The organism is Pseudomonas sp. AC239, from assembly GCF_979258545.1.
On the sequence record NZ_OZ409864.1, the window covers coordinates 5,386,913 to 5,440,996 of the forward strand.

Here is a 54,084-nt window from a genome sequence, read left to right on the forward strand (position 1 = left end):
CCCTGATCAACGAATTTCAGCCAGTTCTTGTTGCGCCCGACCCACGCGCCGATCCAGCGCCGAGCAATTTGCCCGGCAATGAACGGCAGCAGCAACTGCACACTGATTTTGACGATCGCATCGAGGGTCGAACCGCCGTCGCCGTGCACGTTGAGCAGCAGCGTCACCAGCAGCGGTGTAAGGAAAATCCCAAATAGACTGGACGCCGCCGCACTGCAGATCGCCGCCGGAATATTACCTCGCGCCAGTGAGGTAAACGCGATGGCCGACTGCACGGTGGCCGGCAATGCGCACAGATAGAGCATGCCCATGTACAGCTGATCGCCAATCAGCGGTGACAGCAACGGTTTCAGCGCCAGGCCGAGGATCGGGAACAGTACGAAGGTCAGGCCGAACACCAGCAGGTGCAGACGCCAGTGGCCGGCGCCGGCGATGATCGATTCGCGCGACAGCTTGGCACCGTGCAGGAAAAACAGCAGGGCGATGGCGATGTTGGTCAGCCAGCCGAAGCCGACGGCAACTTGGCCGCTGGCGGGCAGAAAACTGGCCAGCACAACCACAGCAATCAAAGTCAGGGTGAAGTTATCGGGTAAAAAACGTGGGCGCGTCATGAAATTCATCCGGGGGTTGCCAGTGCGTGCCGACGACTCTAACGTGAGTGGCAATTACCGACTAACGCCGAAGAGCCGCAAGATGCCGCCTAAAGGACAGAGCAAAAGCGTGCGCCGCAGTGTTCCCGGGTTGCCCAGCCTGCCGCGCCCGGTTTACGGACGCACCGAATCGCTGCCCAATCGCGCCCTCACCCGGCGTCATAGTCATCCGTGGGTGCAGTTGTCCTATGCGATTCAAGGCGTGCTCGAAGTGCAGACCAGCGCTGGCCGTTTCGTCGCGCCGCCGGAGCGTGCGGTGTGGATTCCGGCCGGTGTGCCGCACCGGGTGTTCAGCGCACCGCATACGGAAATGCGCAGCCTGTATATCGACAGCAGCGTCGCCGGTTGGGCGGCCGAACATTGCCATGTGCTCGGCGTCAGCGATTTGCTCAGAGAGTTGATTCGCGCCTTCAGTCAGGTGCCAGTGGAATACGACGAAAGCGGCCCTCACGGACGCTTGGCCCGAGTGATTCTTGATCAATTGGCCGACGCACCGACCATCGACCTGATGCTACCGCTGCCGCAAGACCCGCGCTTGAAGCAGATCTATCAGAGCCTGGAGCAACACCCGGAGCAGCAGACCACGCTGAGCCACTGGAGCGAAAAATTCGGCGTCACTGAAAAGACCCTGACCCGCCTGTTTTTGCGCGACACCGGCCTGACCTTTCGCGCCTGGCGCCAACGCCTGCGCCTGCTTGGAGCACTGACGCCGCTGGAGAAAGGTGAGCGGGTGACCGATGTTGCGCTGGCTTGTGGATACGAGTCTACATCGGCGTTTATCGCCGCGTTTCGTCAGCAGTTTGGGCAGACACCGGGTGAATTCTTTAGTTGAACCGTCCCAAGTCGTGCCCTCGCGAGCACTACGATCACCCGCTAACATATTTTCAAAAAACAACAACTGCCAGACTTGACAGTTGTATAACACCCGAACAGGCGTAACTTATTGGTTGAGGTAGCGAGTTACTTCGTCGCACCCGAAAACTTTGTCTTGGAGGTTCATACCATGGAAGATCTTAAACGAACTCAGCTTGGAATCGATACGAACAATAACGCTTTATCAATTCAACAAAAACCTTTCACGCAAGAACTGTATTACAAGGCAACTTTTGAACCAAGATTTCCGCCAATCACAACGTTCCAGCCCAATCAATACTTATATGCGTCCTTGACGAAAGATTCGGTTAGCGTCATTGGTCGACGTGATGCTGCAGGCGTGTTTTATCAGATTGGATTCGTCCTGCCACGCAAGATCGAAACCGGATTGTACGACATCGAAGATTGGGGAGACGATAAAGTTAGTGCCCACGTCGTCGCAGATGGAGTGATTCTAGGTGGAAAAAAGGGCAAGATAGACCTCACTCGGTCCGGAAGTTCCATTGTGGCTACATTTGATTTCGAAATCACCCATGGCGGTACGTTATACAAAGTACAGAACGGTAAATTATCTTTAAAGGCAACGGGAGACCTCTAATCAAAGCCAGCCATCAACTGTAGTCTACCGCCAAACTGAAAGCCGCACTTTCGCAGTGTTTGGCAATTCCAGTACAGACAAAGCCGTCCAGAATTGGGCGTGATTTTCCATTGTAAGTCTCGAACCCAGACGAGGTTTCATCCGTGACACTTCGTTTTTCTCGAACTAACCCTCAGAAATAAACGATTTCTCTTTATCATAAATCCCTCGCTAGCATCGTCCCGTCTGACTCAATCAAACAAAAACCGGGAGCGTGCCATGCCTGCGACGAACATCAATATCGGCGAACCCTGGATGTGGGGTGCCTTCATCGTCTTCGTTCTGGCCATGCTGGCCCTGGACTTGTTTGTCTTCGGCGGGCGCAAGGCGCACCGGGTGTCAGTGCGGGAAGCGTCGGCCTGGGTGATTGCCTGGTGCCTGTTGGCACTGAGTTTTGCCGGGCTGCTCTGGTGGTATCTGCACGGCGAATTCGGCGGTGAAATCGCCCGGCAGAAAACCCTGGAATTCCTCACCGGCTATCTGATCGAGCAGTCGCTGTCGATCGACAATATGTTCGTCTTCGTGATGATCTTCAGCTATTTCGCCGTGCCGCCGGAATTGCAGCGGCGGGTGCTGCTGTACGGCGTGCTGGGCGCGATTGTCATGCGCGCGATAATGATTTTTGCCGGTGTATGGCTGGTCTCGCAGTTCGAATGGCTGCTGTATGCCTTCGGGGTGTTCCTGATCATCACCGGGATCAAAATGCTGGTGTTTGCCGACCAGCAACCGGATCTCGACAACAACCCGCTGTTGCGCTGGGTGCGCGGGCATATGCGCATCACCAGCGGCTTTCACGGCGAGAAGTTTTTCATCCTGCAGAACGGCGTGCGCTGGGCGACACCGATGTTCCTGGTGCTAGTGCTGATCGAGGCCAGCGACCTGATGTTCGCCGTCGACAGCATCCCGGCGATCTTCGCCGTGACCACCGACCCGTTCATTGTTTTCACTTCGAACATCTTCGCGATCATGGGCCTGCGCGCGCTGTATTTCCTGCTGGCAGACATGGCTGACCGTTTTCACCTGCTCAAGTATGGGCTGGCGATCGTGCTGGTATTTATTGGCGGCAAGATGGTTGTGATGCCGTGGTTCCACATGCCGGTGGAATGGTCGCTGGCAGTGGTGGGCTCGGTGATTCTGGGGTCGGTGCTGTTGAGTCTGGTGACGACGCGCGAGGCTGAACGCCGCACCGAATGACACAACACAACCCACCTGTGGGAGCGAGCCTGCTCGCGAATACGCCGGATCATTCAACATAGGAGTTGAATGACACACCGCTTTCGCGAGCAGGCTCGCTCCCACATTTGAAGTGCGGTGCTCTTATTTATCGGATTTGATACTGGTCCACACCCGCGTCCGCACCCGCTCCATCTTCTGGGGCAACGGCTGCACCACATAAAGAGTTTTCAGCGCTTCGCTGGTCGGCGTCAGGTTGGGGTTGTCGGTGATGTCCTTGTTGACCAGCGGCATCGAGTCCTTGTTGGCATTCGGGTAACCGAGGAAATCACTGATCGGTGCGATCACTTTCGGATCGAGCAAGTGGTTGAGGAATTCGTGAGCCTCGGCAACGTTCTTCGCGCTCTTCGGAATGGCGAAGGTGTCGAACCAGATCGGCGCGCCCTCCTTCGGTAGACGCCAGTCGACCACCACACCGTTGCCCGCCTCTTTGGCGCGATTGCCGAACTGGTAGAAGCTGCCGGAATAACCGATCGCCACGCAGATGTCGCCGTTGGCGATGTCGGTCATGTACTTGGCCGAGTTGAAGTAGGTCACGTAAGGGCGAATCTTCATCATCAAGGCCTTGGCCTTTTCATAGTCCGCCGGGTTCTGGCTGTTCGGATCGAGGCCGAGGTAATGCAGGGCCAGCGGCAGGATTTCCGACGGCGAATCGAGCATCGCCACGCCGCAGGCCTTGAGCTTTTCCATGTTCTCGGGTTTGAACACCAGATCCCAACTGTCCACTGGCGCGTTATCGCCCAGGGCAGCCTTGACCTTCGCCGGGTTGAAACCGATCAGCACGGTGCCGTACATGTACGGCACGCCGTACTGATTGCCGGGGTCGTTGGCATCGAGCAACTTGAGCAAGGCCGGATCCTGATGCTGCCAGTTCGGCAGTTTTGACTTATCGAGTTTCTGGAACACGCCGGCCTTGATCTGGGTTTCGATGAACTGATTGGACGGCACCACCAGGTCGTAACCGGAGTTGCCGGTGAGCAGTTTGGCTTCCAGGGATTCGTTGGTGTCGAAGGTGTCCCAGGTCACTTTGATCTTGCTTTGCTCGGCGAAGTCCTTGGGCACTGAAGGCAGGATGTAATCCGCCCAGTTGTACACCCGCAGTTCGCGCTGCTCGGCCTGGACGGCGCTGGCCAGCAGCGTCAGGCCACACACGGTGGCGCCCAGAATGCGTTTGATCGTGACCATGGTTGTTTCCCCGAATGCGACGTGAGATCGATGGTTTTTATGTTCTGTACACGGCAGTGGCTGTAACGATAGCCAAGGGCAAAAAAGGTCGAGCCTGTTGTTATGGTTTCGATTCTTGCTGACAGCGTAGCGCGGTGACAGTAGGCGGCAGGCCAAAAGGGGATCGATATGGCCAATTTCCGTGACCGCTGAAATGCGCAAACAAAAATGCCCGGCGCTGGGCCGGGCATTGTTGTGTTGCTGTTTGGATCAGTCGGTATAGCCGAGTCTGGCCGCCCTGCTCTGCTGCGCCTGACCGCGAGTTGCCAGGCAGTAATACAACGGCACGGTGACCACCAGGCCAACCAGCCACGACAGGTCGGCACCTTCGACGAGATTGGCGTACGGCCCGACGTACAGCGAGGTGTTGGCAAACGGCAGTTGCACGATGATGCCGATGAAGTAGGCAATGATCGCGTGCAGGTTGAAGCGCCCGTAGATGCCGCCGTCGGCGCGGAAGATCGAGGTGATGTCGTAGTTGCCGCGCTTGATCAGGTAGAAATCGATCAGGTTGATAGACGCCCACGGCACCAGCACCAGCAACAGCGCCAGAATCAGTCCGATGAATTCGGAAATGAAATCCGCCGAAGCACTGAGGGCGACCACACAGCACGCGGCCAGAATCACGCTCGACAGCACCACGCGCACTTTGATACTCGGCGTCCACTGGCTGGCGAACGTCTGGATCGAGGTGATGATCGACAACACCGCGCCATACAGATTGAGCGCGTTGTGGCTGATGATGTTGAGCAGAAACAGCACCATCAGAATCGGCCCCAGCCAACCGGTGGACTGCTTGACCGCTGCCATCGCTTCAGTGCCTTCCGGCGTCGCCAGTACCGCCACCGCGCCAAAACTGAACGACAGGATCGTGCCCAGCGTCGCGCCCAGATACGTCGCCCAAAAGGGTTTGGCGATACCGATGTCTGCTGGCAGATATCGCGAGTAGTCGGAGACGTATGGCGAGAAGCTGATCTGCCAGATGATCCCCAGCGACACAGTCGCCAGCCAGCCGGAGAGATTGAAACTGCCGCGAGTCAGGAAGTCCGCCGGCAAGTCATGGGCGAAGATGTAGATGAACCCGGCGAGCAACGCGCCGCCCATCACCCAGGTGCCGATGCGGTTGAGGGTGTGGATGAAGTTGTAGCCGATCACACCGATCGCCGTCGCGGCCAGCGCGCCGATCAGAATGCTCAGCGGCGCTGGCACAGACGGCGCAATGCCAACGATCGATTTACCAGCCAGCACAATGTTGGAAATGAAGAAACCGATGTAGATGAGCGCTGCGAAGAACACGATCAGCAGCGCGCCATAGCGGCCGAACTGACCGCGACTCTGGACCATTTGCGGAATGCCCATGCGCGGGCCCTGGGCCGACGCCAGCGCAATCACCACGCCGCCGATCATGTGCCCCAGCGCAATCGCCAGCAGCCCCCAGAACAGATTGAGGTGGAACACCTGAACCACCATGGCGCCGGTGACGATGGGCAGTGGCGCGATGTTGGTGCTGAACCAAAGAGTGAACAGATCGCGGGCCTTCCCGTGGCGTTCCGCGAGTGGGACGTAATCGACCGTATGATTCTCGATCAACGGATCTTGCCGGGACATCTGGGACATATGCATGAACTCGAGTTTGTCTGTTTTTATCTTTGTATGAAGTCAAACCGGGAGGACTCTTGGGTCGCCCCTCAGATGCAGACCATATTATGGTATTCCAAACTTTGCACAAGCCTGATCCGCTGATTCTGTCGCTCTCTGATCCACTATCCTCGCTGATCCAACCCCTGCACGGCTAGCTGAAAGCCCCGTAAACATTGAGTTTCCGACGAAAGCCGCACGTTTATCGGTTCACCAGAAAAGCCCTTGCAAGATATGTATTACGGTATACCATCAGACCTACAAACCATAAAAACCGCGTCACACCACCCGAGGACCACCCAATGATCGATGCTGCCATTTACAAACAAGTCATGGGCTCGTTCCCGTCCGGCGTCACCGTCATCACAACGCTGGACGACGACGGCCAAGTCGTCGGCCTGACCGCCAGCGCCTTCAGCTCGCTGTCGATGGACCCGGCGCTGGTGCTGTTCTGCCCCAACTACAGCTCCGACTCCTATCCCGTGCTGATCAAGAACAAACGCTTTGCAATTCACCTGTTGTCCAGCGTGCAGCAAAGCGAGGCCTATGCCTTCGCCCGCAAAGGCAAGGACAAGGCGCAGGGCATCGAGTGGACGTTGAGCGAACTGGGCAACCCGATCCTCGCCAATGCGACGGCGGTGATCGAGTGCGAGTTGTGGCGTGAATACGAAGGTGGCGACCACGCGATCATGGTCGGCGCGGTGAAGAACCTGATCGTCCCCGAGCAAGTCGCCGGACCGCTGGTGTATTGCCACGGCAAGATGGGTGCGTTGCCGGTTGTGGCGTGATTTCTCAAATCCGCCGAAAAGCCATGTGGGAGCGAGCCTGCTCGCGAATGCAATGGGTCAGTTGTTACATTTTTGACTGACCCGACGCCCTCGCGAGCAGGCTCGCTCCCACAGGTTTTGGTGTTGCCTGGGCGACCGTGTCAGGTCCGGAACCGGCTCACCAGCTGATTCAACGTCTGCGACAACGCCGTCAGGTTCTGCGCATCCTGGCGAGTCGAATCCGCCAGGCTCGCCACCAACTGCGCATCACCATGAATCTGGCTGATGTGCCGATTGATGTCCTCCGCCACTTGATGCTGTTCCTCCGCCGCGGTGGCGATCTGCGTGTTCATGTCGCGGATCACGTCCACCGACTCGCGAATCAATTCAAAACTCGCCCGCGCCTCGTTGATCGACACCACGGTTTCCTGCGACACCTCAAGACTCGCGTGCATCTGCTTGCCCATCTGATGAGTGCGCCGCGCCAGATTGCCCAGCAGCGCGTCAATCTCACCGGTCGAGTCCGACGTACGTTTGGCCAGCGCGCGAACTTCATCGGCGACCACGGCAAAGCCCCTGCCCTGTTCACCGGCGCGCGCGGCCTCGATGGCGGCGTTGAGCGCGAGCAGATTGGTCTGCTCGGCAATCGAGCGGATGGTGCCGAGGATCGACTGAATGTCGTTGCTGTCCTGCTCCAGTTGCTGCATCGACTCGGCGCTGTGGCCGATCTCCTGACTCAAGCGCCCGACGTTGCTGACCGCCGCGTCGATCTGCTGCTGCCCGGTGTGAGCCTGACGCTGACCGTTGTCTGCTGAATCGGCCGCTTGACTGCACGAGCGCGCGACCTCATTGGAAGTGGCGACCATTTCGTGAAACGCGGTCGACACCATGTCCACCGCCTCACGCTGACGCGAAGCCACGTCGGCCATTTCCGCCGAGACCTCAGTGGCGCTGCCGGAGCTGCTGTGAATCTGCCCTGCCGCTTGGCCGATGCGTTGAATCAGTGTGCGAATCGCTTCGAGAAACTGGTTGAACCAGCCCGCCAGTTGCGCGGTTTCATCCTGCCCGCGTACTTCCAGTCGCGCAGTCAGATCGCCCTCGCCTTGAGCAATACCTTCGAGACCACTGGCGACACCACGAATCGGCTTGACCATCAGTCCGGCAAACCACGCGCCGGCCATTGCAAACAACAGTGCGCAAACCACAGCGATAGCGCCGATCAGCCAGGTCAAACGCGTCGCCCCCGCCATCACTTCGCTCGCCTTCACCAAGCCGACAAACCGCCAGCCCAACGCCTGCGACGGCCAGACCAGCGCCATGTAATCCTCGCCGGCCAATTGCACCTCTACCAGGCCTTTGCCCGCCTCGGCCAGTTGCTGATAACCGTCGCCGAGATCGCTGAGTTTCTTGAAGTTGTGCGCCGGGTCGCTCGGGTCGACCAGCACGGTGTTGTTGGCTTCCATCAGCATCAGATAACCGCTCTCACCGAGGCGGATCTGCTTGACCAGATCGGTCAATTGCTTGAGCGACACATCGATATTGACCACGCCGGCATTGCTGCCCAACTGGTTGTTGAAACTGCGCACGGTGCTCACCAGCACCACGTCATCCGCCGCCCAGTAATAGGCCTCGGTGCGCAGCGTTTTGCCAGGATTTGCCATCGCCGTTTTGTACCAAGGCCGGGTACGCGGATCGTAGTTGGCCAGTTGCGCATCGCCCGGCCAGAACAGATAACCGCCTTGCTCGGTGCCGACAGATAGATAGGTGTAAGCCGGGTGGGCCTTGGCCAGACCGTCGAACAGCTTGAACAGCTGTTGATCCTGCGGCCCCATCGGCACTTGCGTGGCGTCGCTGCTCAGGTAGCGTTTGAGGCTGGTGTCGATGCTCTGCAGTTGCGGATGCTCGGCCAGGTAGGCAACGTTCTGGCTGATGCCCTCGAAAAACAGCTGCATCGCGTTTTCCACCTGGCGCACTTCGCGCCCGGTGCTGTCGGTAAAGGTGTCGCGCGCGCCCTCGCGGACGTTGAGGATGATCAGCGCTGCCACCAGTAACACCGGCAGGCTGGCGATTACCGCAAACGCCAGAGTCAGTTTTTGTTTTATGTTCATTGCTTGCGCCTTCCTTGTTCGAAGTGTCGGTCAGAAATATTTTGCGGATATTCCGTATTATGGTATACCAATATTCAATCAACCGAACAGCCGTCCTCGAAGGCGTGCTTGAATGGTGAGAAGACTCGCGAGCGCACAGCGTTCACGTCAGTTCGACAGGCCCGCACACGACCGGCCAATTACAAAAGACTCGAGGTAGCGTCATGAAATTTTCCCTGTTCGTACACATGGAACGCTGGGACGAAAGCGTCAGCCACCGCCAACTGTTCGAAGACCTGACCGAACTGACCCTGATGGCCGAGGCCGGCGGTTTCAGCACCGTGTGGATCGGCGAACACCACGCCATGGAATACACCATCTCCCCAAGCCCGATGCCGCTGCTGGCCTACCTCGCAGCGAAAACCACGACCATCCACCTCGGCGCCGGCACCATCATCGCGCCGTTCTGGCACCCGCTGCGCGTCGCCGGTGAATGCGCCCTGCTCGACGTGATCAGCAACGGCCGTATGGAAGTCGGCCTCGCACGCGGCGCCTATCAAGTCGAATTCGACCGCATGGCCGGCGGCATGCCCGCCTCCAGCGGCGGCCAGGCCCTGCGCGAAATGGTCCCGGTGGTCCGCGCCCTGTGGCAAGGCGACTACGCCCACGACGGCGACATCTGGAAATTCCCCACCTCCACCAGCGTGCCGAAGCCGATCCAGAAGCCCAACCCACCCATGTGGATCGCCGCCCGCGACCCCGACTCGCACAACTTCGCCGTCGCCAACGGCTGCAACGTCATGGTCACGCCATTGATGAAAGGCGACGAAGAAGTCCTCGACCTGAAGAACAAATTCCAGACTGCACTGGACAACAACCCAGACGTGCCGCGCCCACAATTGATGGTACTGCGCCACACCCACGTGCACACCGCCGACAACCCGGACGGCTGGAAAGTTGGCGCCAAAGCCATCTCACGTTTCTATCGCACCTTTGATGCCTGGTTTGGCAACAAGCAAACACCAGTCAACGGATTCCTTGCGCCGAGTCCTGAAGAGAAGTTTGCCGGGCGTCCTGAGTTTGAACTGGAGAGTCTGCACAAGACGGCGATGATTGGTACGCCCGAAGAGATCATTCCGCGGATCAAGTACTACCAGGAACTGGGGGTGGATGAGTTCAGTTTCTGGTGTGACAACAGCTTGCCGCATGAGGAGAAGAAGAAATCGCTGGAATTGTTTATCAAGCATGTGGTGCCGGCGTTTCGCTAGCGGCTTGTGCGTCCTTGAACATGGCAAAAAGGGCGACTCCGCCAGGAGCTCGCCCTTTTTCATTTCTGTAATGTCGAGGTGAAATACTCATCGCGCAACGTACTACTCTCTCCTTCCGCCAAACCAGCACTTGCGTACAAGTGCCTTTCGCATTTTGCGCGGATAGTGGCCGTTGCCCATTCGGCATCCATTCTTGCCACACACGATCACAAGGAGTTTGCATGAGCACCTTCAAGACCCAAGACGGCACCGAGATCTATTACAAGGACTGGGGCAGCGGCAAGCCCGTGCTGTTCAGCCACGGCTGGCCGCTGGATGCGGACATGTGGGAATACCAGATGGAATATCTGAGCAGTCGCGGCTATCGCACCATCGCCTTCGACCGCCGTGGTTTCGGCCGCTCGGATCAGCCTTGGACCGGCTACGACTACGACACCTTCGCCGATGACATCGCCGGCCTGATCAACCACCTGGATCTGCGCGACGTGACCCTGGTCGGTTTCTCCATGGGTGGCGGCGACGTCAGCCGCTACATTGCCCGCCATGGCAACGAGCGCGTTGCCGGCCTGGTATTGCTCGGTGCGGTCACGCCGCTGTTCGGCAAGAAAGCCGACTTCGCCGACGGCGTCGACAAATCGGTATTCGACGGAATCAAGGCTGGCCTGCTGAAAGATCGCGCGCAGTTCATCGCTGACTTCAACACGCCGTTCTACGGCATCAATCAGGGCCAGAAAGTCTCCGACGGCGTGCTCACGCAAACCCTGAACATCGCGTTGATGGCCTCGCTCAAGGGCACCGTCGACTGCGTGACGGCGTTCTCGGAAACAGACTTCCGTCCGGACATGGCCAAGATCGATGTGCCGACCCTGGTGATCCATGGCGACGGCGACCAGATCGTGCCATTCGAGACCACCGGCAAGCAGGCGGCCACGCAAATCAAAGGCGCCGAGTTGAAGGTTTACGCCGGCGCGCCGCACGGGTTCGCCGTGACCCATGCGCAGGCATTGAATGAGGATCTGCTGGCTTTCCTCAATCGTTGAAACGCTTACCGGGATGAGGCGTTTTTGCCTCATCCCGACTTTCCAGTGTTGTCGCCCCCCCTCCAAAAGCCCCGTATTCAAGGGCCTCAGCCTGCCTGCATCAGTTTTTTATCTTCATATCCCAGCTTAATAATATTTTACCGATACCCCCCCTCTCCCTAGTCTGACCTCAAGCCAAACGGACAAGCCAACAGCGGCCCGAATCCAACTGCCTTGTTAGGAAGGATGTAGAGATGACCCCAGAAATAATAACAACAGACACGCTGATCGTCGGTGCCGGCCAAGCGGGTGTGGCGATGAGTGAGCACCTGAGCAAACTCGGCATTGCGCATCTGGTGCTGGAGCGCAATCGCATCGCCGAACGCTGGCGCACCGGACGCTGGGACTCGCTGGTAGCCAACGGTCCGGCGTGGCATGACCGTTTTCCCGGTCTGGAATTCGATGATGTCGACCCCGACGGTTTTGCCCCGAAGGAGCGTGTGGCCGATTACTTCGAAGCCTATGCGAAGAAATTCAATGCGCCGATCCGCACCGGCGTCGAAGTGAAAAGTGTGGTGCGTAACGTCGGTCGCCCGGGTTTCACCGTCGAAACCTCCGAAGGCGTGATCGAGGCCAGCCGAGTGGTGGCGGCGACCGGGCCTTTCCAGAAGCCGGTGATCCCGGCGATCGCGCCACGTGATGGGCGCTTGCTGCAAATCCACTCCGCCGATTATCGCAACCCGCAGCAATTGCCCGATGGAGCGGTGCTGGTGGTCGGCGCCGGCTCTTCCGGGGTGCAGATTGCCGATGAACTGCAACGTGCCGGCAAGCAGGTTTACTTGTCGGTGGGTGCCCACGATCGTCCGCCTCGCGCCTACCGCAACCGCGATTTCTGCTGGTGGCTGGGGGTGCTCGGCGAATGGGATCAAGCGGCAATGAAACCCGGCCGCGAACACGTGACCATCGCCGTCAGCGGCGCTCATGGCGGGCGCACCATTGACTTCCGCGGTCTGGCCCATCGCGGCATGACCTTGGTCGGGGTTACCGAATCCTTCAACGACGGCGTGGTGACCTTCAAACAGGACCTGGTCGCCAATCTCCAGCGTGGCGATGAAAACTATCTGGCGCTGCTCGATGCTGCCGACGCCTACGTCGAACGCAATGGCCTCGACCTGCCGCTAGAGCCCGAGGCGCGGGCAATGTTTGCCGACCCCGAGTGCGTGAAAAACCCTTTGCGCGAATTGGATCTGCGCGAGGCCGGCGTCACTTCAATCATCTGGGCCACCGGGTTCGCCGTGGATTATTCCTGGCTGAAAGTCGCGGCACTGGATGCGCAAGGCAAGCCTGTGCATCAGCGCGGCGTGTCGAGCGAGCCGGGGATTTATTTCCTCGGTCTGCCGTGGCAATCGCGGCGGGGTTCGTCGTTTATCTGGGGCGTGTGGCACGACGCCAAACATGTCGCCGATCACATCGCCACCCAACGCAAATACCTCGAATACCGCGATGCCGGGCAGCGTGAAGCGCAGCCGCATTCTTCTGCGCAAAGACAGTTCGTCGACGCTTGATCTCGTCTTATGCCCCGGTGCCGATTGCACCGGGCCACATCCTCGCTTCAGGAGCCGCCCATGAGCCAGCCAACCCACACGCGCATCCGCATGTTCAACACCAAAGACACCTACCCCAACCAGACCCTGGACAACGACTTGTGCCAGGCCGTACGCGCCGGCAACACGGTGTACGTGCGCGGCCAGGTCGGCACCGATTTCGATGGCAATCTGGTCGGCCTCGGTGACCCGCGCGCCCAGGCCGAACAAGCCATGCGCAACGTCAAACAATTGCTTGAAGAAGCCGGCAGTGACATGAGCCACATCGTCAAGACCACCACTTATTTGATCGACCCGCGTTATCGCGAGGCGGTGTATCAGGAGGTCGGCAAATGGCTCAAGGGGGTGTTCCCGATTTCCACCGGGCTGGTGGTTTCGGCGCTGGGCCAGCCGCAGTGGCTGATGGAGATTGATGTGATTGCGGTGATTCCCGAGTAAGTCAGGAAAACCCAGTCGTGGCCTTCGCGAGCAGGCTCGCTCCCACAGGGGCATGTATTTCAAAGTGAGAGCGAGCCTGCTCGCGAAGGCGTCAGCCCAGACACACAAGGAGTTCAAAAGATGACCTTTTCCATCACCGCCCGCTGCCCCGACACCGGTCAGTTCGGTGTCGCCATCAGTTCCTCCAGCATCGCCGTCGGCGCCCGCTGCCCGTGGCTGTTGCCCGGTGTCGGCGCGGTGTCGAGCCAGAACATCACCCTGCCGTCGCTCGGGCCGGAAGTCCTCGCCCTGCTGGAACAGGGCGTCGCCCCTGAAGCCGCGCTGGATCAGGTGCTCACGCGCAACGGTTACAGCCAGTACCGCCAGATCACCGCGATCAACCACCTCGGCCAGACTGCGCACTTCAGCGGCGCGCAAACCCTCGGCGTGCACAACGCCGTGACTGGTGAACAATGCGTCGCCGCCGGCAACATGCTTGCCGGGCGCGAAGTCATCGGGGCCATGGTCAGCGCGTTCGAGCACGGCGAAGGCCAGCTCGCCGAGCGCCTGCTCCAGGCTCTGCATGCGGCTCAAGCCCTCGGCGGCGAAGCCGGGCCGGTGCATTCGGCAGCGCTGCTGGTGGTCGGCGAACAGACCTGGCCCATCGTTAACCTGCGCGTGGATTGGGCCGATGAAAACCCGATCGGCCAGTTGCAAAAACTCTGGGATGCCTACCGTCCACAATTGCAGGACTACATCGATCGCGCCCTCGATCCGGCCAAGGCACCGGGCTATGGCGTTGCCGGAGATGATCGATGAACAGCGTCGAGCTGCTCAGAACGCTGGTGGGCTTCGACACCACCAGCCGTGAATCGAATTTGCAGTTGATCGAATTTGTCCGCGATTACCTCGCCAGTCACGACGTAACCTGCGCGCTGATTTACAACGACGAGCGCAGCAAAGCCAACCTGTTCGCCAGCATCGGCCCGGTTGACCAACCGGGCATCGTGCTGTCCGGGCACACCGATGTGGTGCCGGTCGACGGCCAGCCGTGGACGCTATCGCCATTCGAACTCAGCGAGCGCGACGGCAAGCTGTTCGGCCGTGGCACGGCTGATATGAAAGGCTATATAGCCTGCGTGCTGGCGCTGGTACCGAGCCTGGTGGCAACGCCTTTGCGCCTGCCGGTGCATATCGCGCTGTCTTATGACGAGGAAGTCGGCTGCCTCGGCGTGCGCTCGTTGCTTGAGGTTTTGCAGCAGCGTCCGGTGAAACCGTTGCTGTGCATCATCGGCGAACCGACCGAGCTGAAACCGGTGCTCGGTCACAAAGGCAAACTGGCGATGCGCTGCGAGGTGCATGGCCACCCGTGTCATTCGGCCTATGCGCCGCTCGGGGTCAACGCCATCGAATACGCCGCCGAACTGATCGCCGAACTGGGGCGGCTCGGCCAGCAACTCAAGGCCCCCGAACATCACGATGCGCGATTCGACCCGCCGTTCAGTACCGTGCAAACCGGGCTGATCACTGGCGGCAAGGCGTTGAATATCGTGCCCGCCGACTGCCGCTTCGATTTCGAAATCCGCGCCCTGCCCTCGCAGGATCCGGCTCTGGTTGCCGACGCGCTGAAGGCTTACGCCGAACGCAAAGTGCTGCCACGCATGCGCGCTGTGAGTGCGCACAGCGACGTTCGTTTCAGCGAACTGTCGGCGTATCCGGGCCTGGTCACCGACGCCCACAGCCAGGCCGCCGAGCTGATCGCGGCGTTCTGCGCTTCGAAGGAATTTGGCACCGTGGCGTTCGGTACCGAAGGCGGTCTGTTCGACGCCGTGGGCATTCCGACCGTGGTATGCGGCCCCGGCAGCATGGATCAGGGCCATAAACCCGACGAGTTCGTCAGCCTCGATCAGCTGAAAGCCTGTGACGAGATGCTGCTACGCCTGCTCGATTTCATCAGCGTGTAGACCTTGGCCCGGCGTTCAGGCGTACAGCCGGGCCAATTCCTCGCGGCAATGATCGACAAACAACTGCACCGGCTTGGTCAGTTGCACCCGCCGCAGCCACGCCGCCGACAAACCCGAGCCGGTGACGGTTTCGGCCAGTGGCACGCAGACGACTTTTTGCCCGTCGTAGGTGTAGTCGCTGAACGGCTTGGTCACCAGAATCGAAAAGCCGAAACCATTGGCGACCATGCCGCGCACCATCTCGATCGACGGTGAGCTGAAGACGATATTCGGCGTCAGGCCGCGCTCTTCAAAAATGCTCACGAAGTACGTCCGGCTCGGCACCACGTCGAGCAGGATCATCGGTTCCAGCACCAGATCATGCAGCGAGACTTTCGCCTGTTGCGCAAAACGATGATCGGCCGGCAACAACGCATACGGTTGCTGCGGTGGCATCAGCGACGAGGTTTCGATGGTGCTGTCGAGGTCGTGTTCGAAGAGCATCGCCACATCAATGCTGCCCGCGGTTAGCGCTTGCACCAGCTCCTGCTGTTCACCGTCGCGGATGCGGATCTCCACGCCCGGCCAGCGCTGCTTGAAGCCGGCGATCAGGCGCGGCAGATACAACGGCGCAACGGTTTCGAAACAACCGATATCGATCTGTCCGGCGACCACATCGTTGTCCGCCAAGGCGTTCTGCTCGAACTCGTGGGCCACCCGCAACAGCTCCAGCGCCTTGCGATAGAAGCGCGAACCGCTGGGCGTCAGTGACACGCCCTGCGCGTGATGGCGAATGAACAATTGCACACCGAAGCTCTCTTCCAGATGCTTGATCGCCGTGGACACTGACGGCTGCGCGATGTAGAGCTTGCGCGATGCTTCGGCGACGCTGCCGCAGTCGGCTGTGGTGACGAAGTATTTGAGCTGGCGCAGGTTGTAGGCAGCCATGGGGTACCTCCACAAAGATCAAAAGATCGCAGCCTTCGGCAGCTCCGACGCTGAGCGCGGCGCTGCAGATCGAGGCTTGAACATACCGGACGCCCGCCGCAGCCGGAGCATATTTTTTTTAAGGTCTGAAGCAACAAACTTACTAATTTATCTATCCCGGGGCTTTGCACATGATCACTTCAACAAGAAATGCGCCACCCGTGCCGGCGCTTACCGAAGTACGTCCACGTACTCATCCTTGCCTTGGAGTTCGACATGGCTACCCCCGCATCCACCTCCGCTCCGCTGATTGAAAAACACACCATAGGCTACGTGCCGCCCGAAGATCGCCACGGAAAGGTCCGCGATCTGTTCACCCTCTGGTTCGGCGGCAACATCGCGCCGTTGCCCATCGTCACCGGGGCGCTGGGCGTGCAATTGTTTCATCTGAATCTGGTCTGGGGCATCGTCGCGATCCTGGTCGGCCATCTGGTCGGCGGCGTGCTGATGGCGCTGCACTCGGCGCAAGGCCCGCAGATGGGCATCCCGCAAATGATCCAGAGCCGCGCGCAGTTTGGCTCGCTCGGTGCACTGCTGGTGGTGCTGATCGCCGGAGTGATGTACATCGGTTTCTTCGCTTCCAATATCGTCCTCGCCGGCAAGTCATTGCATGGTGTGGTTGACAGCGTTCCTGTGCCGGTGGGTATCGTCATCGGCGCGCTGGGTTCCGGGATCATCGGCATCATCGGCTACCGCTTCATCCACGTGCTCAACCGCATCGGCACGTGGGTGCTGGGGATCGGCATCGCCGTGGGTTTCATCTATATCTTCACCCACATTCAGACTGACGACTTCCTCACCCGTGGCAGCTTCAATCTGTCCGGCTGGCTGGCCACGGTGTCGCTGGCGGCGTTGTGGCAGATCGCATTCGCGCCGTACGTTTCCGACTACTCGCGCTATTTGCCGGCCGATGTAAAAGTGTCGTCGACGTTCTGGACGACCTATCTCGGTTCGGCGCTGGGTTCGAGCCTGTCGTTCGTGTTCGGTGCGGTGGCGGTGCTGGCCACGCCGGTGGGCATGGACACCATGGACGCGGTCAAACTGGCCACCGGCGCCATCGGCCCGCTGATGCTGGTGCTGTTTCTGCTCAGCGTGATCAGCCACAACGCCCTCAACCTCTACGGCGCAGTGCTGTCGCTGATCACCTTGGTGCAGACCTTCGCCTATCGCTGGATTCCGACGGCGAAAAGCCGCGCAGTGATTTCGATCATCGTCTTGCTGGCCTGCTGCTTCGCTGCGGTGGGCGCCTCGGCTGATTTCATCGGCCACTTCGTCGACATGGTGCTGGTGTTGCTGGTGGTATTGGTGCCGTGGACGGCGATCAACCTGATCGACTTCTATGCGATCCACAAGGGCAAGTACGACATTCAGTCGATCTTCCAGGTCGACGGCGGCATCTACGGTCGCTATAACCCGCAGGCATTGCTGGCTTATACGATCGGCATCGCCGTGCAGATCCCGTTCATGAACACGCCGCTGTACGTCGGCCCGGTGTCGGCGCACATCAACGGCGCCGACCTGTCCTGGCTGGTGGGTTTGCTGGTGACTTCGCCGCTGTATTTCTGGCTGGCCAATCGCGACAGCGCCTATCGTCGACGCATGACCGGCGGCAAGCTCGCGGGCAATCTCTGAGCGATCGCACACCATTAAACCAAGGCCCGCGCATTGCGGGCCCTGGACTTTGCGCTATGGTATTTTTTTGCGTCCGACACCCGGAGAAGGAAATTCCATGCTGCGAATACTCGGCAAAGCCTCATCGATCAATGTGCGCAAGGTGCTGTGGACCTGCGCCGAGCTGGACATTCCCTTCGCGCGCGAAGACTGGGGTTCGGGCTTCAAGTCGCCGAACACACCGGAGTTTCTCGCACTCAATCCCTGCGCCATGGTGCCGGTGATCCAGGACGGTGATTTCACCTTGTGGGAATCAAACACGATCATTCGTTATCTGGCGACGCGTTACGGTGGCGCGCATTTGTATCCCGCTGAGCCTATCGCCCGGGCACGGGTCGATCAGTGGATCGATTGGCAGGCCTCGGAGCTGAATCGCTCGTGGTCGTACCCGCTGATGGCGCTGGTGCGCAAGTCGACGGATTATCAGGACCACGACGCTTTGGCCGCCGGTTGCCGGGACTGGACGCGCAACATGGAAATCCTCGATCGCCAACTGGAGAAGACCGGCGCTTACGTCAGTGGCGAGCAGTTTTCCCTGGCGGATATTCCGATCGGGCTGTCCGTCAATCGCTGGTTCGAAACACCGCTCGACCATGCGGATTTTGCTGCGGTGCGCGCCTATTACGACCGCTTGAATCAGCGCGACGGTTATCGTTTGTACGGGCGCAATGGCACGGCATAAAGATGCGCTAGATCAGCCTTGCTCACGCACCACGCCACGCTCTTCAAGCAAGCGCACGAACATGCTCAGACTGCGCGACACCGTGCCCCGCCGCCACACCAGCCAAGTGGTCAGATAGCGGAAGTCCGCCGCCAGCGGCCAGACGCTGACCGTCGCGCTGCCGGGCATGCTTTGCAGCATTTTGCGCGGCATCAGAGCCAAGCCGGCACCGGCGCTGACGCAGGCGAGCATGCCGTGGTAGGACTCCATCTCGAAGATCTTGCCCGGCACGGCAGCGTCAGTGCTGAACCATTTTTCAAAATGGTGACGGTAGGAGCAGTTGGAACGGAACGCGTAGATATTTTCGCCGTTAACGTCCGTCGCACGTTCGACCGGTGAATGATTGAGCGGCGCGATGATGACCATTTCCTCCTCGAACGCCGGCACGCCCTCCAGCGCCGGATGCAGCACCGCGCCGTCGACAAATGCTGCGGCCAGGCGCCCGGAGAGCACGCCGTCGATCATTGTGCCGGACGGCCCGGTGGAGAGGTCGAGGTCGACTTTCGGATGCTGCTGGTTGTACGCCGCCAGCAGTTCCGGAATGCGCACTGCAGCAGTACTTTCCAACGAGCCCAACGGGAACGCGCCCTGGGGTTCTTCGCCCGCTACTGTGGCCCGGGCTTCTTGCACCAGATCAAGAATGCGCCGCGTGTATTCGAGAAAACTCCACCCGGCCGGTGACAGGCGCAGCCGGCTCTTCTCGCGGATAAACAGATCAACGCCGAGATCCTGCTCCAGCTGTTTGATCCGCGTGGTCAGGTTCGACGGCACGCGATGGATCTGCGTAGCGGCGGCGCTGATGCTGCCGTGCTCGGCCACGGCCTTGAAGATTTCCAGTTGCACCAGATCCACAGTCATTCTCCAATCGTGAAAGAAACGATCTTTATTATTCAGTTTCCAGAAAACTAACGCCACCCTACTCTAGGCCCATCCGACGAACCTACAGGACAACGTCAATGAGCCAGATTTCCAGCCAGACCCACGCCATCTCGATCAACCCCGCCACCGGCGAGCAGATCGGCCATTACGCGTTTGAATCCGCCGCTGCCCTTGATGCAGCACTGACTCGCGCTGCCTTCGCTTTTGGCAAGTGGAAGCGCAAGCCACTACAGGATCGTTCGCGCCTGCTTACCGCCCTCGCCGGCGCGCTGCGTAAAACTGGCGAAGCCATGGCGACCATGATCACCCAGGAGATGGGCAAGCCGATCGCCCAGGCCCGTGGCGAAATCGAGAAATGCGCCAAGCTCTGCGAGTGGTACGCCGAACACGGCCCGGCCATGCTCGACGCCGAAGCCACCCAGGTTGAAGGCGGCAAGGCGCGCATCGAGTACCGTCCTCTGGGGCCGATTCTGGCGGTGATGCCGTGGAACTTTCCGATCTGGCAAGTGCTGCGCGGCGCGGTGCCGACGCTGATCGCTGGCAACACTTACGTGCTCAAGCACGCGCCAAACGTGATGGGCAGCGCTTACCTGCTGCGCGATGCGTTTGTTCGCGCCGGTTTTCCAGATGGCGTGTTTGAAGTGATCAACGTCACACCGGAAGGCGTTTCCACCGCTATCGCCGATTCGCGGATCGCCGCCGTGACCCTCACCGGCAGCGTCCGCGCCGGCATGGCCATCGGTGCTCAGGCCGGTGCGGCGCTGAAGAAATGTGTGCTGGAACTGGGCGGCTCCGATCCGTTCATTGTGCTTAATGACGCCGATCTGGATGAAGCCGTGCATGCGGCGGTTGTCGGTCGATATCAGAACTCCGGCCAGGTCTGCGCGGCGGCGAAACGCTTGATCATCGAACAAGGCGTGGTTGAGGAATTCACTCGCAAGTTCGTTGAAGCGACACGTCAGTTGAAGATGGGCGATCCGCTCAACGCTGACACTTACATCGGGCCGATGGCGCGGTTCGATCTGCGTGATGAACTTGATCAACAAGTGCGCGACACCCTTGAAGAAGGCGCGACACTGTTGCTCGGTGGCGGCAAGGTCGAAGGATCGGGCAACTACTACGAGCCAACCGTATTGGCCGATGTCACCGACCGCATGACTTCGTTCAAGCAGGAGCTGTTCGGCCCGGTCGCCTCGATCATCACCGCCCGCGATTGCGCGCACGCCGTGGCTCTGGCCAACGACAGCGATTTTGGCCTGACTGCAACGATCTACACCGCCAACGTCGCGCTGGCCGAGCAACTGACCAGCGAGCTGGAAACCGGCGGCGTGTTCATCAACGGCTACTCCGCCAGCGACCCGCGCGTAACCTTCGGCGGCGTAAAGAAGAGCGGCTTTGGCCGTGAGCTGTCGCACTTTGGCGTACGGGAATTCTGCAACGCGCAGACCGTGTGGCTGGATCGCAAATAACCCAGACACAGCAGCAATTGTGGGAGCGAGCCTGCTCGCGAAAGCGTCCTGTCAGTCACCGAATGTGTTGCCTGACACACCCTCTTCGCGAGCAAGCCCGCTCCCACAAAAGAACCGCCGCTGGTAGTTAATTCACGGCGCAACACATACCACTGTGGGAGCGGGCTTGCCCGCGAAAGCATTCTGTCAGTCACCGCTGCATTGTTTGACACACCCTCTTCGCGAGCAAGCCCGCTCCCACAAAGGAACCACCGCTGGTAGGTAAAGTGCGGCGCAACACATACCCAATGTGGGAGCGGGCTTGCCCGCGAAAGCATTCAGTCAGTCACCGAATGCATTGCCTGACACGCCCTCTTCGCGAGCAAGCTCACTCCCACAAAGGAACCACCGCGGGTAGGTAAAGTGCGGCGCAACACCTACCCACTGTGGGAGCGGGCTTGCCCGCGAAAGCATTTTGTCAGTCGTAAAATGCATTGCCTGACACACCCTCTTCGCGAGCAAGCCCGCTCCCACAAAAGAACCGCCGCTGGTAGTTAATTCACGGCGCAACACATACCCAATGTGGGAGCGGGCTTGCCCGCGAAAGCATTCTGTCAGTCACCGCTGCATTGTTTGACACACCCTCTTCGCGAGCAAGCCCGCTCCCACAAAGGAACCACCGCGGGTAGGTAAAGTGCGGCGCAACACCTACCCACTGTGGGAGCGGGCTTGCCCGCGAAAGCATTCTGTCAGTCACCGCTGCATTGTTTGACACACCCTCTTCGCGAGCAAGCCCGCTCCCAAAAAGGAACCACCGCGGGTAGGTAAAGTGCGGCGCAACACCTACCCAATGTGGGAGCGGGCTTGCCCGCGACAGCATTCTGTCAGTCACCGCTGCATTGTTTGACACACCCTCTTCGCGAGCAAGCCCGCTCCCACACAAGAACCGCTGCTGGTAGTTAATTCACGTCGCAACACACCCACTGTGGGAGCGGGCTTGCTCGCGAAAGCATTTTGCCAGTCGTCAAATGCATTGCCTGACACGCCCTCTTCGCGAGCAAGCCCGCTCCCACACAAGAACCGCTGCTGGTAGTTAATTCACGGCGCAACGCATACCCACTGTGGGAGCGAGCCTGCTCGCGAAAGCGTCCTGTCAGTCACCGCTGCATCGACTGAAACACCCTCTTCGCGAGCAAGCTCACTCCCACAAGCTCTGCTTCGATTTACAAATATTTCAACCAACTGATATCCCGCCGCCGCGCCTTGAGTGCCGAAAACCAGCGCACTGCCGGGAACAACACCACGGCAAGAATCATCGCCGCCAGCCACACCGCCGTCACCGTCGAAAAACCGAAATAGCTGCCCTGATTCAGGCCGAACAGCGCCACACCAATCAGGTACAGCACCTTCAACGCATACAGATGCAGCAGATAGAAAAACATCGGCGCCGAGCCGAACACCGTCAGCCAGCCAATCCAGCGGCGACCCTGCACGCGCTCAAAGGCGAGCAGCAGCAACAGCCCCACGCTCACAGTCAACCCGATGAACAGCAGTGACGGCGGATATTTGGTGATATTGAAAAAGCTCATCAGTGTCTGCACCAGCGAATCGCTGATCGCCCACGGCTTTTCGCCGTAGCCGTTGATCAAACGCAGCACCACAAATCCCAGCAATCCACCGGCCCCGGCCATCAGCAAACGACGCTGGCGCACCGCCGCGTCCATGCCCCGAGCGAACCACGGCCCCAGCGCGTACCCCAAACCGATCACACCGATCCACGGCAGCAGCGGATACGAGGTACGCAGGCGCAGGGTTTCGCTGATCTCAATCCAGCCGCGGTCATGCAGGATCGCCCAAGGGACATGCATCGCCGACTCGACCGGGAAATGCACCGCGTCCAGCAGATTGTGCCCGGCGATGATCGCTACGCTCAGCAGCAACACCGCACGCGGCAACCAGACCAGCAGCGCCAGCGCGATCATGCTCAGGCCGATCGCCCAGATCACCTGCAGGTAGATCACGCTCGGCGGCAACTGGAACGTCCAGGCGAAGTTCACCAAGGTGAACTCCAGCGCCACGAGGAACAAACCGCGCTTGAACAGAAACGCGCTGACATCGGCTTTACCGGCGTATTTTTCGCCGTACAACCATGCCGACAAACCGGTCAGCAAGACGAATACCGGCGCACACAAATGCGCCAATGTGCGGCTGAAAAACAGCGCCGGCTCGGTGCTGGTGATGTCCATCGGATCGGAGACCTGGCGGTGCAGCAGGAAGGTTTCGCGTACATGATCAAGTAGCATGAACAGGATCACCAGGCCTCTGAGCGCATCAATGGAGAGCAGCCGGCCAGTCGTCAGTGGGGCAGAACGGGGAAGCGCTGGGGTCATGGATCTTTCGCAATCGAGAGGAATAACACCGGGCAGCCACAATGACGCCCTCGAATTTTTCGTTACCTTATAACATCAAAAAAGCAAAACCCAAACATCCCGACATCGAGGTTGCCCCTCCACCCCAGCCTTCTATAGTGAACAGGTACGTCTTGCCCCTGAGCGTTGTCCATGATCAACACCCAACACCTGATCATCTGCGAGCACTGTGATTGCGTGTACGAGAAAGTCGTGCTCGCCAAACACCAGAAAACCCTGTGCGTGCGCTGCGGTGGCGTGCTGCAGCGTTTCAACGGCCTGACCATCGAGCAGCGTCTGGCATTGACGTTTACGGCGGCGATGCTGTGGCTGTTCGCCAATTTCTATCCGGTGATGAGCATCAGCCTCAAAGGCATGAAAAACAGCGCGACCCTGTGGGATTCGGTGCTCGCGCTGAGCCAGGGGCCGATCACCTTCATCGCGATGGTCGCAGCGATTGCGATCATCATCGCCCCGGCGTTTCAGCTAGTGTTGCTGGTCTGGGTGTTGAGTTTCGCCCTCGGCATGAGGCGGGCACCGGGGTTCAATCTGTGCATGCGCTGGCTGGAAACCCTGCGCCCGTGGAGCATGCTTGAGGTGTGTCTGCTGGGGGCGATGGTCGCGGTGTTCAAACTCGCCGGCCTGCTCGATGTGCTGCCGGGGATCGGCCTGTTTGCCCTGGCGGTGCTGAGCCTGATGATGATCCGCATTGCCGGCCGTGACATCCGCGAACTCTGGGACATTTTATGAAGCGTCCACCGACCGCCAGCGAGCTCAACCTGTGCCTGTGCCACAGCTGTGGCCTGGCCTGCGACATGACCGACGAGCCCCACCAATGCCCACGCTGCGATGCACCGCTGCATCGGCGCAAGACCAATTCACTGACGCGCACATGGGCGTACATGCTCGCTGCACTGGTCTTCTATATCCCGGCCAATCTGCTGCCAGTGATGAATACGGTGATGCTCGGCAACGGCGCCGACAGCACGATCATGAGCGGCGTGCTGGAGTTCTGGGAGGCCGGAGCGTGGGACATCGCCCTGATCATTTTCATCGCCAGTATCGCGGTGCCGGGGGTCAAGTTCGTCGCCCTGACCTTGCTGCTGGTCACGGTGCAGCGAAACAGCGATTGGGCGCGCAAGGAGCGTTCGAAGTTGTACCGCTTCGTCGAGCTGATCGGCTATTGGTCGATGCTCGACGTGCTGGTGGTCGCGCTGGTCGCGGCGCTGGTGAAATTCCAGGCGCTGGGCGATATCGAGCCACGACCGGGCATCCTGTTCTTCGGCCTGGTCGTGGTGTTCACCATGCTCGCGGCGATGAGTTTCGACCCGCGCCTGATCTGGGACAGGGACACCAGCGACACGGTCAGCGACGCAGCGCCTCCAGCAGCACCTGCAACGGATGGCGCAGCGCCTGATCCGACTGGCGCTTGACCTGGCTGCGGCAGGAATAGCCGGTCGCCAACGCCTCGCCCTGCTCCGCCGGAGCCTGCACCTGACGCGCCCACGATTGCTCGTAAATGACTGCCGAGGTCTGGCGGTTGCGTGCTTCGTGGCCATAAGTACCGGACATGCCGCAGCAACCGGTAGCCTGCGTGGCCAGCTTCAGACCGGCACGTTCGAAGACCTGTTCCCACTGGCGAGTCGCGGCCGGCGCGTTGGTTTTCTCCGTGCAATGGGCGAGCAGACGGAACGCTTTGGGTTGAGCCTCAGGCGTCCGTTCTGGCATGACCTTGAGTAACCATTCCTGCACCAGCGCCACTTCAGGACATTCATTCAAGCCCGGCACTTTGAGGTATTCCTGGCGATAGACCAAAGTCATCGCCGGATCCAGCCCCAGCAGCGGCACGCCGGTCTGCGCCAGTGCCTGCAACTGCTCAGTGTTACGCAACGCCGCGCGATTGAACGCCGAGAGAAAGCCCTGCACGTGCAGCGGCTTGCCGTTGGCGCTGAACGGCGCGAGATAGACCTGATAACCCAGGCGCGAAATCAGCTCGACCAGATCAGCCAGCAGCGGCGCTTCGAAGTAGCGGGTGAAGGCGTCCTGCACGATGACCACGCTGCGTTCGCGTTGCTCTGAGGTCAGTGCCGACAGCGTTGCAACCGTTGCTGGCTGCACCTGCCAACGGCGCATCGCCGCGTGGAAATCGAAACGGCTGAGCAACGGCACATCGACCATGCCACCGATCCGCGCCAGTGCGCCACGCACCCAGCCCGCGCCCATCAAGCCGTTGTACAGCGCCGGAATATGCGCCATGTACGGAATGGTGTATTCCAGCGAGGCAATCAGGTAATCCCGTGCCGGACGCAGATAACGACTGTGATACAGCTCGAGAAAACGCGAGCGGAATTCCGGCACGTTGACCTTCACCGGGCACTGCCCCGCGCAGGATTTACAGGCCAGACAACCGGCCATGGCGTCGTACACCTCATGGGAAAAATCCGCCGACGGATCGCGGCTGTTGCGCCAGCGCTGCCACAGCGTGCTGAAAAACGCCGGTTTGCGGATTACGTCCGAGAGCACATCGACGCCCGCCTCGCCCTGCAACCGCAGCCATTCGCGAATCAATGACGCGCGACCCTTGGGCGATTGCGCGCGTTCGCGGGTGGCTTTCCACGACGGGCACATGGCGTCATCGGGGTCGAAGTTGTAGCAGGCGCCGTTACCGTTGCAGTGCATGGCCGCGCCGTAGCTTTGCCAGACTTTCTCGTCGATCTGCCGATCCAGCTCGCCGCGCAGGGTCACTTCATCGATTTTCAGCAGCGCTGCGCCGCTGTTCGCTGGCGTGGCGATTTTGCCCGGGTTGAACTGATTGAAAGGGTCGAACGCTGCTTTCAAGGCTTGCAGCGCCGGGTACAACTCGCCGAAGAATGCCGGCGCGTATTCCGAACGCAGGCCCTTGCCATGCTCGCCCCAGAGCAGGCCGCCGTAGCGCTGGGTCAACGCGGCGACGCCATCGGACACCGGGCGTACCAGCGCCGCTTGCTGCGGGTCTTTCATGTCGAGGATCGGCCGAACGTGCAGCACGCCGGCGTCGACATGGCCGAACATGCCGTACTGCAAACCGTGGCTGTCGAGCAAATCGCGTAGCTCGGCGATGTATTCGGCCAAGTGCTGCGGCGGCACTGCGGTGTCTTCAACGAACGGCTGCGGGCGGGCTTCGCCGGCGACGTTGCCGAGCAGGCCCACCGCCCGTTTGCGCATACCGTAGACCTTGTTCACCGCTGCCTGACCAACCGCCAGCGTATGGCCCAGGCGCTCCACGGTGCGGTCGTTTTGCAGGTGTTCGAGGAACGCTTCGACGTGGCGTTGCAGGTCTTCGGGATCGTCACCGCAGAACTCGACCAGGTTGATGCCCAGCGTCGGCCGCTCAGCGTTTTCAGGAAAATATTCGGCAACGCCGTGCCAGACGATGTCCTGCATCGCCAACAACAAGACCTTGGAGTCAACGGTTTCAATCGACAACGGCTTGAGCGCCATCAACGCCCGCGCATCACGCAAGGCATCCATGAACCCGGCATAGCGGATATTCACCAGCATCGTGTGTTTGGGAATCGGCAGCACGTTGAGCCGCGCTTCGACGACGAAGCCCAGCGAGCCTTCAGCGCCACAGAGCACGCTGTTGAGGTTGAAGCGCTGATCGGCCTCGCGCAGATGCGCCAGGTCATAACCGGTCAGGCAGCGGTTGAGATCGGGAAAGCGTGCTTTGATCAGCTCGCCCTGTTCATCAATGATCTGCCGCGCACAACGATAGACTTCGCCGACGCGATCATCGCGGGCGCACTGCGCTGCAAGCTCATCCGCGGCCAGCGGCAGGCCGTGCAGACACTCGCCGCCGCGCAGGATCATCTCAAGCTCCAGCACATGGTCGCGGGTCTTGCCGTAGGTGCAACTGCCCTGGCCGCTGGCGTCGGTGTTGATCATGCCGCCGACCGTGGCGCGGTTCGAGGTCGACAGTTCCGGGGCGAAAAACAGCCCGGCGGATTTCAGCGCGGCGTTGAGCTGGTCCTTGACCACACCGGCCTGCACCCGCACCCAGCGCTGTTCAACGTTGATTTCCAGAATGCGATTCATGTGCCGCGACAGGTCGACGACGATGCCGTCCGTCAGCGATTGGCCGTTGGTGCCGGTGCCACCGCCACGCGGGGTGATCACCACTTTCTCGTACGCTGGTTCGGCAATCAGCCGCGCCACACGTGCAACGTCTTCGGCGTCCAGCGGAAACACCGCCGCTTGCGGCAAGCGCTGATAGATCGAGTTGTCGGTCGCGAGCACCACGCGGCTGGCGTAATCAGCGCTGATTTCCCCGCGAAAGCCGCTGTCTTTCAGGGCGGCGAGGAATTGTTGGTAATCGCCGGTCAGGGCTTTGGCGGGCGACAGCTGGGCAATCATCGGTCGGGTCATCTCGGTCAAATCGGGCTGTGTGGCGGTGAACAGTTGTGCGCAAGGAATGATTGCGTCAGGCTCCGCCATCTGATTGCGCCCATGTTCATTGCTGGCCAGCCATGGAACAAGCGTAAATTCGACCCGCTATCAATGAGTTTTACGAATGAATCCGCGCACTCTCACACCGTCCATGTCGCTGCTGCTGGCTTTCGAGGCCGCCGCTCGGCATGAAAGCTACACCCGCGCCGCCCATGAACTGTCACTGACGCAGAGCGCGGTCAGCCGTCAGGTGCAGATTCTCGAGAAGATGCTCGGCATGCGCCTGTTCAGCCGCGAAGGCCGGCAGGTGGTGCTGACGGATGTCGGGCGCATGTATCAGCGCGAGCTCAGCGAAGCCCTCGGGCAGATCCGCAGCGCGACCTTGCAGGCGATGGCGTTTGGTTCAGGCATTCACAGCCTGCGCCTGGCGACGCTGCCGACCTTCGGTTCGAAATGGTTGCTGCCACGGCTCAAGGATTTCTACACGGCGCATCCAGGCATGACCGTGCACCTGCATTCGCGGATCGAAACCATCGACTTCGACACCAGCGAAATCGACGCCGCCATCTGCGTCGGCGGTGGAGAATGGCCTGGCCTGACTGCCCTGCCCCTGCACACCGAAGAATTGGTGGCGATTGCCAGCGCGCAGCTGTCGGCGACTGAACGCGACGAGGCCGAGCGGCACATGGCCGGGCAATTACTGCTCAACGTCAGCAGCAATGCCCAGGCGTGGGCGGAATGGTTCAGCCATCATCAACTGCCGCATCGCAGCATGCGGATCGGGCCGAGCTTCGAAATGACCTCGCACTTGATTCAGGCAGTACGCGCCAATATCGGCGTGGGCCTGGTGCCGCGGATTCTGGTCGAGGAGGAATTGCTCAAGGGCGAATTGCTGCAACTGGGCGAACCGATTACCAGCCGGCGCAGCTATTACCTGGTGTATCCGCCGCGCAATGAGAATCTGCCTTCATTGAAGGCGTTTCGGGATTGGCTAATTGATACCCTCTGAAGGATCGAGTCGCGGCCATTCGCGAGCAGGCTCGCTCCCACAGGGAAATGTATGCCAAGTGTGGGAGCGAGCCTGCTCGCGAAGATGCCAGTCGCAACGACCTTAAAACCTCGGTTTGACCGCCCGCCAATCAGCCTTGTACCGCTGCATCTGCCGCACGTCATCGCGCTGGCGAATCCCGCACGTCAGGTACTGATCATGCAGCTTGGCCAGTTGCTCATGATCCAGCTCCAGCCCGAGCCCCGGCGCGCGGGTGATCTTCACGCAGCCATCAACGATCGGCAGCTTGCCACCCTTGATCACTTCCTCGTCCGGCTCCTGCCACGGGTAGTGGGTGTCGCAGGCGTAATCCAGATTCGGCACCGCCGCCGCGACGTGCGCCATGGCCATCAGGCTGATGCCCAGGTGCGAGTTGGAATGCATCGACACGCCAAGGCCGAATACGTCGCACATTTTCGCCAGCGTCTGCGTGTCACGCAGGCCACCCCAGTAATGGTGGTCGGCGAGGACGATCTGCACGCTGTTCTGCGCAACGCTGCGGCGGAACTCGTCGAAATCAGTGACCACCATATTGGTCGCCAAGGGCAGACCGGTGCGCTTGTGCAGTTCGGCCATGCCATCGAGGCCCGGGGTCGGGTCTTCGTAATACTGCAGGTCATCGCCAAGCAGTTCGGCCATGCGAATCGCCGTCTCCAGCGACCAGTTGCCGTTCGGATCGATGCGCAGCGGCAATCCCGGGAAAGCTTTCTTCAGCGCCTTGATGCAAGCCACTTCATGCTCCGGCGGCAAGGTACCGGCCTTGAGCTTGATGCTCTTGAAACCGTAGGCTTCGATCATTCGCGCTGCCTGGGCGACGATCTGCTGCTCGTGCAGCGCCTCGCCCCAGTTGTCCGGTTTGTAGGGCGATTCGATATGTTCGGCGTATTTGAAAAACAGGTAAGCGCTGAACGGCACTTCATCGCGGATCGCGCCGCCGAGCAGGTCCACCAGCGGCACGTTCAGGTAGTGCGCCTGCAGATCGAGAAACGCCACTTCGAACGCCGAGTAGGCGTTGCTCACCGCTTTGCTGGCGTGGGAGCCGGGGGCCAGTTCAGCGCCAGCGACGCTGGCGGGTTTATTCGCCGCGACGGTAGCCTGCACGATCACGCGCAGTTGATTGAGGTTGAACGGATCGAGGCCGATCAACTGGCTCTGCAATTGTTGCTGGATCGCCAGGGCCGGGGCATCGCCGTAGCTTTCGCCGAGGCCGATGTAGCCGTTGTCGCTCTCGATTTCGATGATCGAGCGCAGGGCAAAAGGTTCGTGAATGCCGCTGGCGTTGAGCAATGGCGGATCACGGAAGGCAATCGGGGTGACGCTGACACGGGTGATTTTCAAGATGACGCTCCTGACAGATCAACAATCGATTCAGTGGCTCGCGGCCGGACGAGCCGGCGCCACAACGGCGGCTTCGTCACTTGGCTTTGCCGGGGTTTGGCCTTTGGCGCCGGGCGCCGTGCGGGCGAAGAAGATCACTACGGCGGCGATCAGCGATGTCGCCGCAAGGCCATACAGGCCGCCCTCGATGGAGCCGGTGGTTTGTTCAAGAATGCCGAACGCGGTCGGCGCGACGAAGCCGCCAAGGTTGCCGATGGAGTTGATCAGCGCGATCACCGCCGCAGCGATGCGCGCATCCAGATAGCTTTGCGGAATCGGCCAGAACAGCGCCGACGCCGCTTTGAAACCGATGGCGGCAAAGCAGATGGCGACGAAGGCAAACACCGGCCCGCCGGTGGTCGACATGAACATACCGATGGCGGCGATCACCAAGGTCAGCGCGACCCAGGCCTGTTGGAATTTCCATTTGCCGGCCATCGCCGCGAAGCCGTACATGGCGACAATCGATATGATCCATGGAATGGAGTTGAGCAGCCCGACCTGAAAATCGCCGAGGTTACCCATCTTCTTGATCATGCTCGGCAACCAGAACGTAGCGCCGTAAATGGTCAGCGCGATGGAGAAATAGATGAAGCAGAACAGCGCGATCTGCCGGTCAGCCAGCAGCTTGAACATCGATGGTTTGGCGACTTGTACTGCTTCGCGAACGCGTTGTTCTTCGGCAATCGCCGCGACCAGCGCTTCGCGCTCTTCCTCGCTCAGCCACTTGGCTTGACGCGGGTGTGATTGCAGCCAGAACCAGACGAATGCGCACAACACCACCGACGCTGCGCCTTCGATCAGAAACATCCACTGCCAGCCGTGCATGCCGAGCCCGCTGATATGCAGCAGCGCACCGGACACCGGGCCGGAAATCACCGAGGCAATCGCCGAGCCGCTGAGAAACACCGCCATGGTTTTGCCGCGCTCGGACGCTGGCAGCCACTGGGTGAAGTAATAAATGATCCCCGGGAAGAACCCAGCCTCGGCCGCGCCCAGGATAAAGCGCAGTACGTAGAAGCTGGTTTCACCCTGAACGAAAGCCATGGCCATGGCCGCGGCGCCCCAGGTGAACATGATCCGGGTCAGCCAGACCCGCGCGCCGTAGCGCTGCAACAGCATGTTCGACGGCACTTCGAACAGTGCGTAACCGATGAAAAACAGCCCGGCGCCAAGTCCATAAGCCGCTGCGCCGATACCCAGATCGGTCTCCAGATGGCTGCGCACGAAACCGATGTTGACCCGGTCGATGTAGTTGACGATGAACATCACCACGAACAGCGGCAACACGTGACGCTTGACCTTGGCGGCGGCGCGGGCGAGCACCGTGATGTCCGGCGGACTCTGGAGGGTTTTCAAGGGGCGACTCCCGATCTTGTTTTTTTAGGGATGACTTGAAGCGATGAGCCGATCATGGACGCCGCGCATTGATCCCGTCTAATCTAAACTGGCACTCGATTGATACCCGGATTAGATCAATGTTCGAACTCACCCAGCTGCGCTGCTTTACCACGGTGGCCACCGAACTCAATTTCCGCCGCGCCGCCGAACGCTTGAACATGACCCAGCCACCGCTGAGCCGGCAGATTCAGCTGCTGGAGCATCACCTCGGCGTCGAGTTGTTCACCCGCAGCACCCGCAGCGTTGCGCTGACGGCGGCGGGCCGGGCATTTTTTGTCGAAGCGCAGAATCTGCTGGAGCGCGCGCAGCAAGCGGCAGTCACCGCACGCCGGTTTGCAGAGGGCGACATTGGCTCGGTGAACATCGCGTTCGTCGGCAGCGCGGTGTATGAGTTTCTGCCAAAGGTGATCGCCGAAGCGCGGCTCAAACAGCCTCAGGTGAAAATCGATCTGGCAGAGATGAACACCTATCAGCAGCACGAAGCGTTGCGCGCTCGCCGTATCGACCTTGGCATTGCCCGAGCGCCATTGCAGGAACCCGGCTACGCCACTGAATGCCTGGTGCGCGAGCCGTTTGTGCTGGCAGTGCCAAGCGGGCATAGATTGGCAAATGCAGCTGAGGTGTCAGTGACTGACCTGGATAAACAGCCGTTCCTGATGTACTCCCATGAAGCCTATCCCCCGTTCAACGAACTGTTGACCGGCACGCTGCGCTCAGCGCGGGTGGCACCGGATTACGTGCAGTGGCTGGGCTCATCATTGACGATCCTGGCGTTGGTCAACGCCGGTATGGGTCTGGCGCTGGTACCGCGTTGCGCGACCAGCGTGGTGTTCAGGAATGTGGTATTTCGCGAGATCGATCTGGGCGAAGGGGTGCAGAGCGAGCTGCATCTGATCTGGCGAGAAAACAATGACAACCCGGCGTTCGCGATGTTGCTGGAGGCGATTCGCCGGGCGGTGGTGCAGGGTTGGGGCTGAAAATTATTGTGGCAACCTGTATTTGAGTGGCGGCGGAGCGCTCGGGGCTTTGATCAACGGCTCCTCCAGCGGCTTGCCGTCAGGCCCTGTGAACAGGCGTTCGTATTGCTTTGGCATTGGTCGCGGCGCTCTTGCAGTCGTCATGATGAACCCTCCGATACCGGGCTAAATTCAACCCACTTAACTTGCGCGGAATCTATCAGCAAAATTTCGGCACCAAAAGGCGTCGACTTGCCATCATCATTAACCCAACGTGGATTCTGCATCACGAACTGCCCGCAACTGGATGCGGACGGCCACTCCACAGGCCAGCCAAACACGCGCCTCTCGTCATGTAAATGCAGGGTTATGAACCGGTCGAACTGGGCGAAAGCGCAGAACCATTCACTTGGGAAAGAAGATTGTTTCGTGACGTTTCGCTTACGTAACCAACCGTGCAATTTGTCATTCGTCGCCAGGTAACAGGCAAACAATCCCAGCATCAGCGAAAACACAAATGCCCAGAGCGTTTGCGCCCGATCATCCCATTTTCCTAATGAAAACCCCTTCGAGCCAATCCACAAACAGAGGCTGCCCACCGCCAACACCGCGCCCTGAATCACAAACGTGAATATCAGCGCCTGCACAATCTGACCAAATGTATCCGGCCGCTTGAACGCCGTGAGTGAATAAAAGATCCAGGTCGATAAAAACCCGGGGATGAGGTACTGCAACAGCGGAATGATTTCCTTGACCAGATCATCCATGATCCGAGGCTCCTTTCAGTCATGCCGAACCCGTCACGGGCCGACATTCAAAGCCTAGTCCACGATCCTGCTGCGCCTCGCGGGCAACTGTCACAGCCCATTGCGAGCGAGCATCAGTAGACGTCATGCAAGAAAAAAGGCAGACACCGGAATTTCGGTGTCTGCCTTTTTGAGATCCGGGCGCCCGGTTACAGGCAGTCACGTACCGACTGGCGCAGGGCCCCGGACTTCGCCCAAGGCGGCCCCTGATAGAGGGACACTTTGCTGCCGTCCTTGTATTTGACGATATCGAGAATCTCATCCGCCGTGATAATGCTCGGCGCGGTAATCCGGTAGCCGTTGGAAATCGACGTCTGCGAAGTCTTGGCCACGTCCTTCTGCCACAACGGTAACAAACACGCGGCATATTCCTTGGGAGGCTTGTCACTGGTCTTGCTGAGGTTTGGCTCGCCCGGCACCAGCGATGCTGGTAACGAGCAACCCGTCAACAAGGCCAGGGTCAAAGTGCCAATCCATACGCGCATGCTGTTTACCTGTTCGGAAAAAACGTGAATGTACCGTTTAACCGTCGGCACATCCATCGTGGCATCCCGCCGTTACCGGCGTTTGGACAATTTTTTACATCCGTTCAGCCGGGCGTCAGATGACTCGGCCGCACCTTGAGAAATGCGACTACTCTTTTCTACCGAGAATGTTCTGGAGGTGATCATGCGGCTCAATGAATATGAACACGAACTTCAACGGGATTTGCAAAGCGTGGCATCGGACCTGAGATGGTCGGCAGTCGACCTCAAGCGCATCGCTGAGCAATTGCGCAAATCCGGTAACGAGGCCGACGCTCAGACTGTATTGCGGTCTTGCGAGATCCTGCAAAGCGACGAGGAAAGATTGCAGATTTATGCCAAGGAGGTGAAAGCCCGGACCATCAGCCGAACCAAGGTTCACTGAAGCACTTGAAGGCCTCAAACAAGAAGCCCCGGTCGAAACCGGGGCTCTTTCGTTACAACGGGTCAGCCGCCAATGTGGCTTTGCACTTGCCTGGAGCGTTTTTTGTAACCGGGAAGCGCCGCCGCGTAAGCCATCGCTTCCTCCCTGCTGGTGAATGACGCCAATCGGTCGCCCTGCGTGCAGACTCGCCATGGCCCGTTGTTCACGCTGAGGACGTCATAACCGTTCATGTGCAGCTTGTTCAGCATTGGAATGCTCATGAGCACCTCCTGTTTGCCAACGGTGTTTTCGGTGTACGGGCTTACCTTACACCCGCTCCCCGCTGCGGTGTAAACCGGATTCGCCCTGGCACATGTCAATTCACTGGCACTTTTTGCTACGCAAATGGCTCCGAATCAAGAGGGAACCTTTAAATCCGCTTGCGGCTCAAATATTGCAGTTTGATTACGGATTTATGACACGCATCAACAGGGCAAACATGAAAGTACGCGCCACCGTCATTTGCGAACAGGATCGCCATATCCTCCTGGTGCGCAAACCCCGCCATCACTGGTCTTTGCCCGGCGGCAAGGTCGAGCCCGGAGAAACCCGTGCGGCTGCAGCCGTGCGCGAGTTGCAGGAGGAAACCGGGCTGAATGCAGAGGACGTCCTGTACCTGATGGATTTTCAGGCGGGCAGTACGCGGCATCATGTGTACGAGGCTTCGGTGGTCAACCTCGACGATGTGCGCCCCCAGAATGAAATCGTCGATTGCATCTGGTACCCGCTCGATGCCGTGCACAATCTTGAAACCAATGACGCGACGCGGCGCATCGTGCAGGCCTTTCAAAGGCGTTTATAACGATCAGCCGGCGAACGCCCGGCGACCCGCGCTGATTTCCGTTCGCAACTCACCAATGAAATTTGAAATATCGCGAATCGTGACCAATTGTTCGGGAGATACGCCATCAAGCAACAGTTCGACACGCCCGCTTCCCGGCTCGTACACCTTGATGCGCAATAAACCCTGCGCGGTTGGCGCGCAATCACATTTGTAGTTCGGGAAGCCTGACTCGACGATGCGACAAATATCGGCAATGGCAAGCATGGGCGGACGCCTCGCAGGCGGAGAATCGATCCACCGAGCATAGATGCAGGACGCGTTTATTGCCTGGTCCGCAAATGCCAAACCGATCACAGATTATCCACGCCACTCAATGCGCGTCGTGGTCCCAGATCCAGTTCCACATTCCGGGCAGATTCACGGGTTCCGCGCTTTGCTGAACCGTACGCGCCAGGGCAGCTTTTTCCAGAGCAGCCTGATCGTCGTAGAACGGCTTGTTTGCCAGTCTAACCCCGGTTGCCGCCGCGCTATCGAGCAGAATCTGCAGATATTCTCGGGTGTGGCGCGCCGTGTAGCGATTGAGATCATGGAACGTCACTACCACCGGAACCACACCATCCACCGTCGGCAATTGGCCGAGCGCAATGCGCTCACGCACTTGCGATAACTGCCGCAACATGTTCGCCCGACGCCGAGGGCTGGCGTTGAAGCCCCAGATCTTGCCGTCGTTGGCACTCAAGTCCGTGAGCAAGACGTGCAAGCCGTGTTTTTGATAGGCCGCAAATGTGCGCTTGTCGTAGTTCCAGAACGGCGGGCGCAACAGCTTGGGCGGCGCTCCGGTAATAGCGGCGATGTCAGCGCTGCCATCGGTCAGCGATTGCTCCAGTTCTTGCGGCTCAAGCAAGCGATGATTGGTGTGCCAGTGAGTCGCGGTGTGAAAGGCGAGGATATGTCCCTCTACGTGCTCACGGCGCATGAGGCTGCGACCGATCTCGCTGTCACCCGCTCTGGATGCTCGGGTCTGCACGAAAAATACGGCTTTGATGTCTGCCTGCACCGGATTGCTCTTGAGGCTGTCGAGCACCGTGGCCGTGGGGTTCCACCACCCTGAAGCGCTGGGACCATCATCGAACGTCAACAAAAAACGCACGGGCGGCTGGGTCTTCAGTCGCGTTTCGGTTTGCGCGGTCATTTCGATCGGCGCGGCAATGCAGCCGGCCAGACCGAACGCGATGAGCGCCGCACAGAGAAGTTTGCATTCGGATGTCATGTTTGCCCTGAGTCCGGCCGCAGCCGTCGTGTTGTCGAATGGCAAAACTCCCTCGCCCGTTACCCTCCCCGCGCTGCTATCGGCGAGCGCAGGTTGGATAAGGTACACAGGGTTTGGTTCCGGTGCCGGTTTTCAGTGCGTCAAGGCTTGTTGAAATGAGGTGTCGATGATCCCCGCCGTGGCCAACGGTGCCGGCAGTGCTTTGACTTTGAACAGAAAGTCCGCCGTGCTCTGCAAATCCGCTGCCGCCTGCTGATTCACCGGCCCGACGGTCATGTGCGCTTGGCGTAACCAATGGCGCGAGACCTGCTGGTCGAGGTTGGCCTTTTTCGCCCAGAGATCGGCGTACTCGTCGGTGTGGTTATCAACCCAGGCGCGCGCCTGTTTGAGACGTCCGAGAAAATCGGCAATCGCCGCGCGCTTGCTGTCGATGGAAGGCGTCGACGCAGCAATGGCGCTCAGCCCTGGCATCAGGTTTTTTGCGGTCAGAATCGGTCGAGCGCCAGAGAACACGATCTGTTGCGAGATATACGGTTCCCACACCGGAAAGGCATCGATACTGCCTTGCGGGAGAGCGGCGGCCGCGTCGATCGGCATCAGCTTGACGAAGTCGACGTAGTTTTCCGGCAGGCCGCCCTGCTCCAGCGCGCGCAAGGTCAGTTGCTGACTCCAGGCTCCGGGCCAATACGCGACCTTCTTACCTTTGAGATCGGCAATGGTCTTTACCGGCGAATCCTTTGGCACCAACAGAGCAATGGTGTCCGGATTCTGCCGCGACACGCCAATCAGTTTCACCGGTGCCTGTTTGGCAGCGAGAAACAGGAAGCCCGAGTCGCCGAGAAACCCCAGATCCAGCGAGCCGGTCTGCAACGCTTCAGCGAGCGGCGCGGCAGCCTGGAAGTGTTTCCAGTCGACTGAGTAAGGTGCGTCTTTCAACACGCCCGAGGCTTCAATCGAAGCGCGAATGTTGTAGTAATTTTGGTCGCCAACATGCAGAACCACAGGCTCTGTTGCGTGGGCGACTGGGGCCGTGAACAAGGCTACGGTCAGTGCACGGCGTAGGAAACGAGACAGCTTCATGGCGAGTCCTGCAAAGGGGAATTGCATAGACCATAACGCTCTTGATTTCCGTTTTTAAATTCTAATTTTGCATAACGTAAGCACGGTATTTGCGCGTCTTCGAAACAGATGTGCTGGCGCGACTAGACTGAAATTTCCTCGAGGAGATTTCAGTCATGTGCGGAAGACTCACGCAGTACCGTGGGATTCATGATTTCGTTGCGGTGTTGAGCATTCCCGATGCGTTGGTCAATCACGTGGGCGATGCGCCGCTGGATCGCTACAACGCAGCGCCCACCACTGCGCTGGCGGTACTGCATCAGCACGAGCAGACCTTCCATGCCGACAATCTGCGCTGGGGCTGGCGGCCGCATTGGGCGAAGGATCGTCCGCCCCCTATCAACGCTCGGGTAGAGAAGGTCGCCCACGGCGCGTTCTTTCGGGCAATCTGGCGCCAGCGGCTGATCGTGCCGGTCGATAATTGGTTTGAGTGGGTTGATAGCGGGGAAAAATCCCGACAGCCCTGGTTGATCCGTCGGGCGGATCAAGCACCGGTTTTCTGCGCTGGCATCGGCCAGTTTCCGGTGCCGGGGGTTGCGCCGAGGGAGGACGACGGGTTCGTCATCATCACCGCTGACAGCCTGGGCGGCCTGCTCGATATTCATGATCGCCGCCCGGTGGTCTTCGATTCGGCGCGAGCTCGGGAATGGCTTGATCCTGCTACGCCAGTGGAACGCGCCGAGCAAATGCTGCTGTTTGAAGGCGAGCCCAGTGATGCGTTCGAATGGTACAAAGTCGGCAAAGCGGTCGGTAATACGCGTAATCAAGGTGCGCAATTGATAGAACGGGTCGACTGAATAATTACTTTATCGCTGCGTTAATCAAGCGAGCCCTCCACTGAATCCCGCGCGTTACTAAAAGTGTTTCAATCGCGATACACCCCTCGTAAAACAGCCGTTTGAGCGAATCAACCGCCTGTCAGACATTTCGACTGTCATACATACATTTTCCCGCGCTGCGGATAGCATGCGCGCCGCCTTTCCGATTGGTATACCAATTGACCAAAGAGTCAAAGAAATCAGGAATCCATCAACAACTTTCAAGCCTTGCAGAGAAATAAGTGAGCGACGATTTTGCAATCAAACAGGTCAGCGGCCTGAAGTGTGTCCATCTGTCCAAGACAGAACGCCTGGAACTCGACTGTTTTATCGGCCATTACATCAAGACCCGAAACCTGCACAGCGTGCCCGACATCGAGCGCACCTTGCGCAGCACCCTTGAGGGTTATCCCGGCCATCCGCCGGTGATGGTCAATGAGCTCAATGCGTGGATCGATCGAACGTTGGGGTACCGAGCGACCTACCCGGACTTCACGCAGCTGGAAGACCTCTGAAACGCGAAAAGCCCCGCTGATGCGGGGCTTTTCGTATGCGTTGTTCAAGGCTTCAAAGGCCGCTCCTGGTCGCGGTCCGACAACTCGCGGCTGTCATCGTGCTTCCAGGTTTTTTCCTGCCGTTTTTGCCGCTCGATTTCTTCTTCAGTTGGCTCATCATCTTCCGCACGCGTTTGCTCGGTTGCCATGTCCACCTCACCTCAGAACAGTTGCTGTCGTTAAAGGGTAGAACACTTTTGCGCGCCCGAATTCACCAAGGAATTTTGTCCCGCGCGGCGTACCATAGCGCCATCCACCCTTACGTCAGGAAGACACCATGCTGTACCGAATCGCCGCCGACGGGCTGGTGCTGTTTCACTTGTGTTTCATCTTGTTCGTGCTGTTCGGCGGGCTGCTGGTGCTGCGCTGGCCACGGTTGATGTGGCTGCACTTGCCGGCGGCCGCATGGGGCGTGGCGGTTGAAGTGCTGCACCTGACCTGTCCATTGACCTACTGGGAAAACCTGATGCGCCACGCGGCCGGGCAGACCGAATACGCCGGTGGCTTTATCGAGCATTACATCTGGCCGATCATCTATCCGGCAGGTCTGACCCCGCAGATTCAATTGGCGCTTGGTAGCGTGGTGCTGGCGATCAACCTGATCGTCTATGCGCGATTGCTGCGCTCGTGGAAACTGCGTCGCGCCCGGCGCATTCCGTTTTAGCGCGAGGCCGGTTTCAACGTTTCCAGCCACTGCGGATCGAAGCGTGGCTGGTCTGGATCAAGGCCCTGCGTCAGCATCCGCGCCTTGTGCTGTTCGACTTCGTCACGCAATAGGCCGTGATCGCTCGAATTGCCGTCCAACTCATGCATCTGCAGCAATCCCACGTGATAGAAACGCAACACCTTCATCGCCGTCGGATCGTTGTTCTGCACCGCCGCTGTCACCTGGTGCATGACATTGGTAATGCTCATCAGGCTACGCTTGAGACGCCAGCTGTATACCGCCGGAGCCATCCAGGTCTGATGCCAGAAACGCCCGCGCAACAACGCTGCGGTCAGCAGAAATGCCACAAATACTCCGCCAACATTGAAGCGCAGATTATCCCCGTCGGGCTCACCGAACACTGCCACCGCGACAGACGAAAACAGCATGGCCAACAACAGAAACAGCACGGCGATGATGACCGTGCTCCGGCGGGTCTGCTGACGAAAGGTAGCGGGGTCCATCGGCTGAATCTCGAACATCGAAAATGACTTCCCTGAGTGACAAAAGGCGCAACGGAAAAAACTCGCCGGCGCATTATCGCATCGCACAGGGTTTTAGCTATGCTGGGGCTCCTTTTCATCTTTTCAGCGTCCAACGGGGACATGGCGGTACAGCGCAGATCGTGCCATCTTCATTCATGGATACACATTATTCGGATGCCCTCCGCTGCGTTGCGGATGGCATCGTTTTAAGGATCACTGCATGACCCAACGACACGTAATCAATGCCTCGGTCAGCCCGAAAGGCAGTCTGGAAACCCTTTCTCAACGTGAAGTCCAGCAGCTGAGCGAAGCCGGTTCCGGCAGCACCTACACCCTCTTCCGCCAGTGCGCCCTGGCCATTCTCAACACCGGCGCCCATGTCGATAACGCCAAGACCATTCTCGAAGCCTACAAGGACTTTGAAATCCGCATTCACCAGCAGGATCGCGGCGTGCGCCTGGAGCTGCTGAACGCTCCGGCCGACGCGTTCGTCGACGGCGAGATGATCGCCAGCACCCGCGAGATGCTCTTCAGCGCCCTGCGCGACATTGTCTACACCGAGAACGAACTCGACAGCCAACGCATCGACCTGAGCAATTCCCAAGGCATCAGCGACTACGTGTTCCATCTGCTGCGCAACGCGCGCACCCTGCGCCCGGGCGTCGAGCCGAAAATCGTGGTGTGCTGGGGCGGTCACTCGATCAACACCGAAGAGTACAAATACACCAAGAAGGTCGGCCATGAGCTGGGCCTGCGCAGCCTCGACATCTGCACCGGTTGCGGCCCTGGCGTGATGAAAGGCCCAATGAAAGGCGCAACCATCGCCCATGCCAAACAGCGCATCCATGGCGGTCGCTACCTTGGCCTGACCGAACCAGGCATCATCGCTGCCGAAGCGCCTAACCCTATCGTCAATGAGCTGGTGATCCTGCCGGACATCGAAAAGCGTCTGGAAGCCTTCGTTCGCGTTGGCCACGGCATCATCATTTTTCCGGGCGGCGCCGGTACTGCCGAAGAATTCCTCTACCTGCTCGGCATCCTCATGCACCCGGACAACGCAGGCCTGCCCTTCCCGGTCATCCTCACCGGACCGAAGCATGCCGCGCCGTATCTGGAACAGCTGGATGCGTTCGTCATCGCGACCCTCGGCGAAGCGGCGAAGCAGCATTACGAGATCATTATCGACGACCCGGCCGAAGTGGCGCGGCAGATGACTCAAGGGCTGAAAGCGGTGAAGCAGTTCCGTCGTGAGCGTAACGACGCGTTTCACTTCAACTGGCTGTTGAAGATCGATGAAGGCTTCCAGCGCCCATTCGACCCGACCCACGAAAACATGGCCAACCTGAAACTGCACCGCGACCAGCCACCGCATGAACTGGCGGCCAATCTGCGTCGGGCGTTTTCCGGAATCGTCGCCGGCAACGTCAAGGACAAGGGCATTCGTCTGATCGAAGAACACGGGCCGTATCAGATCCGTGGCGATGCGGCGATCATGCAGCCGCTTGATGCGCTGCTAAAGGCATTCGTCGCCCAGCACCGGATGAAGTTGCCGGGTGGCGCGGCGTATGTGCCGTGCTACCAGGTCGTCGCATAATCTCAAGCCGTCACAAAAACCCAATGTGGGAGCTGGCTTGCCAGCGATAGCGGTCTTTCATTCAACAGAGACGTTGGATCAGATGACGCTTTCGCGAGCAAGCTCGCTCCCACAGGATTTATGGTGTGGCGCAAATTGTAGTCACAACCTCAATCCCCTTGTGGGAGCGAGCCTGCTCGCGAAGAAGCCCGAAAGAACACATCAATCTTTCGGGCTATCCACCAACCGCCGAGCCAACGCTTTGGCCTGCGCAGCGACGTCCGTCACTGCCGTACTCTCCCACCACATCCCGCGCAACGGCGGGCCCATGGCGAACAACCGAGCGCTCACCTGCCCTTCGGCATCCACCACTGCGCCGTCCTTTGCTGTGATCCCCAGCGCCAGCGGCCCCGGTTGCACCAGTCCCCGCGCCAGCAATTGCTGCGGCAACGGCCGAGCAACACGCCGCCAGTCGTATTCAATGCCGCTGGAATTGATCAGCGCCGCACCGCTGACCACGCCTGTTTCAGTCTCACCCCGCGGACGGATGCTAATGGCCACGGCATCGTCAGCGCGCGGCTCAAGCCCCTTGAACGACGCAGCGTGCACGCGCAAGCGCCCTTCCTTGTGCAACCGCTCGATCAACTCGGCGCTGAGCGGTGGCGAACGATGGTGATGACTTTCCCACCATGGCCGCACATGCCGTACGAATTGTCGACGCTGCACGTCAGTCGCCTGACTCCACAACCGCGCGATATGCGCGCGAACGGTATCGAGTGGTGCCTGCCAATCAATGCCTTGAGCTGTAGCGTCGCGGCAATGGCGCCGCAATTCGCGCACCAACTGGCGTGGCGTGCGGATGCTGTGATCTGCTGCCAGAAAATCCTCCCAGACCGGTGGCTGACGGCGCACATGCGGCAGCAACCCGTGCCGGGAAAACACCTCGATCGGCCCGCGATGTCCGGCCTGTTCCAGCGACACCACGGCATCGACCATCGTCAGCCCAGAGCCGATGATCAGCACGGTGGATCGCGGGTCGAGTTCGCGCATCGCAGCCACATCCCAAGGATCGAGCGCGGAGGCGTTGAGGCCACTGGATTGCGTCTGGGGCGTGCGGGCCGCAGGAAACATGCCGGTGGCGAGCACTGCCTGCGATCCACGCAAAATCCGGCCATCGCTCAAGGTGAGTCGCACTGAACCGGAATCGATTTGCAGGTCGACGACCTCAGCACAGACATGTTCAACGGTCGAACCTTGCCGCACGCCCACCGCCCGAGCCTCGGCAAGACGCTGTTGCACATAGACGCCGAATAAACCGCGAGGCGGGAACAGTTCACTGACCGGCACAGCCTGCTCAGCCGACTCCGGCCAGCCGCCGCCGGCAATATGCGCGGTCAGCCACTGCGTCAGATCATCAGGATTATCCGGGTCGACGCTCATGCGTGCCGCGTTGCCGTTCAGCGTGTGGCCCAGCTCGACGGCGCTGTAAGCCTCGCCCCGTCCCAGTTCAGCACGCGGCTCGATGACAACAATGCTCCGCTGCCCAGGCAGACGTAACAATTGCACCGCCAGCATCGTGCCGCTGAGGCCGCCACCGATGATCAGGATGTCCGCAGAGTGCTCCATTCAAATCACCACATTACGCACGAACCGCGCAGCCACATTGCCGTCGTTGCGGTAGGAATGCGGTTGATTGCTGGCGAACATGAAAAACTCTCCTTTATGGATGTGCTGCGGCTGATCGCCGAGCATCAGCGTCAAGCATCCCTCAAACACGTAAATCTGCTCGCTCCAGCCGTCGGCGTCCGGTTGCGACGGATAGACCTCACCCGGTTGCAGGCACCATTCCCATTGCTCGACTGCGCGGGTCGCAGACGCTTTGGACAGAAGCACGGCTCTGCTGCCCGGGATCGTGCCCACCCAGGCAACCTCGTTGATCCGGCTCGGGTCGCGCGCATCGTGGGCTTGAATCAGATCGCTGAAGGCCACGTCGAGGGCCTCGGCGACGCGGTCAAGCGTGGTCAGGCTGACATTCTTCTCGCCGGCTTCGATCGCCACCAGCATCCGTCGGCTGACCCCGGACTTTTCCGCCAGCGCAGTCTGGCTCATGTCCGCCGCATGGCGCAGACGTCGGACATTCTGGCTGACGTGTTGCAGGACGGAGGCTCGCTGAGTTGAATCTTTGTGCACTATATTGCTCACTCGGTGGTATTGGGCAGTATACTGCGCAACGTTGGCGGCATTGTGCGGCCTCTCTTTTACAGTGCGCAAGGACATGATGTCGCTGAACAATTCCCCTTCCCGAATCCGCTTCTCCCGCTTCAGCAAAGCCGAGTGCGTCCTGGTGCTGATCACCATGATCTGGGGCGGCACGTTCCTGCTGGTGCAACACGCGATGACGGTCAGCGGGCCGATGTTTTTCGTCGGCCTGCGCTTTGCCGCAGCAGCGGCGATTGTTGCGATGTTCTCTTGGCGCCACCTGCGAGAGTTAACCCTGTTCGAAGTGAAGGCAGGGTCATTCATCGGTGTGGCGATCATGCTCGGTTACGGCTTGCAGACGGTCGGGCTGCAAAGCATTCCGAGTAGCCAATCGGCGTTCATTACCGCGCTGTACGTACCGTTTGTACCTCTGCTGCAATGGCTGGTATTGGGACGACGCCCGGGGTTGATGCCGAGCATCGGGATCATGCTGGCGTTTACCGGATTGATGCTGTTGTCGGGTCCCTCGGGGGCGGCGTTGAATTTCAGCCCGGGAGAAATTGCGACATTGATCAGCGCCGTTGCGATTGCAGCCGAAATCATCCTGATCAGCACGTTCGCCGGACAGGTCGATGTGCGGCGAGTGACGGTGGTGCAACTGGCGGTGACGTCGGTGTTGTCGTTCCTGCTGGTGGTGCCGACCGGTGAAGTGATTCCGGAGTTTTCCTGGTTATTGCTGGCAACGGCTTTGGGCCTGGGCGCGGCGAGTGCGGCGATCCAGGTGGCGATGAACTGGGCGCAGAAGAGCGTTTCGCCGACTCGGGCGACGTTGATCTATGCCGGTGAGCCGGTATGGGCCGGAATCGTTGGTCGGATTGCCGGGGAGCGTTTGCCGGCGATTGCACTGGTGGGCGCGGGGTTGATCGTTGCGGCGGTGATTGTCAGTGAGTTGAAGACCAAGGGGAAGGCTGCCGAGGCAGAAGGTGAGTTGGAACGCGAAACGCAGGCGTGATCCGCGTTTTTTCAGTGGTAATGCAAACGCTTTCGCGAGCAGGCTCGCTCCCACATTTTGAAATACAGTCCAATGTGGGAGCGAGCCTGCTCGCGAAAGAGCCACAACATTGTTGTCCTTGAAACAACGCTAAACACAAAATTTGAGACTACTTTGTAGGATTCTGAGACATCCTCGCGTTTGGTGATCAGGGAGCTGGCACGTATGATGCTTCACAAACTTCCGCAGATTAGAAGCCTATGTCCCTGATAGTTCTACTGCTTCTGCCATTCATTGGCAGCTGTCTGGCAGCGGTGCTGCCGCACAATGCGCGTAATGCCGAATCCCTGCTGGCGGGGCTGGTCGCTTTGATCGGCACCGTCCAGGTCGCGATGCTGTACCCGCAAATCGCCCACGGTGGCGTGATCCGCGAAGAATTCATGTGGTTGCCCAGCCTCGGGCTGAACTTCGTTTTGCGCATGGACGGCTTCGCCTGGCTGTTCTCGATGCTGGTGCTGGGCATCGGCACACTCGTCTCTTTATATGCGCGTTATTACATGTCGCCGGACGATCCGGTGCCGCGCTTTTTCGCGTTTTTTCTGGCGTTCATGGGCGCCATGCTCGGTCTGGTGATCTCTGGCAACCTGATTCAGATCGTGTTTTTCTGGGAGCTGACCAGCCTCTTCTCGTTCCTGCTGATCGGCTACTGGCACCACCGCGCCGATGCGCGGCGCGGTGCTTATATGGCGTTGATGGTCACCGGGGCTGGCGGCTTATGCCTGTTGGCGGGGGTCATGATTCTCGGCCATGTCGTCGGCAGCTACGACCTCGACAAGGTCCTGGCCGCCGGCGATCTGATTCGCGCACATGCCCTCTACCCTGTTCTTCTGCCCCTCATCCTGATTGGCGCGCTGAGCAAAAGCGCGCAATTCCCGTTTCACTTCTGGCTGCCCCACGCAATGGCGGCGCCGACGCCCGTCTCGGCCTATCTGCACTCGGCAACCATGGTCAAGGCCGGGGTTTTCCTTTTGGCACGTCTGTGGCCGTCGCTGTCCGGCAGTGAGGAATGGTTCTACATCGTCAGCGGAGCGGGCGCCTGTACGCTGTTGCTCGGCGCGTACTGCGCCATGTTCCAGAACGATCTCAAAGGTTTGCTGGCCTACTCGACCATCAGCCATCTGGGTCTGATCACTTTGCTCCTGGGCCTGAACAGTTCACTGGCGGCGGTAGCGGCGGTGTTTCACATCCTCAATCACGCGACGTTCAAAGCCTCGCTGTTCATGGCCGCCGGCATCATTGACCACGAAAGCGGCACCCGTGACATTCGCAAGCTCAGCGGACTGATCAAACTGATTCCCTATACGGCGACGCTGGCCATGGTCGCAAGTGCCTCGATGGCCGGCGTGCCGCTGCTCAACGGCTTCCTGTCGAAAGAAATGTTCTTCGCCGAAACCGTGTTCATCAACGCCACCGCGTGGGTCGAAACCAGTCTGCCGATCGTCGCGACCATCGCCGGCATGTTCAGCGTTGCTTACTCTCTGCGTTTCACCGTCGATGTTTTCTTCGGCCCCACCGCCACTGATCTGCCGCATACGCCGCACGAGCCGCCCCGCTGGATGCGTGCGCCGGTCGAGTTGCTGGTCTTCACCTGCCTTCTGGTGGGGATTTTCCCGGCGCAGATCGTCGGGCCATTGCTTGCCGCCGCGGCGCTGCCGGTTGTCGGCGGTGAGTTGCCGGAATACAGCCTCGCCATCTGGCACGGCCTGAACGCGCCGATGATCATGAGCCTGATCGCCATGTCCGGTGGCATCGTCCTGTATCTGCTGCTGCGCAAGCAGTTCAAGCGCGGCCGCTTCAAGTACCCGCCGCTGGTGGGCCGCTTCAATGGCAAGCGGCTGTTCGAGCGCAGTCTGGTAGTGATGATGCGCATCGCCCGGCGCGTCGAGCGGCGCCTGGGCACCAAGCGCTTGCAGATGCAGCTGTTTCTGATGGTGTCGGCCGCCGTGCTCGCCGGTCTGATCCCGATGCTGCACAGCAGCCTGAGCTGGGGTGACCGGCCGAAAATCCCCGGTTCGATTGTCTTCGTCACGCTGTGGCTGCTGGCGATTGCCTGCGCGCTTGGCGCCGCATGGCAGGCGAAGTATCACCGTCTCGCTGCCCTGACCATGGTCAGTGTCTGCGGCCTGATGACCTGCGTGACCTTCGTCTGGTTCTCCGCGCCGGACCTGGCACTGACGCAATTGGCGGTAGAAGTGGTAACCACGGTGTTGATCCTGCTCGGCCTGCGCTGGTTGCCGCGCCGCATCGAGGAAGTCTCGCCGCTGCCGAGCAGCCTGCGCAAGGCGCGTATTCGTCGTCTGCGCGACTTGCTCCTATCGATTGCGGTCGGTGCGGGCATGGCGCTGCTGTCCTACGCCATGCTCACCCGGCAGACGCCTAACCACATTTCCTCGTTCTACCTCAGCCGCGCCCTGCCCGAAGGCGGTGGCAGCAACGTGGTCAACGTGATGCTGGTGGACTTCCGTGGCTTCGACACCCTTGGCGAAATCACCGTACTGGTCGCCGTGGCGCTCACCGTGTTCGCCCTGCTGCGCCGCTTCCGTCCGCCGAAGGAAAGCCTGCAATTGCCAGCCCAGCAACGCCTGCTCGCGCCCGACGTGGTCACCGATCTGGTCAACCCACGTTCAGCCAGCGACACCGCGCTCGGTTTCATGATGGTGCCGGCGGTGCTGGTGCGCCTGCTGCTGCCTGTCGCGCTGGTGGTGTCGTTCTATTTGTTCATGCGCGGGCACAATCAGCCGGGCGGCGGTTTTGTCGCCGGGCTGGTGATGTCGGTCGCGTTCATTCTGCAATATATGGTTGCCGGCACGCAGTGGGTCGAGGCGCAAATGAGCCTGCGGCCATTGCGCTGGATGGGTACCGGCCTGCTGTTCGCCACCGCCACCGGTCTCGGTGCGATGCTGGCTGGCTATCCGTTCCTGACCACCCACACCTGGCACATCAGCGTGCCATTGCTTGGCGATATCCATATCGCCAGTGCGCTGTTCTTCGACATCGGCGTGTACGCCGTGGTGGTCGGGTCGACGCTGCTGATCCTTACCGCCCTCGCCCACCAATCGGTGCGCGGCCACAAGACAGCATCGCTGCCCAAGTCCGTCGCCAGCAAAGGAGCCGTCTGATGGAAGAAGTCATCGCAATCGCCATCGGCATTCTCGCCGCGTCAGGGGTCTGGCTGATCTTGCGCCCGCGTACTTTTCAGGTGGTCATGGGCCTGTGCCTGTTGTCGTACGCGGTCAATTTGTTCATTTTCAGCATGGGCAGCCTGTTCATCGGCAAAGAGCCAGTGATCAAGGACGGCGTGACCCAGGATCTGCTGCACTACACCGACCCGCTGCCCCAGGCGCTGGTGCTGACGGCGATCGTCATCAGCTTCGCCATGACCGCGCTGTTTCTCGTCGTATTGCTCGCCTCGCGCGGCTTGACCGGCACCGACCACGTCGACGGCCGGGAGCCTAAAGAATGATGGCGATGACTCACCTGATCGCCGCACCCATTCTGCTGCCGCTACTGACCGCCGCGATCATGCTGATGCTGGGCGAGAAGCACCGGCCACTGAAGGCGAAAATCAACCTGTTCTCCAGTCTGCTCGGCCTGTTCATTTCAGTGATGTTGCTGCAATGGACCCAGACCACTGGCGTGCCCGGTTCCATTGGCGTTTATCTGCCAGGCAACTGGCAGGCACCGTTTGGCATCGTCCTGGTGGTCGATCGCCTGTCGGCGCTGATGCTGGTACTGACCGGCGTCATCGGCGTCAGCGCGTTGCTGTTTGCCATGGCCCGCTGGGACGGCGCCGGCTCGAGCTTCCACGCCCTGTTCCAGATTCAACTGATGGGCCTGTATGGCGCCTTCCTGACGGCGGACCTGTTCAACCTGTTCGTGTTTTTCGAAGTTTTGCTGGCCGCCTCCTACGGCCTGTTGCTGCATGGATCCGGCCGCGCGCGGGTGTCGTCGGGATTGCATTACATCTCGATCAATCTGCTGGCCTCGTCGTTGTTTCTCATAGGCGCGGCGTTGATATACGGGGTGACCGGTACGCTGAACATGGCCGACCTGGCGATGAAGATTCCGCTGGTGCCGGAAGCTGATCGTGGCCTGCTGCATGCTGGCGCGGGGATTCTCGCGGTAGCGTTTCTGGCGAAGGCTGGCATGTGGCCGCTGAATTTCTGGCTGGTGCCGGCCTATTCCTCGGCCAGCGCGCCGGTGGCGGCGATGTTCGCGATCATGACCAAGGTCGGCGTCTACACCCTGCTGCGCCTGTGGACCCTGCTGTTTTCCGGCCAGGCCGGCGCTTCGGCATTTTTTGGCGGCGACTGGCTGATCTACGGCGGCATGGCGACCATGGCTTGCGCAGGGCTGGCGATTCTCGCCGCGCAGCGCCTGGAGCGCATGGCCAGCCTGAGCATTCTGGTGTCGGCCGGCATCCTGCTCTCGGCGATCGGCTTCGCCCAGCCGAACCTGATCGGCGCTGCATTGTTCTATCTGGTCAGCTCGACGCTGGCGCTGAGCGCATTGTTCATGCTCGCCGAACTGATCGAGCGCTCGCGTTCGGCCAACGAAATCCCGCTGGAAGACGAAAGCGAACTCTTGCCGCGTCCGCAGGAATCGCTGCAGCCACCCAAGGGCATCAACCTCGACGACGAACAAAAAGCCGTGGTCGGCCAGGTCATTCCGTGGACCATGGCGTTTCTCGGTTTGAGCTTCATTGCCTGCGCGCTGTTGATCATCGGCATGCCACCGCTGTCCGGGTTCATCGGCAAGCTCAGCCTGATCGGCGCTTTGCTCAACCCCCTGGGACTTGGCACCGAGGCGCCACTGTCTCCCGGCGCCTGGGGATTGCTGGCGCTGTTGATCCTGACCGGTCTGGCCTCGCTGATGGCCTTCTCGCGCCTGGGCATTCAGCGCTTCTGGACGCCGGAGGAGCGCCCCTCGCCATTGCTGCGCAAACTCGAATGCGCGCCAATTTTCCTGCTGCTCGGCCTGAGCATCGCCCTGACATTCAAGGCTGAACCGCTGCTGCGCTACACCCAGGCTACGGCCGACGCGCTGAACAATCCGCAGCAATATGTGCTGGCCGTGCTTGGCACTCGCGCCGTGCCGAGCCCTCAGGCGAGAGCCGACATGCTTGAGGTGCAGCCATGAAGCGACTGTTTCCGGCTCCGTGGTTATCGATAGCCCTGTGGATTCTGTGGCTGACACTCAACCTGTCGGTCAGCCCGGGCAATCTGTTGCTCGGCGCCGCGCTGGGTTTCGCCGCGCCGCTGATGATGCGCAAGCTGCGACCAAAACGAGCGCGCATCCGCAACCCTATGGCCATTGTGCGTCTGTTCTTCCTGGTGGGCCGTGACGTGATCATGTCCAACCTCATCGTCGCCTGGGGCGTACTCAACGCCGGGCGTCGTCCACCCAACTCATGCTTTATCAAGGTGCCGCTCGATTTGCGCGATGCTCATGGTTTGGCTGCATTGGCGATGATCTGCACTGTGGTGCCCGGCACCGTATGGTCGGAGCTGGCGCTGGACCGCAGTGTCTTGTTACTGCACGTCTGGGATCTGCACGACGAAGCGCGGTTCATCGAGCACTTCAAAAGCACTTACGAGCGACCGTTGATGGAGATTTTCGAATGAGCCCATTGCTGTCGAATGCGATTCTGTTGACGCTGTTTCTGTACTGCGTAGCAATGGCACTGACCCTGGTGCGCCTGTTCAAAGGCCCTTCTGCTCAGGATCGGGTACTGGCGCTGGATTACCTGTACATAGTCGCCATGTTGATGATGCTGACCCTGGGTATTCGTTATGCCAGTGATACCTACTTCGAAGCGGCGCTGCTGATCGCGCTGTTCGGTTTCGTCGGCTCGTTTGCGCTGGCGAAATTCCTGCTGCGTGGCGAGGTGATCGAATGAATGCCGAATTGTCTTTATGGGTCGAGATTCCAGTGGCGGCCCTGCTGGTGCTCAGCGGTGTATTTACGCTGCTGGGCGCAACCGGATTGCTGCGCATGAAGGACTACTTCCAGCGCATGCATCCGCCGGCGCTGGCCTCGACGATCGGGGCCTGGTGCGTGGCGCTGGCATCGATCATCTGCTTTTCAGCACTGAAGTCCGGGCCGGTGGTGCATGCCTGGCTGATTCCGGTTTTGTTGGCGATCACCGTACCGGTAACCACCCTGCTGCTGGCGCGGGCGGCGTTGTTTCGCAAGCGGATGGCTGGGGATGATGTGCCGGCTGAGGTGAGCAGTCGTCAGACTGAAAGTGGTAACTGATGATTTTTCGGCGCCTGTGATGGCGCCATCGCTACAGTAGGAACGCGCCCTCCATTGTGGGAGCGAGCCTGCTCGCGAAGAGGCCAGTCGGGGCATCGCCAATTCCGGATCGGCTCAAACCCACGCTACTGCCAACAACCCCGCCCCCAACAGCGCACACAACGGCGAATACACCCAAGTATCCAGCCGCGCAAATCGCGAATCCTTCACTTCCTTGAAAAAGCCGACCAGATGCGAATCACCGATCGCTCGGGCAAACATCAATAACGCAATGGCGCTGATCACCCATTGCAGCGTCTTGTGCTGAACCGCCGGCATGCCCCAGCCGACCCGCATGCAAACCAGCACCGCGATCACCAGCAGCGCAACCGCGACCAACAACGTCAGCCAGCCTGAGGGCTTGAACGCCGGGCGCACTGTGGCGACGAAGCCAGACACCGGCACTTGCGGCACCACCGCCGCAGCCGCCCATTGCCCACCCAACGCCCAATACACGTGCATCAGGCCGATTGCCGCGAACACCGTCACCAGCCATTGGGCCAACACAAAGGTCATGGTTGAAATCCTTCAAAGGGATTTGAACAAACCATCGTAGTCGGATTTTCTGCCTATGCACGACCGGTCGGCGGTACGGTGCCTTGAGCGCGTTATTTCAGATCAGCCGCCACCTTGTCAGCCACATCCTTGGGCAACCACGCTTGCCAGACATCCGGATGCGCCTTCATGAACGCCACCGCCGCTTCTCGAGGCGCAGTGTGCTTGTCACTCATATCCGCCAGTGCCTTGTTCAGGGGCTCGATCGGAAAGTCGACTTTGCTGAAAAACTCGGCAATTTGCGGATTCTGCTTTTGAAACGGTGTGGATACGCCGATTGACAGCTTCGATGCCAGCGAGCGGGTCGGTTTTGGATTGGGATTATCGGCGTCTGTCAGCGTCTTCCACGCCTCGGCATCGAATGGCGGCTCTTCCAGCTGCACCAGTTTGAATTTGCCAAGCAGCGGCGTCGGCGACCAGTAGTAGAACAGCACTGGTTTGCCGCGACGAATCGAAGAGCTGATCTCGGCATCCAGCGCAGCGCCGGAACCGCTGCGGAAGTTGGTGTAGTCGTCCTGCAAGCCATACGCCGTGAGCTTTTGCTTGTTGACCACTTCCGACGTCCAGCCGATCGGGCTATTGAGGAAACGCCCTTTGCCCGGGCTCTCCGGGTCCTTGAACACGTCCTTGTATTTCTTCAGGTCAGTGACACTGCGCAGATCCGGCGCCAGCGGCTTGATGCCTTTGGCCGGGTCGCCCTTGATCACGTATTCCGGCACCCACCAGCCTTCAGTGGCGCCCTTCACCGTATCGCCCAGACCGACAACCTTGCCTTCTGCCTCTGCCTTGACCCAGACCGGACTGCGACCGGCCCACTCCTCGCCAATCACCTGAATGTCGTTATTGGCCAGTGCGGTTTCCAGGGTGATGGTAGTGCCCGGCAGCGTGTCGGTCGGCAGGCCATAGCCTTTCTCGACGATCACCCGCAGCACCTCGGTGATCAGACTGCCGCTTTCCCAGTTCAGGTCGGCAAAATGGATCGGCGCCTGTGCCGCTTGCAGCGATTGCGCTGACGTCAGCAAACCAAAGGTGGCCACGCTGGCGGCCAGTAACCGTCGAAATCCGTTCATGCATTGCACCTCGTGCTGTTCACAGCTATGGCAAGTCTGGCCTGACGGGAGCGCAAGCCTCTGAATAACTCAGTCAACTGACTTTAGCCGAGGTTCCTGCTTTTTCCGGCGTCTGCTGCGCACGAGGTTACGTTTCAGACTTTTCCTGCAGGCTTTGCAGCTCACGTCTGACCATGCTGGCGTAGGCCGCCGGTTGCAATGCATAGATCTGCGACGCCACCCAACTCAGCCAGACACCTTGCAGTTCGTGCTTGCGGGCGAACAATCGCTGCGCTTCTTCGCGTGCGCTCTCGAGGTTTTGCGAATGGAAATCTGCGCGGCTCACTCGCTGGCCTTGAAGGTCACCAATTCGCCCTTGCGCCATTTCGCGGCTTTGGCGGTGACGGCTTTCAGAGTTTTGGTCAGGCCTTCCTGCAACTGCTCATTAGCAGCAAATACAGTGACGACGCTATGGCCTTCCTTGAACAGGATCGCGTGACCGTCGGCGGTGCTGACGAACGCGTAGTCGCCCAGGCCGTAGACCGTCAGTTTGATGTCGCGAAAACGGATGTCCATCTTGCCGCCTTCGCGGCTGGGCAGAACCGATGCAATGAAATGGTCGCCAACCTTGAGTTTGAGCCCAGGTTTGTCATCGACCACTAATGCACTTTCGGTGTCGATTTCGGCGATGTAAATGCCTTCGGCGTTTTGCTCGGTGATGTAAACAAAACGTGATTGGAATTGCTTGACCAGCTTTGCACGCAAATCACCGAGCACGAACAAAGCATGCATATCGAGGTTACTGACTGCCAAAGATACATCCCCACATTTGAAAACCGCGCAGCGCAAAACGCCCACGGCAAAGACACGGCCAGGCCGATGAAAACTGCAAAAACACTCAAAAACCCGAAGCGAGCGAAGCGCTCTTTAATCGCGAGGTTCGTAGCCTACTGGATTGTCATTAATGAAACCCGCTCCGAAATCGCCAAACCTTGAAGGAAAAGCTTCAAGTGCGACTGGAGCAAATCTGACTACAAACTTTAGGGAAATTTCTCACGAAAAAAAGCACTTTTCCGACATATCGCTGGCGAAAAATTGCTTTAGATAAGCCCAGTCGTCAGCAGGTACTGGCGATTCTAGAGCAGCGATGCTCATTACGACTACCCGCAACGGCCGTTAAATCCCGGCC

55 protein-coding genes and 1 pseudogene (1 of these 56 running past the window's edge) are annotated in these 54,084 nt (G+C 59.7%); 31 read left to right on the plus strand and 25 right to left on the minus strand.

Translation table 11 applies throughout. From position 1 onward, the window contains the following. A protein-coding gene (locus ACZ0AZ_RS24375; RefSeq protein ID WP_039763080.1) for a bile acid:sodium symporter family protein crosses the window boundary here: on the minus strand, positions 1-611 show its 5' portion. The gene continues 388 nt to the left of window position 1, outside the view; 611 of the gene's 999 nt are visible here — the first part of the coding sequence; it begins with the start codon at positions 609-611; its stop codon lies beyond the left edge, outside the window. Between the two features lie 82 nt (positions 612-693). On the opposite strand from ACZ0AZ_RS24375, the gene ACZ0AZ_RS24380 reads away from it, so the two are divergent. The 3 genes from ACZ0AZ_RS24380 to ACZ0AZ_RS24390 all read left to right on the plus strand — a co-directional run bounded on the left by ACZ0AZ_RS24380 (position 694) and on the right by ACZ0AZ_RS24390 (position 3,354). Next, positions 694-1,482, plus strand: coding sequence for an AraC family transcriptional regulator (locus tag ACZ0AZ_RS24380; RefSeq protein WP_039763081.1), 789 nt, complete (start codon positions 694-696; stop codon positions 1,480-1,482). 171 nt (positions 1,483-1,653) lie between these two features. After that, positions 1,654-2,121: a hypothetical protein gene (locus ACZ0AZ_RS24385; protein WP_129999954.1), complete on the plus strand. Its 468-nt coding sequence runs from the start codon at positions 1,654-1,656 to the stop codon at positions 2,119-2,121. Positions 2,122-2,379: 258 nt separating this feature from the next. Beyond that, on the plus strand, positions 2,380-3,354 hold the full coding sequence (locus tag ACZ0AZ_RS24390; RefSeq protein WP_463538349.1) for a TerC family protein: 975 nt from the start codon (positions 2,380-2,382) through the stop codon (positions 3,352-3,354). A 123-nt stretch (positions 3,355-3,477) separates the two neighbouring features. Here ACZ0AZ_RS24390 and ACZ0AZ_RS24395 read toward each other — a convergent pair whose 3' ends face one another. Next, positions 3,478-4,578 carry a polyamine ABC transporter substrate-binding protein gene (locus tag ACZ0AZ_RS24395; protein ID WP_016775035.1) on the minus strand — a complete coding sequence of 367 codons (1,101 nt, stop codon included), beginning with the start codon at positions 4,576-4,578 and terminating at the stop codon, positions 3,478-3,480. A 249-nt stretch (positions 4,579-4,827) separates the two neighbouring features. Beyond that, complete coding sequence (locus tag ACZ0AZ_RS24400) at positions 4,828-6,234, minus strand: purine-cytosine permease family protein (protein WP_463538350.1); 1,407 nt, start codon at positions 6,232-6,234, stop codon at positions 4,828-4,830. A gap of 323 nt (positions 6,235-6,557) precedes the next feature. Here ACZ0AZ_RS24400 and ACZ0AZ_RS24405 point away from each other — a divergent pair, with 323 nt between their 5' ends. Next, the gene (locus tag ACZ0AZ_RS24405; RefSeq protein ID WP_463538351.1) at positions 6,558-7,043 is read left to right on the plus strand and encodes a flavin reductase family protein; all 486 of its coding nucleotides are present in this window, start codon (positions 6,558-6,560) and stop codon (positions 7,041-7,043) included. Between the two features lie 140 nt (positions 7,044-7,183). Here ACZ0AZ_RS24405 and ACZ0AZ_RS24410 read toward each other — a convergent pair whose 3' ends face one another. Both ACZ0AZ_RS24410 and ACZ0AZ_RS24415 read right to left on the minus strand, forming a co-directional pair. Next, entirely contained in the window at positions 7,184-7,951 is a 768-nt protein-coding gene (locus tag ACZ0AZ_RS24410) for a methyl-accepting chemotaxis protein (RefSeq protein ID WP_370593578.1), read from the minus strand. Between the two features lie 138 nt (positions 7,952-8,089). Further along, a pseudogene (locus ACZ0AZ_RS24415) lies at positions 8,090-9,130 on the minus strand (cache domain-containing protein); the annotation flags it as partial. 203 nt (positions 9,131-9,333) lie between these two features. On the opposite strand from ACZ0AZ_RS24415, the gene ACZ0AZ_RS24420 reads away from it, so the two are divergent. The 6 genes from ACZ0AZ_RS24420 (at position 9,334) to argE (ending at position 15,381) form a co-directional block, all read left to right on the plus strand. After that, positions 9,334-10,377, plus strand: a complete 1,044-nt coding sequence (locus ACZ0AZ_RS24420) for an LLM class flavin-dependent oxidoreductase (protein WP_073471146.1) — start codon at positions 9,334-9,336, stop codon at positions 10,375-10,377. Between the two features lie 221 nt (positions 10,378-10,598). Next, a complete protein-coding gene (locus ACZ0AZ_RS24425) occupies positions 10,599-11,417 on the plus strand; it encodes an alpha/beta fold hydrolase (protein WP_129999957.1) in 819 nt (272 codons plus the stop codon). A gap of 233 nt (positions 11,418-11,650) precedes the next feature. Then, positions 11,651-12,961: a flavin-containing monooxygenase gene (locus ACZ0AZ_RS24430; protein ID WP_463538352.1), complete on the plus strand. Its 1,311-nt coding sequence runs from the start codon at positions 11,651-11,653 to the stop codon at positions 12,959-12,961. A gap of 60 nt (positions 12,962-13,021) precedes the next feature. After that, positions 13,022-13,438 carry a RidA family protein gene (locus ACZ0AZ_RS24435; protein WP_039763092.1) on the plus strand — a complete coding sequence of 139 codons (417 nt, stop codon included), beginning with the start codon at positions 13,022-13,024 and terminating at the stop codon, positions 13,436-13,438. A 120-nt stretch (positions 13,439-13,558) separates the two neighbouring features. After that, positions 13,559-14,236 (plus strand): DUF1028 domain-containing protein, encoded by a 678-nt coding sequence (locus tag ACZ0AZ_RS24440; protein WP_129999959.1) that lies wholly within the window; start codon positions 13,559-13,561, stop codon positions 14,234-14,236. Next, the gene (gene argE / locus ACZ0AZ_RS24445; protein ID WP_463538353.1) at positions 14,233-15,381 is read left to right on the plus strand and encodes an acetylornithine deacetylase; all 1,149 of its coding nucleotides are present in this window, start codon (positions 14,233-14,235) and stop codon (positions 15,379-15,381) included. Before ACZ0AZ_RS24440 ends, argE begins: the two co-directional genes overlap by 4 nt. 15 nt (positions 15,382-15,396) lie before the next feature. Here the strand turns inward: argE and ACZ0AZ_RS24450 are convergent, their stop codons facing one another. After that, entirely contained in the window at positions 15,397-16,308 is a 912-nt protein-coding gene (locus tag ACZ0AZ_RS24450) for a LysR family transcriptional regulator (RefSeq protein WP_039763097.1), read from the minus strand. A gap of 255 nt (positions 16,309-16,563) precedes the next feature. Here ACZ0AZ_RS24450 and ACZ0AZ_RS24455 point away from each other — a divergent pair, with 255 nt between their 5' ends. Both ACZ0AZ_RS24455 and ACZ0AZ_RS24460 read left to right on the plus strand, forming a co-directional pair. Next, complete coding sequence (locus tag ACZ0AZ_RS24455) at positions 16,564-17,979, plus strand: purine-cytosine permease family protein (RefSeq protein WP_129999961.1); 1,416 nt, start codon at positions 16,564-16,566, stop codon at positions 17,977-17,979. 97 nt (positions 17,980-18,076) lie between these two features. Further along, positions 18,077-18,700 carry a glutathione S-transferase family protein gene (locus ACZ0AZ_RS24460; protein ID WP_463538354.1) on the plus strand — a complete coding sequence of 208 codons (624 nt, stop codon included), beginning with the start codon at positions 18,077-18,079 and terminating at the stop codon, positions 18,698-18,700. Positions 18,701-18,712: 12 nt separating this feature from the next. Here the strand turns inward: ACZ0AZ_RS24460 and ptrR are convergent, their stop codons facing one another. After that, entirely contained in the window at positions 18,713-19,591 is an 879-nt protein-coding gene (gene ptrR, locus ACZ0AZ_RS24465; RefSeq protein ID WP_463538810.1) for a putrescine utilization regulator PtrR, read from the minus strand. Between the two features lie 104 nt (positions 19,592-19,695). On the opposite strand from ptrR, the gene ACZ0AZ_RS24470 reads away from it, so the two are divergent. Beyond that, on the plus strand, positions 19,696-21,087 hold the full coding sequence (locus ACZ0AZ_RS24470) for an aldehyde dehydrogenase family protein (protein ID WP_039763100.1): 1,392 nt from the start codon (positions 19,696-19,698) through the stop codon (positions 21,085-21,087). A 1,202-nt stretch (positions 21,088-22,289) separates the two neighbouring features. On the opposite strand, the gene ACZ0AZ_RS24475 is transcribed toward ACZ0AZ_RS24470, so the two are convergent. Next, entirely contained in the window at positions 22,290-23,456 is a 1,167-nt protein-coding gene (locus tag ACZ0AZ_RS24475; protein WP_463538355.1) for a DUF1624 domain-containing protein, read from the minus strand. Positions 23,457-23,627: 171 nt separating this feature from the next. Here ACZ0AZ_RS24475 and ACZ0AZ_RS24480 point away from each other — a divergent pair, with 171 nt between their 5' ends. Then, complete coding sequence (locus tag ACZ0AZ_RS24480; RefSeq protein ID WP_039763102.1) at positions 23,628-24,224, plus strand: paraquat-inducible protein A; 597 nt, start codon at positions 23,628-23,630, stop codon at positions 24,222-24,224. Further along, positions 24,221-24,907 (plus strand): paraquat-inducible protein A, encoded by a 687-nt coding sequence (locus ACZ0AZ_RS24485; RefSeq protein WP_039763103.1) that lies wholly within the window; start codon positions 24,221-24,223, stop codon positions 24,905-24,907. Before ACZ0AZ_RS24480 ends, ACZ0AZ_RS24485 begins: the two co-directional genes overlap by 4 nt. Here ACZ0AZ_RS24485 and ydiJ read toward each other — a convergent pair. Further along, positions 24,840-27,866, minus strand: coding sequence for a D-2-hydroxyglutarate dehydrogenase YdiJ (gene ydiJ, locus ACZ0AZ_RS24490; RefSeq protein WP_463538811.1), 3,027 nt, complete (start codon positions 27,864-27,866; stop codon positions 24,840-24,842). The two genes, ACZ0AZ_RS24485 and ydiJ, sit on opposite strands and share 68 nt — an antisense overlap. Before the next feature lie 157 nt (positions 27,867-28,023). Here ydiJ and ACZ0AZ_RS24495 point away from each other — a divergent pair, with 157 nt between their 5' ends. Continuing rightward, positions 28,024-28,908: a LysR substrate-binding domain-containing protein gene (locus tag ACZ0AZ_RS24495; protein WP_039763104.1), complete on the plus strand. Its 885-nt coding sequence runs from the start codon at positions 28,024-28,026 to the stop codon at positions 28,906-28,908. Between the two features lie 102 nt (positions 28,909-29,010). On the opposite strand, the gene ACZ0AZ_RS24500 is transcribed toward ACZ0AZ_RS24495, so the two are convergent. Then, positions 29,011-30,285 (minus strand): glucarate dehydratase family protein, encoded by a 1,275-nt coding sequence (locus ACZ0AZ_RS24500; protein ID WP_129999967.1) that lies wholly within the window; start codon positions 30,283-30,285, stop codon positions 29,011-29,013. A 30-nt stretch (positions 30,286-30,315) separates the two neighbouring features. Then, positions 30,316-31,683, minus strand: a complete 1,368-nt coding sequence (locus tag ACZ0AZ_RS24505; protein WP_129999968.1) for an MFS transporter — start codon at positions 31,681-31,683, stop codon at positions 30,316-30,318. Positions 31,684-31,802: 119 nt separating this feature from the next. Here ACZ0AZ_RS24505 and ACZ0AZ_RS24510 point away from each other — a divergent pair, with 119 nt between their 5' ends. Further along, a complete protein-coding gene (locus ACZ0AZ_RS24510) occupies positions 31,803-32,702 on the plus strand; it encodes a LysR family transcriptional regulator (protein ID WP_039763107.1) in 900 nt (299 codons plus the stop codon). Positions 32,703-32,842: 140 nt separating this feature from the next. On the opposite strand, the gene ACZ0AZ_RS24515 is transcribed toward ACZ0AZ_RS24510, so the two are convergent. Both ACZ0AZ_RS24515 and ACZ0AZ_RS24520 read right to left on the minus strand, forming a co-directional pair. Next, entirely contained in the window at positions 32,843-33,448 is a 606-nt protein-coding gene (locus ACZ0AZ_RS24515) for a DUF6338 family protein (protein WP_039763108.1), read from the minus strand. A gap of 188 nt (positions 33,449-33,636) precedes the next feature. Beyond that, positions 33,637-33,972: a hypothetical protein gene (locus ACZ0AZ_RS24520; RefSeq protein WP_129999970.1), complete on the minus strand. Its 336-nt coding sequence runs from the start codon at positions 33,970-33,972 to the stop codon at positions 33,637-33,639. Positions 33,973-34,156: 184 nt separating this feature from the next. Here ACZ0AZ_RS24520 and ACZ0AZ_RS24525 point away from each other — a divergent pair, with 184 nt between their 5' ends. Continuing rightward, complete coding sequence (locus ACZ0AZ_RS24525) at positions 34,157-34,396, plus strand: hypothetical protein (RefSeq protein ID WP_039763471.1); 240 nt, start codon at positions 34,157-34,159, stop codon at positions 34,394-34,396. Positions 34,397-34,458: 62 nt separating this feature from the next. Here the strand turns inward: ACZ0AZ_RS24525 and ACZ0AZ_RS24530 are convergent, their stop codons facing one another. After that, positions 34,459-34,656 carry a hypothetical protein gene (locus ACZ0AZ_RS24530; RefSeq protein WP_039763109.1) on the minus strand — a complete coding sequence of 66 codons (198 nt, stop codon included), beginning with the start codon at positions 34,654-34,656 and terminating at the stop codon, positions 34,459-34,461. 218 nt (positions 34,657-34,874) lie between these two features. Here ACZ0AZ_RS24530 and ACZ0AZ_RS24535 point away from each other — a divergent pair, with 218 nt between their 5' ends. Then, on the plus strand, positions 34,875-35,237 hold the full coding sequence (locus ACZ0AZ_RS24535; RefSeq protein ID WP_051600742.1) for an NUDIX hydrolase: 363 nt from the start codon (positions 34,875-34,877) through the stop codon (positions 35,235-35,237). Positions 35,238-35,240: 3 nt separating this feature from the next. Here the strand turns inward: ACZ0AZ_RS24535 and ACZ0AZ_RS24540 are convergent, their stop codons facing one another. The 3 genes from ACZ0AZ_RS24540 to ACZ0AZ_RS24550 all read right to left on the minus strand — a co-directional run bounded on the left by ACZ0AZ_RS24540 (position 35,241) and on the right by ACZ0AZ_RS24550 (position 37,569). Then, on the minus strand, positions 35,241-35,483 hold the full coding sequence (locus ACZ0AZ_RS24540; RefSeq protein ID WP_039763110.1) for a DUF1652 domain-containing protein: 243 nt from the start codon (positions 35,481-35,483) through the stop codon (positions 35,241-35,243). 106 nt (positions 35,484-35,589) lie between these two features. Further along, positions 35,590-36,489: a polysaccharide deacetylase family protein gene (locus ACZ0AZ_RS24545; RefSeq protein ID WP_129999971.1), complete on the minus strand. Its 900-nt coding sequence runs from the start codon at positions 36,487-36,489 to the stop codon at positions 35,590-35,592. 132 nt (positions 36,490-36,621) lie between these two features. Next, complete coding sequence (locus tag ACZ0AZ_RS24550; protein WP_129999972.1) at positions 36,622-37,569, minus strand: ABC transporter substrate-binding protein; 948 nt, start codon at positions 37,567-37,569, stop codon at positions 36,622-36,624. Positions 37,570-37,724: 155 nt separating this feature from the next. On the opposite strand from ACZ0AZ_RS24550, the gene ACZ0AZ_RS24555 reads away from it, so the two are divergent. Next, positions 37,725-38,405 (plus strand): SOS response-associated peptidase, encoded by a 681-nt coding sequence (locus ACZ0AZ_RS24555; RefSeq protein WP_463538356.1) that lies wholly within the window; start codon positions 37,725-37,727, stop codon positions 38,403-38,405. A 263-nt stretch (positions 38,406-38,668) separates the two neighbouring features. Then, a complete protein-coding gene (locus ACZ0AZ_RS24560; RefSeq protein ID WP_042606722.1) occupies positions 38,669-38,941 on the plus strand; it encodes a hypothetical protein in 273 nt (90 codons plus the stop codon). Between the two features lie 44 nt (positions 38,942-38,985). Here the strand turns inward: ACZ0AZ_RS24560 and ACZ0AZ_RS24565 are convergent, their stop codons facing one another. Continuing rightward, complete coding sequence (locus ACZ0AZ_RS24565; RefSeq protein ID WP_024013238.1) at positions 38,986-39,129, minus strand: hypothetical protein; 144 nt, start codon at positions 39,127-39,129, stop codon at positions 38,986-38,988. A gap of 128 nt (positions 39,130-39,257) precedes the next feature. Here ACZ0AZ_RS24565 and ACZ0AZ_RS24570 point away from each other — a divergent pair, with 128 nt between their 5' ends. Beyond that, entirely contained in the window at positions 39,258-39,644 is a 387-nt protein-coding gene (locus ACZ0AZ_RS24570) for a DUF2784 domain-containing protein (RefSeq protein WP_039763115.1), read from the plus strand. On the opposite strand, the gene ACZ0AZ_RS24575 is transcribed toward ACZ0AZ_RS24570, so the two are convergent. Beyond that, positions 39,641-40,168 carry a DUF3087 domain-containing protein gene (locus ACZ0AZ_RS24575; protein WP_434765874.1) on the minus strand — a complete coding sequence of 176 codons (528 nt, stop codon included), beginning with the start codon at positions 40,166-40,168 and terminating at the stop codon, positions 39,641-39,643. The genes ACZ0AZ_RS24570 and ACZ0AZ_RS24575 overlap by 4 nt on opposite strands. A 223-nt stretch (positions 40,169-40,391) precedes the next feature. On the opposite strand from ACZ0AZ_RS24575, the gene ppnN reads away from it, so the two are divergent. After that, positions 40,392-41,765 (plus strand): nucleotide 5'-monophosphate nucleosidase PpnN, encoded by a 1,374-nt coding sequence (gene ppnN, locus ACZ0AZ_RS24580; protein WP_039763117.1) that lies wholly within the window; start codon positions 40,392-40,394, stop codon positions 41,763-41,765. Between the two features lie 201 nt (positions 41,766-41,966). Here ppnN and ACZ0AZ_RS24585 read toward each other — a convergent pair whose 3' ends face one another. Next, the gene (locus ACZ0AZ_RS24585; protein WP_463538357.1) at positions 41,967-43,370 is read right to left on the minus strand and encodes an FAD/NAD(P)-binding protein; all 1,404 of its coding nucleotides are present in this window, start codon (positions 43,368-43,370) and stop codon (positions 41,967-41,969) included. Continuing rightward, positions 43,371-43,934: a helix-turn-helix domain-containing protein gene (locus ACZ0AZ_RS24590; RefSeq protein WP_129999976.1), complete on the minus strand. Its 564-nt coding sequence runs from the start codon at positions 43,932-43,934 to the stop codon at positions 43,371-43,373. An 85-nt stretch (positions 43,935-44,019) separates the two neighbouring features. Here ACZ0AZ_RS24590 and ACZ0AZ_RS24595 point away from each other — a divergent pair, with 85 nt between their 5' ends. The 7 genes from ACZ0AZ_RS24595 (at position 44,020) to ACZ0AZ_RS24625 (ending at position 51,252) form a co-directional block, all read left to right on the plus strand. Continuing rightward, positions 44,020-44,955 (plus strand): DMT family transporter, encoded by a 936-nt coding sequence (locus ACZ0AZ_RS24595; RefSeq protein ID WP_129999977.1) that lies wholly within the window; start codon positions 44,020-44,022, stop codon positions 44,953-44,955. A gap of 239 nt (positions 44,956-45,194) precedes the next feature. Then, positions 45,195-48,113, plus strand: coding sequence for a monovalent cation/H+ antiporter subunit A (locus tag ACZ0AZ_RS24600; protein ID WP_310408370.1), 2,919 nt, complete (start codon positions 45,195-45,197; stop codon positions 48,111-48,113). Further along, on the plus strand, positions 48,113-48,457 hold the full coding sequence (locus ACZ0AZ_RS24605) for a Na+/H+ antiporter subunit C (protein ID WP_016775082.1): 345 nt from the start codon (positions 48,113-48,115) through the stop codon (positions 48,455-48,457). Before ACZ0AZ_RS24600 ends, ACZ0AZ_RS24605 begins: the two co-directional genes overlap by 1 nt. Continuing rightward, complete coding sequence (locus ACZ0AZ_RS24610; protein ID WP_129999979.1) at positions 48,454-50,133, plus strand: monovalent cation/H+ antiporter subunit D; 1,680 nt, start codon at positions 48,454-48,456, stop codon at positions 50,131-50,133. The genes ACZ0AZ_RS24605 and ACZ0AZ_RS24610 overlap by 4 nt, the downstream gene beginning before the upstream one ends. Continuing rightward, positions 50,130-50,618 (plus strand): Na+/H+ antiporter subunit E, encoded by a 489-nt coding sequence (locus tag ACZ0AZ_RS24615; protein ID WP_463538358.1) that lies wholly within the window; start codon positions 50,130-50,132, stop codon positions 50,616-50,618. Before ACZ0AZ_RS24610 ends, ACZ0AZ_RS24615 begins: the two co-directional genes overlap by 4 nt. After that, on the plus strand, positions 50,615-50,893 hold the full coding sequence (locus ACZ0AZ_RS24620) for a K+/H+ antiporter subunit F (RefSeq protein ID WP_016775085.1): 279 nt from the start codon (positions 50,615-50,617) through the stop codon (positions 50,891-50,893). The genes ACZ0AZ_RS24615 and ACZ0AZ_RS24620 overlap by 4 nt, the downstream gene beginning before the upstream one ends. Beyond that, positions 50,890-51,252 carry a Na+/H+ antiporter subunit G gene (locus ACZ0AZ_RS24625; RefSeq protein ID WP_039763124.1) on the plus strand — a complete coding sequence of 121 codons (363 nt, stop codon included), beginning with the start codon at positions 50,890-50,892 and terminating at the stop codon, positions 51,250-51,252. The genes ACZ0AZ_RS24620 and ACZ0AZ_RS24625 overlap by 4 nt, the downstream gene beginning before the upstream one ends. Positions 51,253-51,366: 114 nt before the next feature. On the opposite strand, the gene ACZ0AZ_RS24630 is transcribed toward ACZ0AZ_RS24625, so the two are convergent. The 4 genes from ACZ0AZ_RS24630 to ACZ0AZ_RS24645 form a co-directional block, all read right to left on the minus strand. Beyond that, the gene (locus tag ACZ0AZ_RS24630) at positions 51,367-51,807 is read right to left on the minus strand and encodes a DUF3995 domain-containing protein (RefSeq protein WP_039763125.1); all 441 of its coding nucleotides are present in this window, start codon (positions 51,805-51,807) and stop codon (positions 51,367-51,369) included. A 92-nt stretch (positions 51,808-51,899) separates the two neighbouring features. Continuing rightward, positions 51,900-52,916, minus strand: a complete 1,017-nt coding sequence (locus tag ACZ0AZ_RS24635) for an ABC transporter substrate-binding protein (RefSeq protein ID WP_129999982.1) — start codon at positions 52,914-52,916, stop codon at positions 51,900-51,902. 127 nt (positions 52,917-53,043) lie between these two features. Then, positions 53,044-53,241, minus strand: coding sequence for a hypothetical protein (locus ACZ0AZ_RS24640; RefSeq protein ID WP_463538359.1), 198 nt, complete (start codon positions 53,239-53,241; stop codon positions 53,044-53,046). Beyond that, positions 53,238-53,687, minus strand: a complete 450-nt coding sequence (locus ACZ0AZ_RS24645; RefSeq protein WP_052269148.1) for a hypothetical protein — start codon at positions 53,685-53,687, stop codon at positions 53,238-53,240. Before ACZ0AZ_RS24645 ends, ACZ0AZ_RS24640 begins: the two co-directional genes overlap by 4 nt. Between ACZ0AZ_RS24645 and ACZ0AZ_RS24650 the strand changes: the two genes are divergently transcribed. Continuing rightward, entirely contained in the window at positions 53,682-53,891 is a 210-nt protein-coding gene (locus tag ACZ0AZ_RS24650) for a hypothetical protein (protein WP_052269149.1), read from the plus strand. The two genes, ACZ0AZ_RS24645 and ACZ0AZ_RS24650, sit on opposite strands and share 6 nt — an antisense overlap. Positions 53,892-54,084: the final 193 nt, after the last annotated feature.

Excerpts from the sequence above, each read along its gene's own strand:
- ACZ0AZ_RS24380 (WP_039763081.1), top strand. The coding sequence starts at position 694 with ATGCCGCCTAAAGGACAGAGCAAAAGCGTGCGCCGCAGTGTTCCCGGG.
- ACZ0AZ_RS24385 (WP_129999954.1), top strand. The coding sequence starts at position 1,654 with ATGGAAGATCTTAAACGAACTCAGCTTGGAATCGATACGAACAATAAC.
- ACZ0AZ_RS24390 (WP_463538349.1), top strand. The coding sequence starts at position 2,380 with ATGCCTGCGACGAACATCAATATCGGCGAACCCTGGATGTGGGGTGCC.
- ACZ0AZ_RS24395 (WP_016775035.1), bottom strand. The coding sequence starts at position 4,578 with ATGGTCACGATCAAACGCATTCTGGGCGCCACCGTGTGTGGCCTGACG.
- ACZ0AZ_RS24400 (WP_463538350.1), bottom strand. The coding sequence starts at position 6,234 with ATGTCCCAGATGTCCCGGCAAGATCCGTTGATCGAGAATCATACGGTC.
- ACZ0AZ_RS24405 (WP_463538351.1), top strand. The coding sequence starts at position 6,558 with ATGATCGATGCTGCCATTTACAAACAAGTCATGGGCTCGTTCCCGTCC.
- ACZ0AZ_RS24410 (WP_370593578.1), bottom strand. The coding sequence starts at position 7,951 with ATGGCCGACGTGGCTTCGCGTCAGCGTGAGGCGGTGGACATGGTGTCG.
- ACZ0AZ_RS24420 (WP_073471146.1), top strand. The coding sequence starts at position 9,334 with ATGAAATTTTCCCTGTTCGTACACATGGAACGCTGGGACGAAAGCGTC.
- ACZ0AZ_RS24425 (WP_129999957.1), top strand. The coding sequence starts at position 10,599 with ATGAGCACCTTCAAGACCCAAGACGGCACCGAGATCTATTACAAGGAC.
- ACZ0AZ_RS24430 (WP_463538352.1), top strand. The coding sequence starts at position 11,651 with ATGACCCCAGAAATAATAACAACAGACACGCTGATCGTCGGTGCCGGC.
- ACZ0AZ_RS24435 (WP_039763092.1), top strand. The coding sequence starts at position 13,022 with ATGAGCCAGCCAACCCACACGCGCATCCGCATGTTCAACACCAAAGAC.
- ACZ0AZ_RS24440 (WP_129999959.1), top strand. The coding sequence starts at position 13,559 with ATGACCTTTTCCATCACCGCCCGCTGCCCCGACACCGGTCAGTTCGGT.
- argE (WP_463538353.1), top strand. The coding sequence starts at position 14,233 with ATGAACAGCGTCGAGCTGCTCAGAACGCTGGTGGGCTTCGACACCACC.
- ACZ0AZ_RS24450 (WP_039763097.1), bottom strand. The coding sequence starts at position 16,308 with ATGGCTGCCTACAACCTGCGCCAGCTCAAATACTTCGTCACCACAGCC.
- ACZ0AZ_RS24455 (WP_129999961.1), top strand. The coding sequence starts at position 16,564 with ATGGCTACCCCCGCATCCACCTCCGCTCCGCTGATTGAAAAACACACC.
- ACZ0AZ_RS24460 (WP_463538354.1), top strand. The coding sequence starts at position 18,077 with ATGCTGCGAATACTCGGCAAAGCCTCATCGATCAATGTGCGCAAGGTG.
- ACZ0AZ_RS24470 (WP_039763100.1), top strand. The coding sequence starts at position 19,696 with ATGAGCCAGATTTCCAGCCAGACCCACGCCATCTCGATCAACCCCGCC.
- ACZ0AZ_RS24475 (WP_463538355.1), bottom strand. The coding sequence starts at position 23,456 with ATGACCCCAGCGCTTCCCCGTTCTGCCCCACTGACGACTGGCCGGCTG.
- ACZ0AZ_RS24480 (WP_039763102.1), top strand. The coding sequence starts at position 23,628 with ATGATCAACACCCAACACCTGATCATCTGCGAGCACTGTGATTGCGTG.
- ACZ0AZ_RS24485 (WP_039763103.1), top strand. The coding sequence starts at position 24,221 with ATGAAGCGTCCACCGACCGCCAGCGAGCTCAACCTGTGCCTGTGCCAC.
- ydiJ (WP_463538811.1), bottom strand. The coding sequence starts at position 27,866 with ATGATTGCCCAGCTGTCGCCCGCCAAAGCCCTGACCGGCGATTACCAA.
- ACZ0AZ_RS24495 (WP_039763104.1), top strand. The coding sequence starts at position 28,024 with ATGAATCCGCGCACTCTCACACCGTCCATGTCGCTGCTGCTGGCTTTC.
- ACZ0AZ_RS24510 (WP_039763107.1), top strand. The coding sequence starts at position 31,803 with ATGTTCGAACTCACCCAGCTGCGCTGCTTTACCACGGTGGCCACCGAA.
- ACZ0AZ_RS24515 (WP_039763108.1), bottom strand. The coding sequence starts at position 33,448 with ATGGATGATCTGGTCAAGGAAATCATTCCGCTGTTGCAGTACCTCATC.
- ACZ0AZ_RS24520 (WP_129999970.1), bottom strand. The coding sequence starts at position 33,972 with ATGCGCGTATGGATTGGCACTTTGACCCTGGCCTTGTTGACGGGTTGC.
- ACZ0AZ_RS24525 (WP_039763471.1), top strand. The coding sequence starts at position 34,157 with ATGCGGCTCAATGAATATGAACACGAACTTCAACGGGATTTGCAAAGC.
- ACZ0AZ_RS24530 (WP_039763109.1), bottom strand. The coding sequence starts at position 34,656 with ATGAGCATTCCAATGCTGAACAAGCTGCACATGAACGGTTATGACGTC.
- ACZ0AZ_RS24535 (WP_051600742.1), top strand. The coding sequence starts at position 34,875 with ATGAAAGTACGCGCCACCGTCATTTGCGAACAGGATCGCCATATCCTC.
- ACZ0AZ_RS24540 (WP_039763110.1), bottom strand. The coding sequence starts at position 35,483 with ATGCTTGCCATTGCCGATATTTGTCGCATCGTCGAGTCAGGCTTCCCG.
- ACZ0AZ_RS24545 (WP_129999971.1), bottom strand. The coding sequence starts at position 36,489 with ATGACATCCGAATGCAAACTTCTCTGTGCGGCGCTCATCGCGTTCGGT.
- ACZ0AZ_RS24550 (WP_129999972.1), bottom strand. The coding sequence starts at position 37,569 with ATGAAGCTGTCTCGTTTCCTACGCCGTGCACTGACCGTAGCCTTGTTC.
- ACZ0AZ_RS24555 (WP_463538356.1), top strand. The coding sequence starts at position 37,725 with ATGTGCGGAAGACTCACGCAGTACCGTGGGATTCATGATTTCGTTGCG.
- ACZ0AZ_RS24565 (WP_024013238.1), bottom strand. The coding sequence starts at position 39,129 with ATGGCAACCGAGCAAACGCGTGCGGAAGATGATGAGCCAACTGAAGAA.
- ACZ0AZ_RS24570 (WP_039763115.1), top strand. The coding sequence starts at position 39,258 with ATGCTGTACCGAATCGCCGCCGACGGGCTGGTGCTGTTTCACTTGTGT.
- ACZ0AZ_RS24575 (WP_434765874.1), bottom strand. The coding sequence starts at position 40,168 with ATGTTCGAGATTCAGCCGATGGACCCCGCTACCTTTCGTCAGCAGACC.
- ppnN (WP_039763117.1), top strand. The coding sequence starts at position 40,392 with ATGACCCAACGACACGTAATCAATGCCTCGGTCAGCCCGAAAGGCAGT.
- ACZ0AZ_RS24585 (WP_463538357.1), bottom strand. The coding sequence starts at position 43,370 with ATGGAGCACTCTGCGGACATCCTGATCATCGGTGGCGGCCTCAGCGGC.
- ACZ0AZ_RS24595 (WP_129999977.1), top strand. The coding sequence starts at position 44,020 with ATGATGTCGCTGAACAATTCCCCTTCCCGAATCCGCTTCTCCCGCTTC.
- ACZ0AZ_RS24600 (WP_310408370.1), top strand. The coding sequence starts at position 45,195 with ATGTCCCTGATAGTTCTACTGCTTCTGCCATTCATTGGCAGCTGTCTG.
- ACZ0AZ_RS24605 (WP_016775082.1), top strand. The coding sequence starts at position 48,113 with ATGGAAGAAGTCATCGCAATCGCCATCGGCATTCTCGCCGCGTCAGGG.
- ACZ0AZ_RS24610 (WP_129999979.1), top strand. The coding sequence starts at position 48,454 with ATGATGGCGATGACTCACCTGATCGCCGCACCCATTCTGCTGCCGCTA.
- ACZ0AZ_RS24615 (WP_463538358.1), top strand. The coding sequence starts at position 50,130 with ATGAAGCGACTGTTTCCGGCTCCGTGGTTATCGATAGCCCTGTGGATT.
- ACZ0AZ_RS24620 (WP_016775085.1), top strand. The coding sequence starts at position 50,615 with ATGAGCCCATTGCTGTCGAATGCGATTCTGTTGACGCTGTTTCTGTAC.
- ACZ0AZ_RS24625 (WP_039763124.1), top strand. The coding sequence starts at position 50,890 with ATGAATGCCGAATTGTCTTTATGGGTCGAGATTCCAGTGGCGGCCCTG.
- ACZ0AZ_RS24630 (WP_039763125.1), bottom strand. The coding sequence starts at position 51,807 with ATGACCTTTGTGTTGGCCCAATGGCTGGTGACGGTGTTCGCGGCAATC.
- ACZ0AZ_RS24635 (WP_129999982.1), bottom strand. The coding sequence starts at position 52,916 with ATGAACGGATTTCGACGGTTACTGGCCGCCAGCGTGGCCACCTTTGGT.
- ACZ0AZ_RS24650 (WP_052269149.1), top strand. The coding sequence starts at position 53,682 with ATGCATATCGAGGTTACTGACTGCCAAAGATACATCCCCACATTTGAA.
- ACZ0AZ_RS24645 (WP_052269148.1), bottom strand. The coding sequence starts at position 53,687 with ATGCATGCTTTGTTCGTGCTCGGTGATTTGCGTGCAAAGCTGGTCAAG.